This window comes from Rhizobium sp. P1_E6 (genome assembly GCF_056405875.1).
Window position 1 is genome coordinate 1 of record NZ_JBFUBG010000013.1, and the last position, 56,085, is coordinate 56,085.

56 protein-coding genes (1 of these 56 only partly in view) are annotated in these 56,085 nt (G+C 61.3%); 29 read left to right on the top strand and 27 right to left on the bottom strand.

Annotation, left to right across the window (positions count from 1 at the left end; genetic code table 11):
- Positions 1–664 (bottom strand): inorganic phosphate transporter (locus tag AC1D35_RS09525; RefSeq protein ID WP_477938547.1); only part of this gene is annotated, 664 nt, incomplete at its 3' end.
- A gap of 62 nt (positions 665–726) precedes the next feature.
- Complete coding sequence (locus AC1D35_RS09530; protein ID WP_113311517.1) at positions 727–1,239, bottom strand: NUDIX hydrolase; 513 nt, start codon at positions 1,237–1,239, stop codon at positions 727–729.
- Positions 1,240–1,503: 264 nt separating this feature from the next.
- Here AC1D35_RS09530 and AC1D35_RS09535 point away from each other — a divergent pair, with 264 nt between their 5' ends.
- On the top strand, positions 1,504–2,382 hold the full coding sequence (locus AC1D35_RS09535) for a LysR substrate-binding domain-containing protein (protein WP_113311516.1): 879 nt from the start codon (positions 1,504–1,506) through the stop codon (positions 2,380–2,382).
- Positions 2,383–2,474: 92 nt separating this feature from the next.
- Positions 2,475–3,632: an adenosylhomocysteinase gene (locus AC1D35_RS09540; protein WP_113311515.1), complete on the top strand. Its 1,158-nt coding sequence runs from the start codon at positions 2,475–2,477 to the stop codon at positions 3,630–3,632.
- Here the strand turns inward: AC1D35_RS09540 and AC1D35_RS09545 are convergent.
- A complete protein-coding gene (locus tag AC1D35_RS09545; protein WP_113311514.1) occupies positions 3,629–4,615 on the bottom strand; it encodes a zinc-dependent alcohol dehydrogenase family protein in 987 nt (328 codons plus the stop codon). The genes AC1D35_RS09540 and AC1D35_RS09545 overlap by 4 nt on opposite strands.
- Before the next feature lie 102 nt (positions 4,616–4,717).
- On the opposite strand from AC1D35_RS09545, the gene AC1D35_RS09550 reads away from it, so the two are divergent.
- Positions 4,718–5,569 carry a LysR family transcriptional regulator gene (locus tag AC1D35_RS09550; protein WP_113311513.1) on the top strand — a complete coding sequence of 284 codons (852 nt, stop codon included), beginning with the start codon at positions 4,718–4,720 and terminating at the stop codon, positions 5,567–5,569.
- An 18-nt stretch (positions 5,570–5,587) separates the two neighbouring features.
- On the opposite strand, the gene AC1D35_RS09555 is transcribed toward AC1D35_RS09550, so the two are convergent.
- Positions 5,588–6,484 carry a LysR family transcriptional regulator gene (locus AC1D35_RS09555; protein WP_113311512.1) on the bottom strand — a complete coding sequence of 299 codons (897 nt, stop codon included), beginning with the start codon at positions 6,482–6,484 and terminating at the stop codon, positions 5,588–5,590.
- Positions 6,485–6,620: 136 nt separating this feature from the next.
- On the opposite strand from AC1D35_RS09555, the gene AC1D35_RS09560 reads away from it, so the two are divergent.
- The 4 genes from AC1D35_RS09560 to AC1D35_RS09575 are packed head-to-tail and all read left to right on the top strand — an operon-like array spanning position 6,621 to position 11,054.
- Positions 6,621–8,060 carry an FAD-linked oxidase C-terminal domain-containing protein gene (locus tag AC1D35_RS09560; RefSeq protein ID WP_477938548.1) on the top strand — a complete coding sequence of 480 codons (1,440 nt, stop codon included), beginning with the start codon at positions 6,621–6,623 and terminating at the stop codon, positions 8,058–8,060.
- Complete coding sequence (locus tag AC1D35_RS09565; protein WP_113311510.1) at positions 8,057–9,262, top strand: FAD-binding protein; 1,206 nt, start codon at positions 8,057–8,059, stop codon at positions 9,260–9,262. The genes AC1D35_RS09560 and AC1D35_RS09565 overlap by 4 nt, the downstream gene beginning before the upstream one ends.
- 1 nt (position 9,263) lies before the next feature.
- Positions 9,264–10,574 (top strand): glycolate oxidase subunit GlcF, encoded by a 1,311-nt coding sequence (gene glcF / locus AC1D35_RS09570; protein WP_477938549.1) that lies wholly within the window; start codon positions 9,264–9,266, stop codon positions 10,572–10,574.
- Positions 10,575–10,613: 39 nt separating this feature from the next.
- A complete protein-coding gene (locus tag AC1D35_RS09575) occupies positions 10,614–11,054 on the top strand; it encodes a hypothetical protein (RefSeq protein WP_113311509.1) in 441 nt (146 codons plus the stop codon).
- Positions 11,055–11,176: 122 nt separating this feature from the next.
- On the opposite strand, the gene AC1D35_RS09580 is transcribed toward AC1D35_RS09575, so the two are convergent.
- The 3 genes from AC1D35_RS09580 to AC1D35_RS09590 form a co-directional block, all read right to left on the bottom strand.
- Complete coding sequence (locus tag AC1D35_RS09580; RefSeq protein WP_477938550.1) at positions 11,177–11,857, bottom strand: outer membrane beta-barrel protein; 681 nt, start codon at positions 11,855–11,857, stop codon at positions 11,177–11,179.
- 120 nt (positions 11,858–11,977) lie between these two features.
- Complete coding sequence (locus AC1D35_RS09585) at positions 11,978–12,649, bottom strand: L,D-transpeptidase (RefSeq protein WP_477938551.1); 672 nt, start codon at positions 12,647–12,649, stop codon at positions 11,978–11,980.
- Between the two features lie 137 nt (positions 12,650–12,786).
- On the bottom strand, positions 12,787–13,539 hold the full coding sequence (locus AC1D35_RS09590; protein WP_113295114.1) for a L,D-transpeptidase: 753 nt from the start codon (positions 13,537–13,539) through the stop codon (positions 12,787–12,789).
- A gap of 210 nt (positions 13,540–13,749) precedes the next feature.
- Here AC1D35_RS09590 and AC1D35_RS09595 point away from each other — a divergent pair, with 210 nt between their 5' ends.
- Positions 13,750–14,379 carry a DNA-3-methyladenine glycosylase I gene (locus AC1D35_RS09595; RefSeq protein WP_477855405.1) on the top strand — a complete coding sequence of 210 codons (630 nt, stop codon included), beginning with the start codon at positions 13,750–13,752 and terminating at the stop codon, positions 14,377–14,379.
- Complete coding sequence (locus AC1D35_RS09600; RefSeq protein ID WP_477938552.1) at positions 14,376–14,861, top strand: hypothetical protein; 486 nt, start codon at positions 14,376–14,378, stop codon at positions 14,859–14,861. Before AC1D35_RS09595 ends, AC1D35_RS09600 begins: the two co-directional genes overlap by 4 nt.
- Positions 14,862–14,930: 69 nt before the next feature.
- Here the strand turns inward: AC1D35_RS09600 and AC1D35_RS09605 are convergent, their stop codons facing one another.
- The gene (locus tag AC1D35_RS09605) at positions 14,931–15,635 is read right to left on the bottom strand and encodes an HAD family hydrolase (RefSeq protein WP_477938553.1); all 705 of its coding nucleotides are present in this window, start codon (positions 15,633–15,635) and stop codon (positions 14,931–14,933) included.
- A gap of 247 nt (positions 15,636–15,882) precedes the next feature.
- Here AC1D35_RS09605 and AC1D35_RS09610 point away from each other — a divergent pair, with 247 nt between their 5' ends.
- A complete protein-coding gene (locus AC1D35_RS09610; protein WP_477938554.1) occupies positions 15,883–16,932 on the top strand; it encodes an aldo/keto reductase in 1,050 nt (349 codons plus the stop codon).
- A 67-nt stretch (positions 16,933–16,999) separates the two neighbouring features.
- Here AC1D35_RS09610 and copM read toward each other — a convergent pair whose 3' ends face one another.
- The 3 genes from copM to AC1D35_RS09625 form a co-directional block, all read right to left on the bottom strand.
- A complete protein-coding gene (gene copM, locus AC1D35_RS09615; RefSeq protein ID WP_477855408.1) occupies positions 17,000–17,359 on the bottom strand; it encodes a CopM family metallochaperone in 360 nt (119 codons plus the stop codon).
- Between the two features lie 71 nt (positions 17,360–17,430).
- Positions 17,431–17,796 carry a hypothetical protein gene (locus AC1D35_RS09620; protein ID WP_477855409.1) on the bottom strand — a complete coding sequence of 122 codons (366 nt, stop codon included), beginning with the start codon at positions 17,794–17,796 and terminating at the stop codon, positions 17,431–17,433.
- Between the two features lie 40 nt (positions 17,797–17,836).
- On the bottom strand, positions 17,837–18,595 hold the full coding sequence (locus tag AC1D35_RS09625; protein WP_477855410.1) for a hypothetical protein: 759 nt from the start codon (positions 18,593–18,595) through the stop codon (positions 17,837–17,839).
- A 136-nt stretch (positions 18,596–18,731) separates the two neighbouring features.
- On the opposite strand from AC1D35_RS09625, the gene hisS reads away from it, so the two are divergent.
- The 3 genes from hisS to hisG all read left to right on the top strand — a co-directional run bounded on the left by hisS (position 18,732) and on the right by hisG (position 22,213).
- On the top strand, positions 18,732–20,255 hold the full coding sequence (gene hisS / locus AC1D35_RS09630) for a histidine--tRNA ligase (protein ID WP_477855411.1): 1,524 nt from the start codon (positions 18,732–18,734) through the stop codon (positions 20,253–20,255).
- 144 nt (positions 20,256–20,399) lie between these two features.
- Positions 20,400–21,521, top strand: coding sequence for an ATP phosphoribosyltransferase regulatory subunit (locus AC1D35_RS09635; protein ID WP_477855412.1), 1,122 nt, complete (start codon positions 20,400–20,402; stop codon positions 21,519–21,521).
- Positions 21,518–22,213, top strand: coding sequence for an ATP phosphoribosyltransferase (gene hisG / locus AC1D35_RS09640; protein WP_477855413.1), 696 nt, complete (start codon positions 21,518–21,520; stop codon positions 22,211–22,213). Before AC1D35_RS09635 ends, hisG begins: the two co-directional genes overlap by 4 nt.
- 128 nt (positions 22,214–22,341) lie before the next feature.
- On the opposite strand, the gene AC1D35_RS09645 is transcribed toward hisG, so the two are convergent.
- Entirely contained in the window at positions 22,342–22,791 is a 450-nt protein-coding gene (locus AC1D35_RS09645; RefSeq protein ID WP_113295123.1) for a DoxX family protein, read from the bottom strand.
- Positions 22,792–22,995: 204 nt separating this feature from the next.
- On the opposite strand from AC1D35_RS09645, the gene AC1D35_RS09650 reads away from it, so the two are divergent.
- Entirely contained in the window at positions 22,996–23,706 is a 711-nt protein-coding gene (locus AC1D35_RS09650; protein WP_113308172.1) for a glutathione binding-like protein, read from the top strand.
- Positions 23,707–23,772: 66 nt separating this feature from the next.
- Here AC1D35_RS09650 and AC1D35_RS09655 read toward each other — a convergent pair whose 3' ends face one another.
- The 3 genes from AC1D35_RS09655 to groES all read right to left on the bottom strand — a co-directional run bounded on the left by AC1D35_RS09655 (position 23,773) and on the right by groES (position 26,984).
- Complete coding sequence (locus AC1D35_RS09655; RefSeq protein WP_113308173.1) at positions 23,773–24,219, bottom strand: hypothetical protein; 447 nt, start codon at positions 24,217–24,219, stop codon at positions 23,773–23,775.
- 774 nt (positions 24,220–24,993) lie between these two features.
- Positions 24,994–26,631 carry a chaperonin GroEL gene (gene groL / locus AC1D35_RS09660; RefSeq protein ID WP_477938555.1) on the bottom strand — a complete coding sequence of 546 codons (1,638 nt, stop codon included), beginning with the start codon at positions 26,629–26,631 and terminating at the stop codon, positions 24,994–24,996.
- A 56-nt stretch (positions 26,632–26,687) separates the two neighbouring features.
- Positions 26,688–26,984, bottom strand: a complete 297-nt coding sequence (groES, locus tag AC1D35_RS09665; protein ID WP_007814205.1) for a co-chaperone GroES — start codon at positions 26,982–26,984, stop codon at positions 26,688–26,690.
- 410 nt (positions 26,985–27,394) lie between these two features.
- On the opposite strand from groES, the gene AC1D35_RS09670 reads away from it, so the two are divergent.
- Together AC1D35_RS09670 and AC1D35_RS09675 are read left to right on the top strand one after the other, a co-directional pair.
- Complete coding sequence (locus AC1D35_RS09670; RefSeq protein WP_113308174.1) at positions 27,395–28,243, top strand: TIGR01459 family HAD-type hydrolase; 849 nt, start codon at positions 27,395–27,397, stop codon at positions 28,241–28,243.
- 14 nt (positions 28,244–28,257) lie between these two features.
- The gene (locus tag AC1D35_RS09675; RefSeq protein WP_113308206.1) at positions 28,258–29,241 is read left to right on the top strand and encodes a bifunctional riboflavin kinase/FAD synthetase; all 984 of its coding nucleotides are present in this window, start codon (positions 28,258–28,260) and stop codon (positions 29,239–29,241) included.
- Between the two features lie 60 nt (positions 29,242–29,301).
- Here AC1D35_RS09675 and AC1D35_RS09680 read toward each other — a convergent pair whose 3' ends face one another.
- Both AC1D35_RS09680 and AC1D35_RS09685 read right to left on the bottom strand, forming a co-directional pair.
- Positions 29,302–30,516 (bottom strand): MFS transporter, encoded by a 1,215-nt coding sequence (locus AC1D35_RS09680; protein ID WP_113308175.1) that lies wholly within the window; start codon positions 30,514–30,516, stop codon positions 29,302–29,304.
- 60 nt (positions 30,517–30,576) lie between these two features.
- Positions 30,577–30,873 (bottom strand): hypothetical protein, encoded by a 297-nt coding sequence (locus tag AC1D35_RS09685; RefSeq protein WP_162747013.1) that lies wholly within the window; start codon positions 30,871–30,873, stop codon positions 30,577–30,579.
- Between the two features lie 68 nt (positions 30,874–30,941).
- Between AC1D35_RS09685 and ileS the strand changes: the two genes are divergently transcribed.
- Together ileS and AC1D35_RS09695 are read left to right on the top strand one after the other, a co-directional pair.
- A complete protein-coding gene (gene ileS / locus AC1D35_RS09690) occupies positions 30,942–33,848 on the top strand; it encodes an isoleucine--tRNA ligase (protein ID WP_113308176.1) in 2,907 nt (968 codons plus the stop codon).
- 131 nt (positions 33,849–33,979) lie between these two features.
- Complete coding sequence (locus tag AC1D35_RS09695; RefSeq protein WP_113295130.1) at positions 33,980–34,609, top strand: hypothetical protein; 630 nt, start codon at positions 33,980–33,982, stop codon at positions 34,607–34,609.
- Positions 34,610–34,660: 51 nt separating this feature from the next.
- Here AC1D35_RS09695 and AC1D35_RS09700 read toward each other — a convergent pair whose 3' ends face one another.
- Positions 34,661–34,936: a hypothetical protein gene (locus AC1D35_RS09700; protein WP_113308177.1), complete on the bottom strand. Its 276-nt coding sequence runs from the start codon at positions 34,934–34,936 to the stop codon at positions 34,661–34,663.
- Positions 34,937–34,963: 27 nt separating this feature from the next.
- Positions 34,964–35,401, bottom strand: coding sequence for a nucleoside deaminase (locus AC1D35_RS09705; RefSeq protein WP_113295132.1), 438 nt, complete (start codon positions 35,399–35,401; stop codon positions 34,964–34,966).
- 90 nt (positions 35,402–35,491) lie between these two features.
- Between AC1D35_RS09705 and AC1D35_RS09710 the strand changes: the two genes are divergently transcribed.
- Genes AC1D35_RS09710 through AC1D35_RS09720 form a run of 3 tightly spaced genes read left to right on the top strand, consistent with a single transcriptional unit; the run spans position 35,492 to position 39,103 of the window.
- A complete protein-coding gene (locus AC1D35_RS09710) occupies positions 35,492–37,660 on the top strand; it encodes a pseudouridine synthase (RefSeq protein WP_477938556.1) in 2,169 nt (722 codons plus the stop codon).
- Positions 37,641–38,201: a 16S rRNA (guanine(966)-N(2))-methyltransferase RsmD gene (gene rsmD / locus AC1D35_RS09715; RefSeq protein ID WP_113308179.1), complete on the top strand. Its 561-nt coding sequence runs from the start codon at positions 37,641–37,643 to the stop codon at positions 38,199–38,201. Before AC1D35_RS09710 ends, rsmD begins: the two co-directional genes overlap by 20 nt.
- Before the next feature lie 20 nt (positions 38,202–38,221).
- Positions 38,222–39,103, top strand: a complete 882-nt coding sequence (locus AC1D35_RS09720) for a patatin-like phospholipase family protein (RefSeq protein WP_113295135.1) — start codon at positions 38,222–38,224, stop codon at positions 39,101–39,103.
- A gap of 15 nt (positions 39,104–39,118) precedes the next feature.
- On the opposite strand, the gene AC1D35_RS09725 is transcribed toward AC1D35_RS09720, so the two are convergent.
- Positions 39,119–40,930, bottom strand: coding sequence for a monovalent cation:proton antiporter-2 (CPA2) family protein (locus tag AC1D35_RS09725; protein ID WP_113308180.1), 1,812 nt, complete (start codon positions 40,928–40,930; stop codon positions 39,119–39,121).
- 114 nt (positions 40,931–41,044) lie between these two features.
- On the opposite strand from AC1D35_RS09725, the gene AC1D35_RS09730 reads away from it, so the two are divergent.
- The 6 genes from AC1D35_RS09730 (at position 41,045) to lpxK (ending at position 46,898) form a co-directional block, all read left to right on the top strand.
- Positions 41,045–42,394, top strand: a complete 1,350-nt coding sequence (locus AC1D35_RS09730) for a TldD/PmbA family protein (protein ID WP_113308181.1) — start codon at positions 41,045–41,047, stop codon at positions 42,392–42,394.
- Between the two features lie 16 nt (positions 42,395–42,410).
- Positions 42,411–43,220 (top strand): 3'(2'),5'-bisphosphate nucleotidase CysQ, encoded by an 810-nt coding sequence (locus AC1D35_RS09735; RefSeq protein ID WP_113308207.1) that lies wholly within the window; start codon positions 42,411–42,413, stop codon positions 43,218–43,220.
- 61 nt (positions 43,221–43,281) lie between these two features.
- Positions 43,282–43,530 carry a DUF4170 domain-containing protein gene (locus AC1D35_RS09740; protein ID WP_113295138.1) on the top strand — a complete coding sequence of 83 codons (249 nt, stop codon included), beginning with the start codon at positions 43,282–43,284 and terminating at the stop codon, positions 43,528–43,530.
- 167 nt (positions 43,531–43,697) lie between these two features.
- The gene (waaA, locus tag AC1D35_RS09745) at positions 43,698–45,017 is read left to right on the top strand and encodes a lipid IV(A) 3-deoxy-D-manno-octulosonic acid transferase (RefSeq protein ID WP_113295139.1); all 1,320 of its coding nucleotides are present in this window, start codon (positions 43,698–43,700) and stop codon (positions 45,015–45,017) included.
- Positions 45,018–45,026: 9 nt separating this feature from the next.
- Positions 45,027–45,749 (top strand): HAD family hydrolase, encoded by a 723-nt coding sequence (locus AC1D35_RS09750; RefSeq protein ID WP_113295140.1) that lies wholly within the window; start codon positions 45,027–45,029, stop codon positions 45,747–45,749.
- A 105-nt stretch (positions 45,750–45,854) separates the two neighbouring features.
- Entirely contained in the window at positions 45,855–46,898 is a 1,044-nt protein-coding gene (lpxK, locus tag AC1D35_RS09755) for a tetraacyldisaccharide 4'-kinase (RefSeq protein ID WP_113295141.1), read from the top strand.
- 97 nt (positions 46,899–46,995) lie between these two features.
- On the opposite strand, the gene AC1D35_RS09760 is transcribed toward lpxK, so the two are convergent.
- On the bottom strand, positions 46,996–47,223 hold the full coding sequence (locus tag AC1D35_RS09760; protein ID WP_113308182.1) for a DUF2093 domain-containing protein: 228 nt from the start codon (positions 47,221–47,223) through the stop codon (positions 46,996–46,998).
- Positions 47,224–47,290: 67 nt separating this feature from the next.
- On the bottom strand, positions 47,291–49,105 hold the full coding sequence (mutL, locus tag AC1D35_RS09765) for a DNA mismatch repair endonuclease MutL (RefSeq protein ID WP_113295143.1): 1,815 nt from the start codon (positions 49,103–49,105) through the stop codon (positions 47,291–47,293).
- A gap of 183 nt (positions 49,106–49,288) precedes the next feature.
- Between mutL and AC1D35_RS09770 the strand changes: the two genes are divergently transcribed.
- Positions 49,289–51,004, top strand: coding sequence for a response regulator (locus AC1D35_RS09770; protein ID WP_113308183.1), 1,716 nt, complete (start codon positions 49,289–49,291; stop codon positions 51,002–51,004).
- 128 nt (positions 51,005–51,132) lie between these two features.
- The gene (locus tag AC1D35_RS09775) at positions 51,133–52,500 is read left to right on the top strand and encodes a putative bifunctional diguanylate cyclase/phosphodiesterase (protein WP_477938563.1); all 1,368 of its coding nucleotides are present in this window, start codon (positions 51,133–51,135) and stop codon (positions 52,498–52,500) included.
- A gap of 64 nt (positions 52,501–52,564) precedes the next feature.
- Here AC1D35_RS09775 and AC1D35_RS09780 read toward each other — a convergent pair whose 3' ends face one another.
- The 5 genes from AC1D35_RS09780 to AC1D35_RS09800 all read right to left on the bottom strand — a co-directional run.
- On the bottom strand, positions 52,565–53,194 hold the full coding sequence (locus AC1D35_RS09780) for a PRC-barrel domain-containing protein (RefSeq protein WP_113308184.1): 630 nt from the start codon (positions 53,192–53,194) through the stop codon (positions 52,565–52,567).
- A 223-nt stretch (positions 53,195–53,417) separates the two neighbouring features.
- Complete coding sequence (locus AC1D35_RS09785) at positions 53,418–54,305, bottom strand: SMP-30/gluconolactonase/LRE family protein (protein WP_113295147.1); 888 nt, start codon at positions 54,303–54,305, stop codon at positions 53,418–53,420.
- 4 nt (positions 54,306–54,309) lie between these two features.
- On the bottom strand, positions 54,310–54,942 hold the full coding sequence (locus tag AC1D35_RS09790) for a 2-dehydro-3-deoxy-6-phosphogalactonate aldolase (protein ID WP_113308185.1): 633 nt from the start codon (positions 54,940–54,942) through the stop codon (positions 54,310–54,312).
- A gap of 14 nt (positions 54,943–54,956) precedes the next feature.
- On the bottom strand, positions 54,957–55,874 hold the full coding sequence (locus AC1D35_RS09795; RefSeq protein ID WP_113308186.1) for a 2-dehydro-3-deoxygalactonokinase: 918 nt from the start codon (positions 55,872–55,874) through the stop codon (positions 54,957–54,959).
- Positions 55,874–56,085, bottom strand: partial view of an SDR family oxidoreductase gene (locus AC1D35_RS09800; RefSeq protein WP_113308187.1) — the end only. The gene runs 550 nt beyond the window's last position; only the last 212 of its 762 coding nucleotides appear in the window; its start codon lies beyond the right edge, outside the window — the gene reads right to left on this strand; it ends in the stop codon at positions 55,874–55,876. Before AC1D35_RS09800 ends, AC1D35_RS09795 begins: the two co-directional genes overlap by 1 nt.

The following is a 56,085-nucleotide window of genomic DNA, read 5'->3' on the forward strand; positions in this document are numbered from 1 at the left end:
CGATGAGGGTCTTCACCAGATAGAGCAGCCCGGCGGCAATCAGCCCGCCGATCAACGGCGAAGTTATCCAGCTTGCGGTGATTTCCAGCATCACTCGCCAGTTGACGGGTTCCGGTCCTGCAGCACCGAGGCCTGCCCCGATCACGGCGCCGACGATTGCGTGCGTCGTCGAAACCGGTGCATTCATCCAGGTGGCGAGGTTGATCCAGAGCGCGGCAGCCGTGAGCGCCGCCATCATGATCCAGCCGAGTGTCGCGGGGGGGACCTGCGCCGTATCGACGATGCTGGAGGAAATCGTCCTGACGACCTCGCCGCCCGCGATCGTCGCACCTAGCACCTCGAAGATTGCGGCGACGATCAGCGCCTGCTTCATGGTGATGGCACGCGCACCAACGGCCGCGCCGACATTGTTCGTCACGTCGTTGGCGCCGATGTTCATGGCCATGTAGGCGGCAAGTGCTGCGGCAGCAATTACCAGCACAGCGCCCGGCCTGTCGAACACGTAGACGCCGGCAAAAAGCATGGCGAGGCCGAGAAAGATCAGGCCAAGTCCGGGTGTCACCAACCGTCGCGAGACGTGCTTGGCCGCATCCTCGACATGGGTAAATTTGTCGAGGTCCTTATCGAGCGTGCGTTTCGTGAGGACGGCGTTGCGTTGCGGCATTCTGTTTCCTGGCTAAGACCTGCTTTTGCGCCGCCTTTTATAGCAGCACAAGATGGCAGGACTTATTCCGCCAGAATTTGTTTCGGAATGCCGCTGGAAAGCTTTTCGGCCATGCGCCGTTTAAAGGCGAGGAACAGGTTGCGCAATTCGGGTTCCTGGACGCGCTTGACCGCTTCGTCACAGGGAACCCACTCGATGGTTCGCTCGCCCTTTTCCTTGAAATTCTTCGTCGCACCGGTCACTTCGAGGACGTATACCTGAACCTTGCAGGTCACCTTCATGCCGTCGCGCAAAACCTTCTGGTAGGTATAGTGGCCGAGCGTTTCGGTCTCCACCGTGCCGCGCACGCCAGCCTCTTCCAGGGCTTCCTGCGCCGCAACTTCATAGGCGCATTTGCGGTTCATCGGCCAGCCCTTGGGGATGACCCAGCGGCCGGTGTCACGGCTGGTCATCAGCAAAACTTCGAGATCGCCCGACTTCTTTTTCACCCGATAGCAGAGCGCAGCATATTGCTGACGCGGCGGACGCCGGAACATGAGTTGCACATCAGAAGCCAGGCGGGCAAGAAGGGTCAATTGTCGGGTCACCTTTAGGGTCGTTATCTGAGTCGGCTTAATATTAGTATCATATGAAAAGCTTGCGCGATCCATACGTGCAAAACGACGGACACGATTTAATCCATTGTACATAGGAAAATCGAAGCGGGGCAGGTTCGGAAATTCCGCCATTTCCTGTCCCGAACGCGTCGTCTTGCACAGCTGTACAATATGGTCCGGCCTTGCATTCTCTTCAATGCCAAGATCTGGTGATCCACCGCGATTTTTTGGAATGTGGTAACTATGCGACTCCCACCCCTCAACGCTATCCGCGCCTTCGAAGCCGTCTGCCGCCATGGCAGCATTCTGAAGGCGGCCGAGGAGCTCGGTGTGGTGCGCGGCGCGGTGCGTCAGCAGATTGACACACTCGAAGACCATCTCGGCAGAAAGCTCTTCGTGCGTGATGGCCGCAGGCTGGTCCCGACCGAGAAGGCGAGCGCCTTTGCCGAGGCGGCAGGTGCTGCCCTTACCATTTTGAGACGCGCCGCCGCCGAATTCGAGGAGACAGGCAGGAAGCGCATCCGCCTCGGAGTGCCCTCGGCTTTCGCTGTCTGGTGGCTGATGCCGCGGGCGGCTGACATGCAGGCAAGCCTTGGCGATATCGAGATCGATATCGTACCCATGCCCGTGGTTGAGCCGCTTTCCCATCATCCGGATTTCGATGCCGTCATCATGGGCGGCGAGCAGCGCTCCTCTGCTGGGATGTCGGAGACGCGTTTCATGGAGGATGAGTTTGGCCCAGTCGCCACACCGGAACTCGCCGCCAGGCTTGCCGGCAACCCCCAAGCCATGGCGGCGGATATGACCGTGCTCGTCAGCCGCAGTGCGCCGAAGCTCTGGGCGGAGTGGTTTGCCGAAAGTACCACGCCGCCGGTTGTCTTTTCTCGCCGGCGCGAGTTTGAGGATCTGCTTCTGGCGCTGGGGGCAGCCCGCTCCGGCCTCGGTATCGCGCTGGCACCGAAAGCCTCGATCGAAGACGATCTTGCCCGCGGCATTCTGGTTGCCCCTTACGGCTTCATTCGCCGCCCGGCAGGCTATAGCCTCTGCTGCCGGACGCCGGATGCGAAACGTCCGGCCTTCGTGGCACTCCGCAACTGGCTGCTGCGCTCCGGCAGCGCGTGACGAAAGGGCAGTTTTTCTGCCCTTTCGTCAGAAATATCTCCATGTCGGCCCTGTCTTTTGCTCGCTAGATCAGGGCAACGAAAGGGCATGAGATGGAAAAGCTTGCGATACGCATCGACTGGATCGGCAATAGCTGCCGCCTGCTGAAGGAAACGGCGGCGGAATTTGAAAACACGCGGCCGTTTGAAGGCTTGTCCATCGGCACCGGCATCCATCTGGAGCCGAAGACGGTCGCTCTGTTGCTGACCTTGCGGGCCGGTGGCGCGCGCCTGATCTGCACCGGTAATCTGAACAGCACCCAGCCGGCGACCGTGGAATTCCTGCGCGCGCAGGGCATCACCGTCTTCGCGACCCAGACGACCGATCCCGTCGCCCACCACCGGAGCCTTGAAGCCGTCGTTGCAGAAAAGCCAGATCTCTTGCTGGACAATGGTGGTGATCTCTTCGCCATCGCAGCCGAAAGGCCCTACGCCAATTTGCTCGGCGGTGCGGAAGAAACGACCTCCGGCCGGACCCGCCTGCTGCCGATGCGCGACAAGCTGGCAATGCCGATCCTCGTCATCAACGACAGCCCGATCAAGCAATTCGCCGAAAACAAGCATGCCGTCGGCCAGAGCCTGTTCGAAAGCTACATGCGCTTCACCAACCGCTCTACCAATGGCAAGCGTGTGACCGTCTTCGGTTACGGCGCCTGCGGCAAGGGCACGGCCGCCGCCTTCCGCAACGCCTTCTCGACGGTAAGCGTCGTCGATATCGATCCTGTTACCAGCCTGGAGGCGCATCTGGACGGCTTCATCACGCCGCTCCGCGAACAGGCGATCCGCTCGGCGGACGTGATCGCAACTGTCACGGGTTTCCCTGATATCGTCACCGCAGCCGATCTGCCGCTCATCAAGGATGGCGCGATCCTGATGAACGGCGGCCATTTCCCGTGTGAGATCGATGTCGCAGCCTTTCGCAGCCATCCCGATGTCGTTGGCATCGACCGATATGAGGCCGATCATATCGAGACTTTCCACCTGAAGGATGGCCGCTCCTTCCACGTGCTCGGCGGCGGCCATATGGCCAATCTCGCCGGTCCACGACCCCTGGGCAACTCGGTGGAATCCATGGACCTCGGCTTCACGCTGCAGGCCCGCTGCCTGGAGCGTGTCGCAAAACACGGTGTCGGCGCCGAATCCTGCATCGTGCCGGTGCCCGCCGACATCGATGCGATGGTGGCGAGCGCCTATCTCGATCTGGCTCGTTAGATCTCGACGACTACCTTGCCTTCGGCCTGCCGGCTTTCGAGCAGCCGGTAGGCATCGCCTGCCTCGGCAAGCGAAAACCGCCGCTGGTCGAGGTTCGGCATCAGCGCTCCAGCTTCGACGCGTGACGCTATCTGCTTGAGGACCTCGCCATGATGGGCGCGGTCGTCGCCGGTCAGGAGCGGCGCCAGCGTGAAGACGCCTGAATAGCTTGCTCCCTTGAAGGAGAGCGGCGCCAGAGCATGTGTGCCCCAGCCGAGGCTGCTGACGACGTGGCCAAACTTGGCGACCGCCTGGAAGGCGGCGTCAAGACCCTTTCCGCCGATCGTGTCGTAGACGATGTCGAAACCTATGCCGCCGGTATATCGGGTAACATAGTCTTCGGTCGTCTCCTTCGCATAGTCGATCGGCGTCGCTCCGATGCTGCGGATGTAATCGGCCTTCGAACCGCCATCGACGGCATAAACCTCGGCACCGGCAGCAACCGCCATCTGCACAGCGATGTGGCCGACGCCACCGCCACCGCCGATGACCAGCACCTTCTGCCCGGACCTTACCTGTGTGCGGTCTTCCAGCCCCTCCCAGGCAGTGATCACGATCAGCGGCAGGGCTGCCGCCTGGCGCATGGAGAGATTGCGCGGCTTCAGCGCGACGAGATCGGCATCGACAGCTGCAAATTCGGCAAGCGATCCCTGCAGGCCACCGACACCGCCGGTCATGCCATAGACTTCGTCGCCGGGGCGAAAGCCTGTCACACCGGGGCCGACCGCTTCGACGATACCGGCCATGTCGATGCCAAGGATGGCGGGCAGGGGGTGGCGGGCATGTGCGGCCTCGCCGGCGCGGATCTTAAGGTCCAGCGGATTGAGCGCCGCGGCCTTGATGCGGACGAGGATCTGGCCAGGTCCGGCAACCGGCCTGGCGATATCGACGACCTGGAATTCGGCATTCTGCGTTTTTACAAGCGCTGCTTTCATCGTGCTCATGGAGTTCTCCTTGGTTTGTGGGCCGAAGAATGCGGCATTGAATTTCGAATGGAAACCAAAGATAAAGACTATCGATCATGCATTTTCGTTTGGGTGTAAGCCGTGGAATGGAGCGACCTGAAACTCTTCCTGGCAATCGCGCGGCTTGGAACCCTTGGTGCGGCAGCGCGCAGCCTCGGACTGACGCAGCCAACCATGGGTCGCCGCCTCCGGGTGCTGGAAACATCGCTCGGCCAGACGCTTTTTCAGCGAACTGCCGATGGTTTTGTCCTGACGGATGAAGGCACGACCGTCTTTGCCCGCGCCGAACGCATGGAAGAAGAAGCGCTCGGGCTGGAGCGTGAACTCGCCGGCCAGAACGGACAACTCGATGGGTTGCTACGGCTTTCCTCCTCGGATTGGTTCGGCGCTCACGTGCTCTCGCCCATCCTGGCGGAGTTCTCGGCTGCCAATCCCAAGGTCGTCATTGAACTTTTGACCGACAGCCGCTTGATGAGCCTCTCACGTCGCGAGGCTGATATCGTCTTCCGTATTGCGCCTTTCACCGAGACCGAGGTCATATCCAGAAAGCTCCTGCATATCGATTACGGTCTCTATATCCTCCGTGGCCTGACTCATCCTGAAACCGGCAATGGAACCGGCGCACGCCTCATCACCATGGATGAGGCCTTCGGCGGAATGCCCGATGTCGGCTGGCTGAGGCGTCTGCTGCCGAAGGCCGATATCGTCATGCGCAGCAATAACAGAGATGTACAGGCGACCCTTTGCGCCAACGGTGCCGGCCTTGCCGTGCTGCCGCGTCCGCTCGGCGATTCCATCGCGGCCATCGAACATGTCGATCTCGGCGAAGCACCACCCGGCCGCGATACATGGGTCGGCTATCATCGCGACATGAAACGGCTGGCCCGGCTGCGGGCGCTGCTTGATCTCGTCATCGAACGGCTGGCACATTAGCCAGTTGAACTCGTTCGCTCAGTGCTCCCAGTAGGGATCCGGGCCGTAGAGCTCGGCCAGATAGTCGATGAACAGACGTACCTTGGCCGGCAGGAACTGGCGGCTGGGGTAGACCGCCGAGAGAGTCACATTGTGCGAACCTTCATAGGATGGCAGCACCTGAATCAGCCTGCCGTCCTTCAACTCCTCACCGATATCCCAGGTGGAGCGGAGAGCAATGCCGAGGCCGGCAATGACCGTCTCGCGGATCACCTCGCTCGAATTGGTGATCAGCGTGCCCTCGGGCCGCAGGCTGAATGCTCCGTCTGGTCCGTCCAGCCGCCAGACGTCATTGTTGTGGGCCGGCAGACAGCGATGCTGTTTCAGTTCTTCGATATGTTCCGGCATGCCGTGGGCGGCGACATAATCCGGCGAGGCGCAGAGCACCCGGCGCACCGGAGCCAGGCGGCGCGCGACAAGGCTGGAATCGGTCAGTTCCGCAATGCGGATGGCCAGATCGAAGCCGCCGCCGACGATGTCGCTGAACTCGTCGGTCAGCACCAGATTGATGGTGAGTTCCGGATGCGCCTCCATGAAGGATTTCAGATGTGGCGCGATATGCATACGGCCGAAGGAGGTGGGGGCGGAGATTTTCAGCGTGCCATGCATCTGCGCCGAGCGGCCGGAAATGTAGAATTCCGCTTCCTCCAGCCCTGCCAGAATGCCGAGAACACGGTCGTAGAAACCTTGGCCCGCCTCTGTCAGCGAGATCTGCCGCGTCGTGCGCTGCAAAAGCCGCGTGCCGAGCCGGTCTTCCAGCCGCTTGATGCGCTTGGAAACGACGGCAGGGGAAAAGCCGAGCGCGCGGCCCGCGAGCGACATGCTGCCGGTCGAAACGACCTTGGCAAAGATTTCGAGATCACCCAGATTGGTCATAAGCTTTTGTAACTTTTTCCCTTTTGGCATAAGTGCTTAACATTTGCGCCGGTTTCGGGAAAGTGCTAAGCCCAAAGAACCGGTGACCGGGAGGAATTGCCATCGGTTTCCGTCATGTTGGCCGAGGGAGAACGCCATGTCCGACGCCATTTCGTTTCTCGCTCCACGCCCCGATGTTCTGGCGCGCCGCCGGGAAATCGTCGCCGATCTCATCGATCTCCTGCCGCCGGAATGTCTGATCCATGAAGCGCGCGAGCTCGTGCCCTTCGAGACGGATGCCTTCGTTTCCTACCGCCGCCTGCCGCTCGCAGTCGCCCTGCCGCGATCGACGGCGGAAGCGGCAGCTGTCATGAAATACTGTCATCGCTACGGCATTCCGGTCGTCCCTCGTGGGGCCGGCACCTCGCTTTCGGGCGGCGCGATCCCGCAGGAAGACGCCGTCGTGCTCGGCCTGTCGAAGATGAACCGTATTCTCGACATCGACTTCGCCAATCGCTGCGCGGTCGTTCAGGCCGGCGTGACCAATCTCAACATTTCGGAAGCCGTCTCCGCGGACGGTTTCTTCTATGCGCCCGACCCGAGTTCCCAGCTTGCCTGCACGATCGGCGGCAATATCGGCATGAATTCCGGTGGCGCTCACTGCCTGAAATATGGCGTGACGACCAACAACCTGCTCGGCGTCAAGATGGTGCTGACCGATGGAACGGTGATCGATCTCGGCGGCAAGGCGTTGGATGCGGCGGGCTACGATCTGCTCGGCCTTGTCTGCGGCCATGAGGGCCAGCTCGGCATCGTCACCGAAGCGACGGTGCGCCTGATTGCCAAGCCCGAGGGCGCCCGCCCGGTTCTTTTCGGTTTCGAAAGCTCGGAAGAGGCCGGCAGCTGTGTGGCCGATGTCATCGCCGCCGGCATCATTCCCGTCGCTAYCGAATTCATGGACAAGCCGGCGATCGAGATCTGCGAGGCCTTTGCCCACGCCGGTTATCCGCTCGATGTCGGTGCGCTGCTTATCGTCGAGGTCGAGGGATCGGAGGCGGAAATGGACGACATGCTGAAAAGCATTGTCGAGATTGCCCGTACCCATGGTGTCAAGACGGTACGTGAATGCCAGTCGGCAACCGAGGCGGCGCTGATCTGGAAGGGTCGCAAATCGGCCTTCGGCGCGACCGGTCGCATCGCCGATTATATCTGCATGGACGGCACTGTCCCGCTGAGCCAGCTTTCCCATGTGCTGAAGCGGACATCGGAGATCGTCGCACATTACGGCCTGCGGGTCGCCAACGTCTTCCATGCCGGTGATGGCAACATGCATCCGCTGATCCTCTTCAATGCCAATGATCCCGAGGAGGCGGCAAAGGCCGAAGCGGCCGGCAACGATATCCTCAAGCTCTGCGTCGATGCCGGCGGCTGCCTGACCGGCGAACATGGCGTTGGGATCGAAAAACGCGACCTGATGCGCCATCAATATTCGCAGGCCGATCTCGCCCAGCAGATGGCGGCGCGCGCCGCCTTCGATCCGCAATGGTTGCTGAACCCTTCCAAGGTTTTCCCGCTCGAGGGGCGTCCTGCCGCATGATCGATCTGGTGCCTGCAAGCGAAGAGGAAGCCGCGGCGGTCATCCGCGCGCATGCGCAAGAGGGCCGAGCGCTCGCCATCAGCGGCGGCGAAACGCGGTCCGGGTTCGGGAATGCGGTCGAGGCGGAAGATCGTCTGCGCTCGACCGGCCTATCCGGGATTGTCGCCTATAATCCCGGCGAGATGGTCATGAGCGCAAGAGCGGGCACGCCGCTTGCCGACGTTGAGGCGGCCCTTGCCGAAAACGGCCAGATGCTCGCCTTCGAGCCCATGGATCATCGCGCCCTCATGGGCACATCGGGTGAACCGACGATCGGCGGTGTCTTTGCCGCCAATGTCTCCGGTCCGCGACGCTTCGTGGCGGGTGCCGCACGTGACAGCCTGCTTGGCATCCGCTTCGTCAATGGCAAGGGCGAGATCATCAAGGCCGGTGGCCGGGTGATGAAGAATGTCACGGGTCTGGATCTGGTGAAGCTGCTGGCTGGCTCGCATGGCACGTTGGGTTTCCTGACCGAGGTTACCTTCCGCGTGCCGCCGCGTGCGAAGACCGAGGAGACCGTCGTCATCTCCGGTCTGAACGATGCCGAGGCCGCAAATGCGATGGCAGCGGCGATGGCCCTGCCGATGGACGTCACCGGCGCGGCACATCTGCCATTGACCGTGACGTGGAAGTTTCTCGGTGGCAAACTGCCCGAGGGAGAGGCGACGGCGCTGCGCATCGAAGGCCTGCCGGGGTCGGTAGACTCACGCGCGGTAAAGCTTCTGTCGGCGATGGCGTCGTTTGGCCCGGCTGCAAGGCTGGATCAGGCCGCCAGCCGGCAGCTCTGGCAGGAGATCCGCGACGTCGCACCTTACGCTGACGGAACGGCACGGCCCGTCTGGCGGGTTTCGGTCGCGCCCGGCACTGGCCATCAGCTTGTCGCGGCCCTCAGGCTGGAAGCCGGCGTCGATGCTTTCTATGATTGGCAGGGTGGTCTCGTCTGGATGCGCATGGAGGCAGATCCGGAAGCCGGTCTGATCCGCCGCTTCATCAGGGCGCTCGGTGGCGGCCATGCGACGCTGATCCGCGCCTCGGCTGAGGCAAGGGCGGCGATATCAGCCTTCCAACCGGAGGAAGAGGCAGTGGCACTGCTTTCGCGCCGCGTGAAGGAAAAGTTCGATCCGGCGGGGATATTGAATCTGGGGAAGATGGCGGGACACTGAAATGCAGACCAACTTTACTCTTGCCCAGCTTGCCGATCCGCATGTAGCCGAATCCGAACAGATCCTGCGCAAGTGCGTGCATTGCGGATTCTGCACCGCCACCTGTCCGACCTACGTCACTCTCGGCAACGAGCTTGATAGCCCCCGCGGGCGCATTTATCTCATCAAGGACATGCTGGAAAACGACCGCGCGGCGGATACGCAAGTCGTCACCCATATCGACCGCTGTCTGTCCTGCCTTGCCTGCACGACCACCTGTCCTTCGGGCGTCGATTACATGCATCTGGTCGACCATGCCCGAGCCCATATCGAAAAGACCTACAAGCGGCCGTTCATGAACCGGCTGACGCGCGCCATCCTTGCGGCCGTGTTGCCCTATCCCGGCCGCTTTCGGGCAGCCCTGACGCTTGCCCGGATCGGCCGCCCCTTTGCCGGCTTGRTGCGCGGGCCGGCGCTGAAGCCGTTCGCCGCCATGCTGGCGCTTGCGCCATCAAGCATTCCCGCACCATCGCCCTTCGCTCGGCCCGGGCGGCATGAGCCGCAGGCCGAGCGGCGCGGACGCGTGGCGATCCTCACCGGCTGCGCACAGCCCGTTCTCGATCCCGCCATCAACGAGGCGACCATCCGGCTGCTGACCCGCCTTGGTATAGAGGTCATCGTCCCCGAGGGAGAGGCCTGCTGCGGCGCGCTGGTCCACCATATGGGGCGCGAGGAACAGGCTCTGGCTTCGGCCCGCGCCAATGTCGATGTCTGGACCCGCGAGATCGAGGCTGGCGGCCTCGACGCGATCATCATCACCGCGTCCGGGTGCGGCACGACGGTCAAGGACTACGGCCACATGCTACGCCTTGACCCCGCCTATGCGGGCAAGGCGGCACGCGTCTCGGCCCTTGCCAAGGACATCACCGAATATCTTGCCGGCCTCGAACTGCCTGCGCATATGCCGAGGGGCATTACCGTCGCCTATCATTCCGCCTGCTCCATGCAGCACGGCCAGAAGATCACCATGGCGCCGAAGCATCTGCTCAAGGCGGCAGGTTTTACCGTTCGCGATCCGGCCGAAGGCCATCTCTGCTGCGGCTCGGCCGGCACCTACAACATCATGCAGCCGGATATTTCCGCAGTCCTGAAGGCCCGCAAGGTCAAGAACATCGAGGCGACCAAGGCCGATATCATCGCGACCGGCAATATCGGCTGCATCACCCAAATAAGGTCGGGCACGCCAACGCCGATCCTGCATACGGTCGAGCTCCTGGACTGGGCTTACGGGGGCTCTGTGCCTGAAAAATTAAGAGGTTTGCCGCTAGTTTGAGATCACCGATTCATCGGTCGATCTCAGGGAGTTATGGCTATGTGGCGCGGATTTATGGTGCTTGGCATATTGCTTGGCGCGGCTGGTGCGGCGCACGCCGACAGCCGTTATTTCTGTTCTGCCGATGACAAGGACGTGCGCTTTACGCTCGAAAGCGCTTTTGAAGATGGAGGCGGCCACAAGCTGATCCATTTCCGCGGCGCGCTGATGCTCAAGGATGCTGCCAAATCCCCAAACTTCAACAAGCGGATATTCGAATCGAAAGATCTCACGAACCGCTGGTCGCGCGATGGCGATCTGCGCCTGGAAGTCTTCGATACGGAAGGTGGTGATGCCGCAAGCGAGACGCTGGATCTGGCGGTTCTCGCCGGTGGGCACGACAAGCCTTCGCCGAATTTCGGCGGCACCTACGCGCTACGGATCGAAAGCGGTGCCAACTTCTTCGTTGTGGAAGGCAAAGTGAGTTGCGGCACGAAATAGTCCCGCAACTCCAATTCTAGAGAATTTCCGTCTTTCTTCGAATTCCGGAAAAGCTCTATCTCTTTGTTTTCACGCAATTCTGACGCAAAACCGCTGCACACTCTTGCTGGAATTGCACCAGATCACCAGTGGTATGAAATACCGACATTGACCGCGTTTGTGACGATGTTCGTCTTCAGGCGGTCGCCGCTGTCGATCGGCACGTCGACGCGTGAATAGGTGCCCTTGTATTCCACGAAGGTCGACCAGTTGTCGGTGACGCGGAAGTCGACGCCGGCCTGCGCCTGGAAGGTTACGCCGCCGAATTCGTAGTCGAAGGTCGTGCCCTGGGGACGGGTGACTTCGACGTGCGGAATGTTCACGCCGACACCGGCGCCGAGATAGGGTGTCCAGCGACGGGCTGGATCCTTGAAGCGGTAGAGGCCGTTGAGCGTCAGGAGGTTAAGGCCGTCGGTGAATTCGAAATGCGTCCAGCCCGGTGAACGGGCCATGGTTTCGTCGTCGGCATAGACCTTGTCATGGGTGTAATCGAGCGACACGCCCCAGTTCGGCAGGTTGAAGTCGCCCAGCCACCAGGTGACGCGGCCGCCGTAATAGGGCGGGCTGCCGAAGGACTTGCCGTCCCAGCCGGCCCTGAAGGACGTGCCGTCGGAAACGTCGACATCGCTGTGCGGCGCCGTCTGGTAACCGCCGTAGATAGAGAATTCCAGATCTTCAGCCGAAGCCGTGCCAGCCGCCGACGCAAGCGCGGAAAACGCAATGCCCACCAGAAGCGCGGTGGAACGATGCAATGCATATGCCATCGAATATCCCCGAAGTACCAAAAGGCTATCAGTTCAATTCTCTGGCAGATTCATGTGTCACATTCTTAAAGGATAAAAAGGCGCATCGAGTGCGCCTTCATTTTTTGCCGAAAGTGTTGCTCAACCGCCAAACATGGTCCGCAGGATATCGATGCCCTTGTCCTGAAAGGCGACATTGCCCTGCTTGTTGCCGGGGCCAACGACGATGACCTTGGTGCCAACGGAAACGCGGCTGTAAAGATGCGAGACATCGTCATTCATCATACGGATGCAGCCGGAGGACATGTTGAGGCCGATCGTCCAGGGCTGGTTTGTGCCGTGAATGCGGAAGATCGTGTCGCGGCCGCCCTTGTAGAGATACATGGCGCGCGCACCGAGCGGATTGTCCGGGCCGCCGGGCTGGACGGCAGGAAGATTGTGGCCCTCGCGGGCCTCACGGGCGCGCATCTCTGCCGGCGGCGTCCAGTTCGGCCATTCGGCCATGCGTCCGACCGACACGACACCCGACCAGCCGAAGCCATCGCGGCCGACGCCGATACCATAGCGCGTGGCGCGGTTGTTGCCTTCTACGAGGTAGAGAAACTTGTTGTTGGTGTCGACGATGATGGTGCCGGGMTTTTCGCTGGTGGAAAGACGGACCACGCGCTTGCGGAACTGCTGCTTGATCTCGCGTGTCTGCTTGACGCCGCGCACGGCATCCGTTGCCGTCATGACCGGTTCAGCGCTGACGGTCACAACCGTACAGGACAACGCAACGGCCGCCGCCGCTGCGAGCCTTAGAAACTGCTTCATTTTCGATACCCTCTCCTTCAGAACCGCGTAGAGGCTAGTCAAATCGGTTTGAATTTCAAGTCGGAGAGATGGGGGACACGCTTTTTTGTAGGTCAGCGGGCGGCTGTTCTTGCCGTCCGCTGCCCATTATTTGCTCTTTACATCACGATGACGCGGGTGCCGACGTTGACGCGATCGTAAAGGTCAACCACGTCCTCGTTGCGCATGCGGATACAGCCGGAGGAGACGGCGCTGCCGATCGTCCAGGGCGCGTTCGTGCCGTGAATGCGGTAGAGGGTGGAACCGAGGTACATGGCGCGGGCGCCAAGCGGATTTTCAGGACCGCCATCCATACGGGCGGGAAGATAGTGCCCCTTGGCGGCCTCACGGCTCACCATTTCCGATGGCGGGGTCCAGCCCGGCCACTCCGCCTTGCGGGTGATCGTGTGGGCGCCCGCCCATTCGAAACCGGGTTTGCCGACGCCAACGCCATAACGGCGAGCCTTGCCTCCATTCATGACCAGGTAGAGGAAGCGGTTGTTGGTGTCGATCACGAGCGCGCCGGGCTTTTCCTTCGTATCGTAGTCGACGATCTGTGGCAGGAATTGCGGATCGACTTGCCCACGGATGACGGGCACGCCGGGACGAATGGCGGATACCGTCTGCGGTGCCGGCTGCGGCGTGCGCTGGATGATCGTGCGGCGCTGCTGGAAGAGGCCGCGCTGCTGCACGACGACCGGCCGCTGGTAGACGACGGGGCGAACCGACCCACCGCCGAGCTGGTTGATCCAGGGGGCGGTGAGATCGGGGCTCAGCACTACGGGTGGGCGGGAGGCGTAGCGGTCGTCTGCAAAGGCGGCCGTGGACAGAATGCCGAGCAAGGCTGCGGCAAGGACAAGGGGTTTCATCATCGGGCGGACTCTCTACAAATGACCGAAAATGCGCTGGCGGAATTGCCCGCCTGCGGTCATGCTGCCACTGCGTCCGCCAGCGAATGGTAAATGCGGATTCATTAAAAGACGAACGACCGGATAAACTTTTCGTCAGGGTTACCGTTCGGTTTGGAAAGAGGGTTTGCAAATGGTAAAGCCGGATTCGCAGGCGCAAAACGAGATAAAAACATGAGCGAAACCGGCATCATCATCGGCGAGGACGGCAAAAGTCGCTGCCACTGGCACGCGAATCTGCCCGACTACCTGCGCTACCACGATGAGGAGTGGGGCAGGCCGGTGACCGATGATATCAGGCTCTTCGAAAAGATCTGTCTCGAGGGTTTTCAGTCCGGCCTTTCCTGGCTGACGATCCTGCGCAAGCGCGAGAATTTCCGCGCCGCTTTTGCCGGCTTCGATTTCGAGAAGGTGGCGCACTTCGGCGATGAGGATATCGCCCGCTGCCTCGTTGACGCCGGCATCATCCGCCATCGCGGCAAGATCGTATCGACCATCAACAATGCGCGTCGGGCGATCGATCTCAGGAACGAATTCGGTTCTCTCTCCCGCTACTTCTGGGGCTATGAACCGCGTCCGGAAGATCGGCCTGCAGTCGTCGACCGCGAGCACATCGTCGCCAATCCGACGACTGCCACGTCGGTACGGATTTCCAAAGATTTGAAGAAGCGCGGCTGGACCTTTTTCGGGCCGACCACAGTTTATGCTTTCATGCAGGCAATGGGTCTCGTCAACGATCATCTTGACGGCTGCTTCTGCCGCCCGGAAGTGGAGGCGATGCGCGCAGCATTGGTACGTCCATGAAGTCGATTGTTAAATTCGCCTCAGCTCTTTTTCTGTCCGCCTCCGCAGCCTTTGCGCAGACGCCACAACTCGATCCCGGCGAGAAAATCGAAAAGCTGCAGTTCCCCGCCGTGACCATGCAGTTGAAGGGTTGGACCAAGTTCGGCAACAGCTACGTCTATACTCTGCCGGTGCGCGCCGGTCAGCATGTGAAAATCAGCTTCGAGACGAAGAGCAAATATGCCTTTCTCGCGATCTTCGATCTGTCGAAGCCGGACGACGAGGCGTTTTTCGGCACCGATGAGGACGGTACGAGCTACGAGACAACGGTCAAGGAAAACGCCACTTGGCTGCTGCGTCCCTATTATTCCAAGGTATCCCCGCGCCGCGGGTTGGGCGCGCCCTATAGTATCCTTATCGAGCCGCTTGCCGCAGCGCCCCAGCCGACGCAACCGGCGCCTGCCCAGCCGGAGCAGCCGTCGCTCTTTCCGAAGCGGAAATAGGCCAGAGCAATTCCAGCAAAACTGTGCAACGGTCTTGCGTCCGGAATTGCGCAGAAACAAAGAGATCCTTTAGCCTAACCCGTCGATCAGCCCGTGCAATTCGCCGAGATGGCCGATCTTTCGAAAGCGTGGCGCATCTTTCGGTTCCTCCACCCGCTCCAGCACCCAGGTGAGTTCATGGGGCACGAAAACCCCATAGCTGCCGGCGGCAATGGCCGGGACGATATCGGACTTCAGCGAATTACCGACCATCATTGCCCGCTCCGGCCCGTCGCCGACCTTGGAGAAGATGCGCCGATAGGTGACGGCCGTCTTGTCCGACACGATCTCGACCGTATCGAAGTAATCACCGAGTCCCGACTGGGCAAGCTTGCGCTCCTGGTCGAAGAGGTCGCCCTTGGTGATCAGCACCAGCAGATATTTTCCGGCCAGCGTCTCCAGCGTGTCGCGCACATATGGCAGGGTTTCTACCGGATGGGACAGAAGGTCGCGTCCGGTATCAAGGATCTTGGCAATCACGCTTGCCCGCACCTTGCCTTCGGTGATCTCGATCGCCGTTTCGATCATCGACAGCGTAAAGCCTTTGATGCCAAAGCCGTAATGCGCGAGATTGCGTTTCTCCGCGTCGAGCAGCCGTTCGGAAATCCTCGATCCTTCGGCAAAATCGGCGAGAAGCCTGGCAAAATGCTCTTCCGTGAGCCGGTAATATTGTTCGTTCTGCCAGAGCGTGTCATCGGCATCGAAACCGATCGTGGTCAATGGTCGGGCGGTCATATGCACACCTCTTGAAATACGCCCTGTCTCTATAGGGCGGGCAATCTATTCCCCGCCTGTGTCGAGACAAGGGCGTCTCAACAGAGGCCGTGTTCCGTTGAAAAACGCCGGGCCGCGACCTACATCAAGGATGCCTCACCTTGCAGCCAGCTCCGGCTGTGCCTGTCATGCGCAGGCCAATAATCAAAAAATACAGTTCAGCAGTCCGCAAGCCCCTATTGCGGCAGACACAAGGGAATTTCTCGACATGCGTTATAATCAACTCGGAAATGCCGGACTTTTCGTATCTGAAATCTGCCTCGGCACCATGACCTTCGGTGAAGCCAGGGAAGGCACCATGTGGGGCGCCATCGCCGATGTCGACCAGAAGGCTGCCGATGAGATCGTCCAGCGCTCGCTCGATGCCGGCGTCAATTTCATCGATACCGCGGACGTCTATTCATCAGGTGAATCCGAGCGGCTGCTCGGCCAGGCGCTGAAGAACCTCAACGTTCCGCGCAAGGATGTCGTCATCGCCACCAAGGTCTATGGCGTCATGGGGGACAAGCCGAACGATCGCGGCGCCTCGCGCGGCCATATCATGGATTCCGTCGAAGCCAGCCTGAAGCGGCTGCAGACGGATCATATTGATCTCTACCAGATCCATGCCACCGATCCGGTCACGCCGATCGACGAGACGCTGCGCGCGCTCGATGATCTCGTTGCCCGCGGCATGGTGCGCTATGTCGGCGTTTCCAACTGGCAGGCCTGGCGCATCGCCAAGGCGCTGGGCATTTCCGAGCGCAAGGATTATGCCCGTTTTGAGACCGTGCAGGCCTATTATTCGATCGCCGGCCGTGATCTCGAACGTGATATCGTGCCGCTGCTGCAGGAAGAAAAGCTCGGCCTCATGGTCTGGTCGCCGCTCGCCGGCGGCCTGTTGTCGGGCAAGTATGGTCCGGGCGCACCGGGCAATGGCGAAGGCCGTCGCGCCAGCTTCGACTTTCCGCCCGTCGATAAGGACCGCGCCTGGGCCTGTGTCGCCGTCATGCGCGAGATTGCCGAAAAGCATGGCGTGAGCGTCGCCACCGTGGCGCTCGGCTATATCCTCGCCAAGCCCTTCGTGACGACCGTCATCATCGGCGCCAAGCGTGTCGAACAGCTCGACCAGAACCTCGCCGCCGTCAAGCTGAAGCTCGATGCCGACGATATCAAGCGGCTCGATGAGGTAAGCGCACTGGCCCCGGAATACCCGGGCTGGATGCTTTCCCGCCAGGCTGCCGGACGCCGCCCGGCCGATTTCGAGCCCAAAGCCTGATCAAGCAAAGGCCTGATTGAAAAGGGCCGCCGTTCCGACGGCGGCCCTCTTGTTCTGTGCTGCCGGCTTACTTGGCGTGCGCCTTCAGCCAGGCATTCATCTCGGCGATTTCAGCTTCCTGCGCCTTGATGACCCCCTCCGCAAGCTTGCGGATCTCAGGATCTTTTCCGTATTGCAGCTCGATCCTCGCCATGTCGATTGCTCCCTGATGGTGTGGGATCATGCTGCGGACGAAATCCACATCGGTGTCGCCGCTCAATTTGATCATCATATCCTTGTGCATCCTGTCGTTAGCCTCGGTGAAGGCTTGGCTGGATGGGCCGTGGCCGCCCATGTGCTTGGACATGTCCATGGTCGGCATGTCCTCGGCAAAGGCTGGGGCGGCAAAGCCGATGATTGCGGAAAGGGCGATGATTTTCAGAGACATGAGAGTTCCTTCCTCTGTCTGACGATAGGTTGGTGCAGCAGCCTATGGCTGCGGTTCTGCCAAGGGGTTTGTCAGATGAAGCGGGGAGGCGGCGCCTGCGGGGCGGGTCTGTTGTCTCTCAATGCCCGGTCGAGGGCCGGAGCAGGATAGGCGAAAACATGCTTGCCCCCATCGGGTATCATTGCAGTTGCGGGGAGCACCATGCAGGCGGCGCAGAGCGGCATATGCGCGATGCCCGTGGAGCAAGGGTCTTTCGCTGAATCGCCCTTGGCCCCCATGTCAGGCATAGCCATGCCCTCCATGTGATGATGCGCCGTGCTGCTGTCGGCTTGAACCGACATGTTCATCGATGCGCAGGTTGGACAGCCTGCCCACGCCGACATGGTGCTGTAGACCAGCCAGCCGAAGAACATCGTGATGAGAGCCAAAGCGCGCATGGAAAAAACATAGGCAAGCGCAGGCGAAAAGCCAAGTGGTTCACCAGGCTGCGATCACCTTGTGAACGATCTCGTAGTCGCGGCTTTCCTCTCCAAACGGTGCGACCGGCCAGTCCCAGCTGGCCTTTGCCTCGGGCGGCGCGATACCGTGGAGCAGGTCTGCTTCCTCTTGCATCCTGCCCGTGCGGTCGATGACCACGTAGGAAATGTCGGTCACAAGGCAGCTGCGGCAAGGCAAGGCCGCTAGCCCCTGCATATGCGCGGCCATCAACTGCTCGACGGTATCAGCAGGCATCCCGGATGATGCTTCTGTCTCGTATCGCCGTTTGACGCCGCGCCCGATCTGCGACAGCAGATTGGCGGAAACGACGAAATCGAGATAGGGCACGCCACGCAAGAATCCGAGTGGTTCCGGATTCTCACCTTTCTTGAGATCATCGTAGCCGGAAACGTCGCGTTCGATCAGCCGAACGTTCCGGTAGCGCTTGCCCCTCAGCCGTAGGCGCACGGATGCCAGATGCACGAGATCGACGAGAACGACCGTATCGAAACTGTCAGCCAGGTCCTCGATCGGCACATCCCGGAGCAGCCCGGAACCGAGCACGACGGCCGTCCGCCGCTGTGAAAACCCGCTGATGGCGGCGCGAACAGCGTTCTTGCTATTCTCTTCATGCGCCGCCCAGTCCCTGCTGCAGCGGCCGGCGCGGGACCACAGATTGACCGAATAACGGACGAAACGGCGATACTCGCTGCCCGTGAGCGCGGCTGTGGCGAGATATTGAAGCGCTTCCGCGATCATGGCGATATCCTGATGTCTGGTCCTTTCCTCATCGTTCCATCGATTCTGGTCGCCATATCAAGACCCTTCACCCTTGCCGCTCCCCGCCCAATCCGCTAGGAAACCGCCACTGTCACATATGTGGAATTTCCCCGAAATGAACGACAAGCAGAAGAAACCCCAAAAGCTCAAGGCCCGCCTTCCGCGCGGCTTTGTCGACCGCTCCGCAGCCGATCTCCGCGCCGTCAACGAAATGACCGTGAAGATCCGCGAGGTCTATGAGCACTATGGTTTCGATCCGGTCGAAACGCCGCTGCTTGAATATACCGATGCGCTCGGCAAGTTCCTGCCGGACAGCGACCGTCCGAATGAGGGCGTCTTCTCGCTGCAGGACGATGACGAGCAGTGGATGTCGCTGCGTTACGACCTGACGGCGCCGCTTGCCCGTCATGTCGCGGAAAATTTCAACGAAATCCAGCTTCCCTACCGCACCTATCGCGCTGGTTACGTCTTCCGCAACGAGAAGCCCGGCCCGGGCCGCTTCCGCCAGTTCATGCAGTTCGATGCCGATACCGTCGGTGCACCGGGCGTCCAGGCTGATGCCGAAATGTGCATGATGATGTCCGATACGCTGGAAGCGCTCGGCATCAAGCGCGGCGACTATGTCATCCGCGTCAACAACCGCAAGGTTCTGGACGGCGTGCTGGAGGCGATCGGCCTCGGCGGGGATGACAAGGCCGGCCAGCGTCTCAACGTGCTGCGCGCCATCGACAAGCTCGACAAGTTCGGCCCCGAAGGCGTGCGCCTGCTGCTCGGCGAAGGCCGCAAGGATGAATCCGGCGACTTCACCAAGGGCGCCAAGCTCAACGACGATCAGATCGAGAAGGTCCTCTTCTTCGTCGGCATCAAGGACTATGCCGAAAGTGCCGTCCGGCTCGCTGAGCTGGTCGCCGGCACCGAGAAGGGTGCCGAAGGCGTCGAGGAACTGAATTTCATCGGCGCGCTCGTCACCAGCGCCGGCTATCAGTCCGACCGCATCAAGATCGATCCCTCTGTCGTGCGCGGTCTCGAATATTACACCGGCCCGGTCTATGAGGCCGAACTGCTCTTCGACGTCACGAACGAAAAGGGCGAGAAGGTCGTCTTCGGCTCCGTTGGCGGCGGCGGCCGTTATGACGGTCTCGTCTCCCGCTTCATGGGCCAGCCGGTTCCGGCAACCGGCTTTTCCATCGGCGTCTCGCGCCTGATGACGGCTTTGAAGAACCTCGGCAAGCTTGGCCAGCAGGACATCATCGCACCGGTGCTCGTCACCGTCATGGATGGCGATGTCGATGCCATGGGCCGCTACCAGCGCCTGACGCAGGAGCTTCGCGCCGCCGGCATCCGCGCCGAAATGTTCCAGGGCAACTGGAAGAAGTTCGGCAACCAGCTGAAATATGCCGACCGCCGCGGCTGCCCGATCGCCATCATCCAGGGCGGCGATGAGCGCGCTGAGGGTGTCGTCCAGATCAAGGATCTCATCGAGGGCAAGCGCCTCTCCGGCGAGATCGAGGACAACACGACCTGGCGCGAGGCGCGCGTGGCGCAGGAAACCGTGCCGGAAGCCGATCTCGTCGCCAAGGTGAAGGAAATCCTCGCTGCTCAGGCGGAGGACCGGAAGAGGGCTGCGAATGCGCGGTAGACCCCTCCCCAACGGTACCATCCTGCCCAAAGCAGCATTTGCGCGCATGGCGACGATCCTGATTTTACGGGGCGAGCGCTCCGGGTTAGCCCCTCCCACCTGTGGGGAGGGGTTGGGGAGGGGACTTTACCCCGGAGCAGTGCTATGCCTCTGATTAACCTTCCAGACTTCTCCGGCGAGCTTCTGGACGAATTTTCCGCCCGCAAGACGGAGCGTATCGACACGCCGGTCATCCAGCCGGCCGAACCATTCCTCGATATCGCCGGTGAAGATCTTCGCCGGCGTATCTTCATGACGGAAAGCGAAACGGGCGCCAGTCTCTGCCTGCGTCCGGAATTCACGATTCCCGTCTGTCTGCGCCATATCGAGAGCGCCACGGGTACGCCGAAGCGCTATTCCTATCTCGGTGAAGTCTTCCGCCAGCGCCGCGACGGCAGCAACGAATTCTATCAGGCCGGCATCGAGGATCTCGGCGATATCAATCTCGCCAGTGCCGATGCCCGCGCGATCGGTGACGCCGTCGGCATACTCTCGCGCCTGCTGCCCGGCCGGGATCTCTCCGTGACAATAGGCGATCAGGCCGTGTTCGAGGCGGTCGTGCAGGCGCTCGGCCTGCCACTCGGCTGGCAGAAGCGGCTGATCCACGCCTTCGGCAATATGATGCAACTGGAGGCTCTGCTGGCGAGTCTCGTCAGCCCGCAATTTGTCACCGGCCTTGATGACCAAGTTGCTCACTTGGTCGGCCTGGAGGACGAGGCGGCGCTGATTTCCCATATCGACGAGACGATGCAGGCGACCGGCTATTCCACCAATGCCAGCCGCTCGCCGCAAGAGATTGCCCGTCGGCTGAAGGAAAAGCTCGTCCTGTCCGAAACGCGGCTCGATGATGCAGCCTTCCACTTGCTGGAGCAATTCCTGTCGCTCAACGTACCGCTCGTCAATGCATCGGCAGCGCTTTCGCATTTTGCCGATGCCGCAGGGCTGAAACTCGGCAATGCGCTGGCACGCTTCGATGGCCGTGTGGCGGCACTCTCCAATGCCGGCGTCGATCTTTCGCTGATCGAATATCGCGCCGCTTTCGGCCGCCCGCTCGACTATTACACCGGCCTCGTCTTCGAGGTCATGGCTGAAGGTTCCACGGCGGTTTTAGCCGGTGGTGGCCGCTTCGACAGGCTGTTGACCTTCCTCGGCGCGAAGGACCGCATTCCCGCCGTCGGCTTCTCACTCTGGCTCGACCGTATCGAAACCGAAAGGGCCGCCGCATGACGATCACCATTGCGCTTCCCTCCAAGGGCCGCATGAAGGATGACGCCTCTGGTATCTTCGAGCGCGCCGGCCTGAAAATCTATGCCGTCGGCAACGACCGCTCCTATCGCGGCCGCGTCGAAGGCTGGGACGATGTGGAAATTGCTTTCCTGTCTGCGTCTGAAATCTCCCGTGAGCTCGGCAACGGCTCGATCGATTTCGGCGTTACCGGCGAAGATCTCGTGCGCGAGGGGCTGGCCGAGGCGGACAAGCGGGTCGAATTCTGCGCCCGGCTAGGCTTTGGCCATGCCGATGTCGTTGTTGCCGTGCCCGAAATCTGGCTGGATGTGGATACCATGGCGGACCTCGTTGATGTCGCCGCCGATTTCCGTGCCCGCCATGGCCGCCGCCTGGCGATTGCCACGAAATACTGGCGCCTGACACAACAGTTCTTCTCCAGCCAGCATGGTATCCAACTCTATCGGATCGTCGAGAGCCTGGGCGCCACGGAAGGCGCTCCGGCTTCTGGCTCGGCCGATATCATCGTCGATATCACATCGACCGGTTCGACGTTGCGTGCCAATCACCTCAAGGTGCTGTCCGATGGCGTCATCCTGCGCTCGGAAGCCTGCCTGGTGCGTGCGCGCAAGGATGCACATACCGATACACCGACGGTAGCAGCGATCGCCGAAGCCGTCCGCTCGGTTCTCTGATTTCTAGAGCTTGTCGCGCAAAACTGTGCAGCGGTTTGCGATAACGATATGCGCGAGGCGAAGACCTGAAAACGGAAAACCCGCCGTCATTCGACGGCGGGTTTTGCATGTCTGGAAGGATATCGAATTTAGCGGGCAGCGGCTGCCTGCAGGCCGCGGCGGGCGTCGAGCGAATAAGCGCCTGCGCCATTGGTGGCGAGCATGATGTAGGCGCCGGCGAGTGTAACGTTCTTCAGGAAGTTCACGAAATTCAGGCCGTTGATCCAGCCGTTCGCAGCAGCCGGGAAGTCAGGAACGTTGACCGTCGGCAGGTGGAAGACGATGCCGGTGAACACGCAGAAGGCAGCAATCAGCCAGCCCGTGTAGCGGACCTGATAGCCGATGAGCACGGAAATGCCCATGACGAGTTCGAAGAGGCCTGCGAGATAGGTCAGCGCGGTGGAAGCCGGAAGGCCGGCGCCGGCGATCATGCCTGCAGTGCCGGCAGGATCGGTTACCTTGCCGAAGCCGGCAAAGATGAACATGAAGGACAAAAGAATGCGGGCGAGAAGGATGAGGACGTTGTTCGTATTCGACATGGACGTTTCTCCGTTGAATGGCTCTTGAGGTCTTGATGCCCCGGCACCGTGTTGGGACCTCGGATGCCCTGTATTTCGCCTTTTTCTAGCGTCAGGGAAAGATAAACAGTAGCGGACAGTTTGTTCACTAATACGAAACGATCGAGCGGCTTGCCTTGTATGGCGACCCTCTTCTATGGTCGCCTCCTCACTATGGAGAACTTGATGGCAGATCTTTCCGCATTTCCGATCACCAGCCGCTGGCCGGCCGAAAACCCTGACATTATCCAGCTTTACTCTCTTCAGACGCCGAACGGCGTGAAGATTTCCGTGGCGCTGGAGGAGCTCGGTCTGCCCTATGAGCCCCATTATGTTTCCTTCGCGACCACCGATCAGAAGACGGCGGAATTCGTCTCGCTGAACCCGAACGGCCGCATCCCTTCAATCATCGATCCCAACGGCCCCGGGGGAAAGCCGATCGGCCTTTTCGAATCCGGTGCCATCCTGCTCTATCTCGCGGAGAAGACCGGCAAGCTCATCCCGGCCGATGCCGCGGGCCGCTATGAAACCATCCAGTGGGTCTTTTTCCAGATGGCTGGGATCGGCCCGATGTTCGGCCAGTTTGGCCATTTCTACAAATTCGCAGCCGATAAGGTCGCCAACAATTCCTATCCGGTGGAGCGTTATCGCGATGAAGCCAAACGCCTGCTGGGCGTTCTGGAAAGCCGGCTGCAGGGCCGCCAGTGGATCATGGGCGACGAATACACTATCGCCGATATCACCACCTTCCCGTGGATCCGCGGCGCCGACATCTTCTATGGCGGTCGCGAGGTGTTGGAATATGCGAAATTCCCCGCCGTCATGGACTGGCTGCAGCGCTGTATCGCCCGGCCGGCAAGCGAGAAGGGGCTCAATATCCCGGTCAAGCCAGCTTGATCTTTGGATTGAAACAGAAAAGGCCGGTCGCAGGACCGGCCTTTTTCTTGAGGGCTTGCGGGCAGATTACTGCCTGCTGGTGATCTGGCTGGCGCCTTCCAGCTTGAAGCGCGGGAAGACGAAGACGCCGACCATGCTGCCGCAGTATTTTTCTTCCAGCCCATTGGATTCGCCCATGCAGAAGAGCGGCTGGCGGAAGCCGTTCGGCATGATGATGGTTGTCGAAAAACAGAAGGATGAGGAAAGCGTCGCCGCCTGTTCGAAGAGCTGCAGAACGTGGTTGCGGTCCTTGGCGTCGTAGCAGCGCACCAGGCTCAACAGGCCGCATTCCTGCATCGAGAGGCCGTGCAGCATCGCGCTCCATTCTCCGAGTCTGATCACACCAGTCGAAAAGTCTGCAATCCAGCTTTCGGAGACGGAAAGTTGCGCCAGCATTTCGTGATTATGGTTGGTGTAATCCAGCGAGCCCGGCATCAAGGGTGCGGCAGCATTGGCTTTGGCGATTTTAAACAAGGCGTTCCCCAGTTCGGGTGCAGCTGGACAGCCGCACACTCGGCAAACACAAAGAGACAGGATCACTTGGCGCCAGACCTCATGTCTGTGCCTGCCACCTTACGGAACCTACCCGGCAGCGCCTCGCAGGGTCGCCGCCCGACTATGTCCTGCAAGATTTACTTTCATATGTTAGCGGAGACCTTCGAAGCCCGAATGTTCACGCATGGCCGTTGGCGCGGTCCGGTCTCGTCTGCGGCGAGATTTGCTCCGGGCGAACGTCAATTGCAGCGCGGATTTATAGGAGCTTCTGCGCAAACGGCAACGCCTTTTTGCGGGGCGTTAGGCTGACGTTATGATCAGGATTTTGAGCGGATTTGCGCGTTATCCGATTAGTCGGGTGACGAAAAGTCTCATTTATGCGTTGTGGAAACGGTTCCACGCATACCATAGCATGCAATTCTCATAATTTAGGCTGCTGGGAGACCGAATTTCCCTGGCCGAAAAAATACATGGCACGCAAGTTTCGCGAAAGCCTCGCACGAAAACCGGGCTTTCCGATTGGTTGATTGAACGTTTAAGCATCCTGTTAAATAAAATATTTTCGAATCGCCTGAATAAAGAAAAGGGCGGCCCGAAGACCGCCCTTCCTGTTCCGGAGACCGGAATGGATGTCAGTGACGGCTTTCGCCTATCACATCATGTCCATACCGCCTGTTCAGCGCGCTTGACGCGCTGAACCACTTTGGATGATGGGCGGCTTTACGGACGATGCTGTGAAAGGCCGTTGGCCTATCACATCATGTCCATACCGCCCATGCCGCCCATGCCACCAGGCATTGCCGGAGCGTCCTTCTTCGGCAGCTCGGCGATCATGGCTTCCGTGGTGATCAGCAGCGAGGCAACCGAAGCTGCGTTCTGCAGAGCCGTACGGACAACCTTGAGCGGGTCGACGATGCCCATGGCGATCATGTCGCCATACTCGGACGTCTGGGCATTGTAGCCGTAGTTGTCTTCGTTCTTGTCGAGAACCTTGCCGACAACGATCGAAGCTTCGTCACCAGCGTTTTCTGCGATCTGGCGAACCAGAGACTGCAGAGCGCGGCGAACGATGTTGACGCCGGCTTCCTGATCCTGGTTTTCACCCTTGACAGTGATCTTCGTGGAAGAGCGCAGGAGAGCGATACCGCCGCCCGGGACGATGCCTTCCTGAACAGCAGCGCGCGTCGCGTTGAGAGCGTCGTCGATGCGGTCCTTCYTTTCCTTCACTTCGATTTCCGTCGAGCCGCCGACGCGGATAACGGCAACGCCGCCAGCGAGCTTGGCAAGACGTTCCTGCAGCTTTTCGCGGTCGTAGTCGGAGGTGGTTTCTTCGATCTGAGCCTTGATCTGGGCAACACGGCCTTCGATGTCGGACTTGGCGCCAGCGCCGTCGACGATCGTGGTGTTTTCCTTGGAGATCGAAACCTTCTTGGTACGGCCGAGCATGTCGAGGGTGACAGACTCAAGCTTGATGCCAAGGTCTTCGGAAATGACAGTGCCGCCCGTCAGGATGGCGATGTCTTCCAGCATGGCCTTGCGGCGGTCGCCGAAGCCCGGAGCCTTGACAGCAGCGATCTTCAGGCCGCCGCGCAGCTTGTTGACGACGAGCGTAGCAAGAGCTTCGCCTTCGACGTCTTCAGCGATGATGAGGAGCGGCTTGCCGGTCTGAACGACAGCTTCGAGAACCGGGAGCATGGACTGCAGGTTCGAGAGCTTCTTTTCGTGCAGCAGGATGAAAGCGTCTTCGAGGTCAGCAACCATCTTTTCCGGGTTGGTGACGAAGTACGGGCTCAGGTAGCCGCGGTCGAACTGCATGCCTTCGACGACTTCGAGCTCGGTTTCAGCGGTCTTGGCTTCTTCGACGGTGATGACGCCTTCGTTGCCAACCTTCTGCATGGCTTCAGCAATGTCGAGACCGACCTGCTTGTCGCCGTTTGCGGAGATCGTGCCGACCTGTGCAACTTCTTCCGACGTGGAGATCTTCTTGGCCTTGGCCTGGAGATCCTTGACGACTTCAGCAACAGCGAGGTCGATGCCGCGCTTCAGGTCCATCGGGTTCATGCCGGCTGCTACAGCCTTGTTGCCTTCGCGAACGATGGCCTGTGCAAGAACCGTGGCGGTCGTCGTGCCGTCGCCGGCAACGTCGTTGGTCTTCGAAGCAACTTCGCGGACCATCTGGGCGCCCATGTTTTCGAACTTGTCTTCGAGTTCGATTTCCTTGGCGACCGAAACACCGTCCTTGGTGATGCGCGGAGCGCCGAAGGACTTGTCGATAACGACGTTACGGCCCTTCGGACCAAGCGTGACCTTCACTGCGTCAGCGAGGATATCGACGCCGCGCAGCATCTTTTCGCGCGCGCTGCGGCCGAATTTTACTTCTTTAGCTGCCATTTTGAGAACTCCTGAAAAGGGGTGTCAGCGATTACAGGTGAAAGACATCCGGCTGATTAGCCGATGATGCCCATGATGTCGGCTTCCTTCATGATGAGAAGGTCTTCGCCGTCGATCTTGACTTCGGTGCCCGACCACTTGCCGAACAGAATGCGGTCGCCGGCCTTGACGTCCAGCGGAACGACCTTGCCGGATTCGTCACGAGCGCCGGAGCCGACGGCGACGATTTCGCCTTCCTGCGGCTTTTCCTTGGCGGTGTCCGGGATGATGATGCCACCCTTGGTCTTGGCTTCGGATTCAACGCGGCGAACGACGACGCGATCGTGAAGCGGGCGGAAATTGGTGCTTGCCATTGTCTAATCCCTCGATCAAATGACATTCGCGGACCGGGGTGGCCCACAATGGAGATGTTAGCACTCAACTCCTGTGAGTGCTAGCGCCGTGCATTTAGGGATGGCTCCAGAAGGAGTCAAGAAGAGCCCTCACGGATTTTTGTGCCGGAATTGTGGAGATGGCGGGATTTGTCCGACGTCGTTACCGAGCCGCGGCTGGTCCATCTTTCTCACAGCGCTGGTCGGGATGGCGCGCGCTTGGTCCTGCAGTGCTCGCCATCCTCCGTCACGCTGTTCCGCTCCAAGGTTAGATGGTGAAGAGCCTTGGCTTCTGTGGCTCGCGGCGTTCTTCGCTTGACGTAGAAATGCCTTGCCATCGAAGCCCGCCTTTGCAATGTCACCGGTGACCGAAAGCGAAGCAGGAAAGCGGAATGGCAAAGCGGATTGCGAACTTCTCCGAGATCACCGATCGATACGATGTGGTGCTCTGTGATGTCTGGGGCGTCGTCCATAACGGCGTCGATCCGTTTCCGAAGGCGGGCGAGGCGCTGGAGGCAGCCCGTGCGGCCGGCCTGACCGTCGTTCTCATCACTAATTCGCCGCGCGTCTCCTGGCAGGTCGTCGAGCAGCTGCGCCAGATCGGCGTGCCCGACAGCGCCTATGACCGCATCGTCACCTCGGGCGATGTCACGCGTACGCTGATTGCCGAAGGTCCGCGCAAGGTCTTCCTGCTCGGCCCCGAGCGCGACAGCCCGCTCCTTGAAGGCCTCGATATCGAGCGCGCCGCTGCCGGCGAAGCCACCTCCGTTGTCTGTACCGGCTTTTTCGACGACGAGACGCAGACGCCCGAGGACTACACGGACATACTGCTGGACTTCAAAGCTCGCAACGTGCCGATGATCTGCGCCAATCCCGATCTCGTCGTCGAGCGCGGTCACCGCATCATTCCCTGCGCCGGTGCCATGGCCGCCTATTATGAACAACTCGGCGGTTCCACCCGCATTGCCGGAAAACCGCACCGGCCGATCTATGAGGCGACGCTTGTCGCTGCCCGCGAGGTCCGCGGCGATTTCCCCATCGATCGCGTGTTGGCGATCGGCGACGGCATGCCGACGGATGTCCGCGGCGCCTTGAATTATGGGCTCGACCTTCTCTACATCAGCGGTGGTATCCACGCGAAGGAATATACGTTGAACGGCGAAACCGACGAGGCGATCCTCAACGCCTATCTCCAACGGGAAAAAGCCGCACCCAAGTGGTGGATGCCGCGCCTCGCATAAGAGAAAACAAGCCGATGACCGTTTTCCACCGCAATGAAACCCGCGATCCGCTGCCCGAGCATTTGAAGGGCGGCGTCATCGCCATCGGCAATTTCGATGGCGTTCATCGCGGCCATCAGTCGGTGCTGAACCGGGCGCTCGATATTGCCAGCGCGCGCGGGGTGCCGGCTCTCGTGCTGACCTTCGAGCCGCATCCGCGCACCGTCTTCAAGCCGGATGCGCCGGTCTTCCGGCTGACACCCGCGCCACTCAAGGCGCGCATCCTGGAAGAGCTGGGCTTCAACGCGGTCATCGAATATCCTTTCGATTACGAATTTTCCCAGCGCTCGGCGGAAGAGTTCATCCACTCCATCCTGAAGGACTGGCTCGGCGCGTCCGAGGTGGTGACCGGCTTCGATTTCCATTTCGGCCGCGGCCGCGAGGGTGGGCCTGCCTTTCTGATGGACGCCGGCAACAGATATGGGTTCGGCGTCACTCTGATCGACGCGTTCCGCGACGAGAATACCGACGTCGTCTCCTCGAGTCATATTCGTGCGCTGCTGAAGGAAGGCGATGTCTCCTCGGTCGCCGCCATGCTCGGCTATCGCTATACCGTGCAGTCGAAGGTCATTGACGGCGAGAAGCTCGGCCGTCAGCTTGGCTTTCCGACCGCCAACATGCGGCTGCCGCCAGAGGCGGAGCTTGCAGCAGGCATCTATGCCGTCCGCTTCCGCCTCGAAAACGGCAAGCTCCATAATGCGGTGGCGAGCTATGGCCGCCGCCCAACGGTGACGGAAAACGGCGCGCCGCTGCTCGAAACCTATCTCTTCGATTTCAGCGGCGATCTCTACGGCCAGACCTGTTCGGTGTCCTTCTTCGGCCATCTGCGTCCCGAACTGAGGTTCGACGGGCTTGATCCGCTCGTCGCGCAGATCAAGCGCGACGAGGAGGAGGCGAGGGCGCTTCTGTCAGGCGTCCGGCCGCTCGGCGAGCTGGATCGGAAGCTCTGTTTCGACTGAGCAATTCCAGCAAGTGCATAGCGGTTTTGCGTCCGGAATTGCATAATAACAAGGTCATGCTCAGGCCGTGCCGAGCGCTGGCTGAGCCTTCTGGCGCGGGAGTGGTGGAAAGGCGAGTGCAATGCCTGCCGCACCGAGCCCAACCAACGCGGAGCCGATGAAGAGCCACGAGTAGTTGGCATAGCTATCGTAGATCCAGCCGCCGATCAGCGGTCCGAAGGCCATGCCGATGCTGGATAGCATCGTCGCCGCCCCGAACACCGTGCCGATGATGCGCGGGCCGAAATATTCACGTGCAAGCACCGCATAGAGCGGCATCACCCCGCCATAGGCGCTGCCGAAGATCACGGCGAGTGCATAGAACTCCCCGAGCTTGCTGACGGCAAGATAGGTGGCAAGGGCTGCCGCTTGCACCAGCAAGCCCGCGATGATGACCGGCTTCACGCCGATCCGGTCCGCCAGCGTGCCGTAGACCAGGCGACCGCCGAGACCGGCCAGGCCCTCGACGCTATAGATGCTGACGGCAGCCATAGGAGCTACGCCACAGAGTGTCGCGTAGCTCACCATATGGAAGATCGGCCCGGAATGGGCAGCACAGCAGGCAAAGAAGGTAAGCCCGAGAACGATGAACTGCGGCGAGCGGAAAACCTTCCACAGATTTGGAGTTCCGCCATCGGTTGAGACGATGACCTCATGCGTATCCTGGGGCGGTGAGGGCCGGCGGCGCACAAGCAGGGCCGCGGGGATCATCAGGATGAGCGCACCGATGCCGATGATCATCATCGCCGGTCGCCATTCATAGGCGGTAATGAGCCAGCGTGCGAAGGGCGAAATCGTCATCGGTGCAACACCCATGCCCGCTGAAACCAGCGATACGGCAAGGCCGCGGTTCTCGTCGAACCACTCCGTGGTCGCTGCGATCATCGGCGCGAAGAAGGCGCTGGCCGAGAGGCCGACAAGCACGCCATAGGTCAACTGGAACTGTAAGAGCGTTTCCGCCCGGCTGGCGAGAACCAGTGCCAGCCCGAGAATGACGGAGCCGATCAGCACGACAGGGCGCGGCCCGTAGCGATCGCTGGCCGCGCCCCAGAAGAAGCCGCCGATACCCATGACGATGAAATTCAGCGTCATGGCGCTGGCAATGCCGGCATGCGACCAGCCGGTGGCATCGGCGATCGGCTGCTGGAAGATGGCGAGCGAAAACATGGCGCCGAGCGCCACGCACGTCATCAGTGCGCCGGCCGCGACGATAACCCAACGATAGGAACTGCTCATATCCTCATCACTCCTTGCGGGCGGGTTTGATCGGCATGATGAATTTTCGCTGCCCGTGTGTCAAAGACGTTCGGACAAAGGGGAATTCGACAGGGGTTTTGGATTTTTTGCATTGGGAGTAGCAAAACCGTAGCCATGGATGCCTACCGTTCGTTTTTTGATGCGGAAGGCATTCGGGTTGCGGCTTTTCACGAGGTTGCGGGTCCGAAATCCCTCTTCCTTTTCCGCTGAAAAGCGCTTATGAACCGGCCCGATGAGTAAATTCCGGCTGGCGCATTCGATACGAATTATCGGCCCGGTCTTCCGCGCGCGCTGAGCGGCCGGAAGGTCCGGGTTTTCGGCGCTTGGATTGAGCAAGCGCTTTCCGTCACCACAGATTTCATATCCGCGAGCCCTTGTCGGGCCGCCAGAAGCGATTGTTACACATGACCGAAACAGCCGAAAAGATCGATTACTCGAAGACCCTCTATCTGCCCGAGACGGATTTCCCCATGCGCGCCGGCCTGCCGCAGAAGGAGCCGGAACTCGTTGCCCGCTGGCAGCAGATGGATCTCTACAAGAAACTGCGTGCCTCGGCCGCCGGCCGCGAAAAATTCGTCCTGCACGACGGCCCGCCCTATGCCAACGGCAACATCCATATCGGCCACGCGCTGAACAAGATCCTCAAGGACGTCATCACCCGCTCCTTCCAGATGCGCGGCTACGACTCCAACTACGTTCCCGGCTGGGACTGCCACGGCCTGCCGATCGAATGGAAGATCGAGGAAGAGAACTATCGCGCCAAGGGCAAGGCCAAGCCTGACCTGACCGAGCCCTCGGCGATGATCGAATTCCGCCGCGAATGCCGCGCCTATGCCGAAAAGTGGATCGCCATCCAGGGTGCCGAATTCCAGCGTCTCGGTATCGTCGGCGATTTCGAAAACCCGTACCTGACGATGAACTTCCATGCGGAAAGCCGCATCGCCGGCGAACTGCTGAAGATCGCCAGGAGCGGCCAGCTTTATCGCGGCTCCAAGCCGATCATGTGGTCGGTCGTCGAGCGCACTGCGCTCGCGGAAGCCGAAGTCGAATACCACGACTACGAGAGCGACACGATCTGGGTGAAGTTCCCGGTCGCGGAAGGCCCTGCTGGTGTCAAGGATGCCTTCGTCGTCATCTGGACCACCACGCCCTGGACGATCCCCGGCAACCGGGCAATCGCCTATTCCTCGCGTGTTGCTTACGGCCTTTACGAAGTGACGGCTGCCGAGAACGATTTTGGTCCGCGTCCGGGCGAGAAGCTGATCTTTGCCGACAAGCTCGCTGAAGAATCCTTCGCCAAGGCAAAGCTGCAATACAAGCGGCACGCCGACGTCTCGGTCGAAGATCTCGCCGGCATCGCCTGCGCGCATCCGCTGAAGGGTCTCGGAGGCGGCTATGAATTCGTCGTGCCTTTGCTCGATGGCGACCATGTCACCGATGACGCCGGTACCGGTTTCGTCCACACCGCGCCGAGCCATGGCCGTGAGGACTTTGACGCCTGGATGTCGGCTGCCCGCTCGCTCGAGGCACGTGGCATCGACACCAAGATCCCGTTCCCGGTGGACGACGGCGGTTTCTACACCGCTGATGCCCCCGGCTTCGAAGGCGCGCGCGTCATCGACGATAACGGCAAGAAGGGCGATGCCAACGACCGTGTCATCAAGGCGCTGATCGAGCGCGGCGCACTCTTTGCCCGCGGTCGCCTGAAGCATCAGTATCCGCATTCCTGGCGCTCCAAGAAGCCGGTGATCTTCCGCAATACGCCGCAGTGGTTCGTCTATATGGACAAGACGCTGGCGGACGGCACGACGCTACGCACCCGTGCGCTGAAGGCAATCGACGATACCCGCTTTGTGCCCGCCGCCGGCCAGAACCGCCTGCGCGCCATGATCGAACAGCGCCCGGATTGGGTTCTGTCCCGTCAGCGCGCCTGGGGCGTGCCGATCTGCGTCTTCGTCGATGAACAGGGCGAAGTGCTGCAGGACGATGCCGTCAACCAGCGCATCCTCGACGCTTTCGATGCCGAAGGCGCTGACGCCTGGTTTGCCGCAGGCGCCAAGGAGCGTTTCCTCGGCAACGAGCATGACCCGGCCAAGTGGGCGCAGGTCATGGACATCCTCGACGTCTGGTTCGACTCTGGCTCGACGCATACCTTCACGCTGGAAGACCGCCCGGACCTGAAATGGCCGGCCGATCTCTATCTCGAAGGCTCCGACCAGCATCGCGGCTGGTTCCACTCCTCGCTGCTGGAATCGGCTGCGACGCGCGGCCGTGCGCCCTATGATGCCGTCCTCACCCATGGTTTCACCATGGACGAGAAGGGCGAGAAGATGTCGAAGTCGAAGGGCAACGTCACAGCACCTCAGGAAGTCATGAAGGATGCTGGGGCCGACATCCTGCGCCTCTGGGTCATGACCTCCGATTACGCGGACGATCTGCGCGTCGGCAAGACGATCATCCAGACCAATGTCGATGCCTATCGCAAGCTGCGCAACACCATCCGCTGGATGCTCGGCACGCTGGCGCATGACAAGGGCGAGGTCATCGCGTTGGCAGATCTGCCGGAGCTGGAGCAGCTGATGCTGCACCGCCTCTCCGAGCTAGACCAGCTCGTGCGCGAGAACTACGACGCCTTCGACTTCAAGAAGATCGCACGCGCACTGATCGACTTTGCCAATGTCGAGCTGTCGGCCTTCTATTTCGATATCCGCAAGGATGCGCTCTATTGCGATGCGCCCTCCAGCCTTCGCCGCCGTTCGGCGCTCTATGTCATCCGCATGATCTTCGATTGCATGGTGACCTGGCTTGCGCCGATGCTGCCGTTTACGACGGAGGAAGCCTGGCTCTCGCGCAATCCTTCGGCCGTCTCCGTGCATCTGGAGCAGTTTGCTCCAGTCGCCAAGGAGTGGCGCAACGACGCGCTGGCCGAAAAGTGGAAGCAGATCCGCGCGATCCGCAGCGTCGTCACGGGCGCTCTCGAAATCGAGCGCAAGGACAAGCGCATCGGCTCGTCGCTGGAAGCGGCCCCCGTCGTCTATGTTGCCGATGCGGAACTGCGCAAGGTGCTCCAAGGGCAGGATTTCAGTGAGGTCTGCATCACCTCGGGCATCACGATCGAGGCCGCGGCAGGCCCGGCCGAGGCCTTCCGTTTGGCTGAAGTAGCCGAAGTCGCTGTCGTTCCCGCGCTTGCAGAGGGCACGAAGTGCGCGCGTTCCTGGCGCATCACCACCGATGTCGGTTCCGATCCTGATTATCCCGACGTTTCGGCGCGTGACGCTGCAGCACTTCGCGAACTCGGCATCCATGCCTGAAGATATTTACCGGGTGAATTGCCTTTATGGCGTTCATCCGGTAAAAGCTGCCTGAAAATGGCCGGATTTTTGCGTCAGGGGGACGATTGTCCGGTGGGCAGTACTGATTCCGGCATGCGGGAAGGGTTTTCATGTTAGCGACGCATTGGTTCCGTTTGGGCGCCTGCCTGTCTCTTGTTCTGGCGGCAAGCTCCACGATGTCCGGCTGCGCCAGCAGCCCGACCTACGGCACCGACAAGACCGCCATGGAACAGCTTGCCGACGACCTCGGCCAGTCCGTTTCGCTGACCGGGCCTGGCCCCAAGAATACCGGCGTGAAGTACACCCCACGCCCGACGCTCGTCATGCCGGCGCAGGCCCAGAAGGAAACCCTCGTGCAGCCGCAGCAGACGGTCGCCAACAAGGACAATCCGCAGTGGGTTGAATCGCCGGAAGAGGCCCGTACGCGTCTCGTCAAGGAAGCCGACGAAAACTCGGACAATCCGAGCTATCGTTCGCCGCTCGCCAGCTCTGCCATCGAAGGCGGCCGCCAGACGACCGAAGCTCAGGCCAAGGCCTTTCGCGAAGCGCGTGCCCTGCAGAAGGGTGCCTATATTGACCAGCGCCGCTACATTTCCGATCCGCCGACCGAATATCGCGCCGTCGACGATGCGGCCAAGCTCGATGACCTCGGCACGCCGGAGCAGAAGAAGGCGAAGCAGCGCAAGAAGGATGCCGCAGTCGCAAACAGCGGCACCAAGTGGTGGCAGATCCTTCAATAAGGCGATTTAATCAATTCCAGCGAAAGTGTTCACCGGTTTTGCGTAAAAAAACTAGCGGCGCGACGTGATGAACCAGCGTTTCGTCAGCGTGATATGCAGAAGCTGGCAGGCCAGAAAGACGCCGCATATCAAGGTGATGTCTGCATTGCCCGCCCGGCCGCTCAGCAGGATCGCGGCCAAAACGACGGCGGCCAGCACCGGAATGGAGGCGAAAGCGATTGCCCGCGCCGCCGCCCAGTTCACCTTTCCCGTTAGCGACCAGTGCATCGGCAGCTTTGCTACGTCAGGTGCGATCGTCCGGTTGGCGTAAGCGGCAAGAACGCCCATGAAGTATGACGGTTCCTATGGCAATGATCACGGCAGGTCTCTCTTCTCGGAAAAGAATGCCCGCAGCATATCTGCTGATTCTGTCTCGTTGAGCCCGGAATAGACGTCCGGCGCGTGATGGCAGGTCGGCTGTGCGTAGAAGCGCACGCCATTATCTACCGCGCCGCCCTTCGGGTCTTCCGCCCCGTAATAGAGCCTGCGGATGCGGGCGAAGGAAATGGCGGCCGCACACATGGTGCAGGGCTCCAGGGTGACATAGAGGTCGGCGCCGGCGAGCCGTTCCTGGCCTAGCTTGTCCGAGGCCATGCGGATGGCGGCGATCTCGGCATGGGCGGTGACGTCGTTGAGTTCCCGCGTGCGGTTTCCGGAGACGGCAACGGCCGCGCCATCGATGACGACGACGGCGCCGATCGGCACCTCACCGCGTTCCCCGGCGGCGCGTGCTTCCTCGAGTGCCATCTCCATAAATCGATTTGTCTTCACGTTCGCAAGAATTTCCACTTAACCGCAGGTGCATGACCTGATAGACAGGCCGAAAAGGCAGGCAAACAACAAATGACACCCAAAGACAAGCCAAAACGCCCTGGCACCAAGGCCCCCGCGCGTGACGCCCGGTCCAAAAGCGGCCCGAAGACCGGTAGCGAGAAGCCGTTGAAGGCTGCTGCCGCGAAAGCTGCAGCTAACGAAGCGGATGGCGACGCCAAGGCGGAACGCATCTCCAAGGTGATGGCGCGCGCTGGCGTCGCCTCCCGTCGCGATATCGAACGCATGATCATGGATGGCCGTGTCACGCTGAACGGCAAGCCCCTGGACACGCCCGTCGTCAACGTTACGCTCGAAGACAAGATCGAAGTCGACGGCGTGCCGATCCGCGGCATCGAGCGCACGCGCCTTTGGCTCTACCATAAGCCGCAGGGCCTCGTGACGACGAATTCCGATCCCGAAGGACGGCCGACCGTCTTCGACAATCTGCCGGAAGAGCTTCCGCGCGTCATGTCGATCGGTCGTCTCGACATCAATACCGAAGGCCTGCTGCTGCTCACCAATGACGGCGGGCTGGCCCGTGCGCTGGAACTGCCGACCACCGGCTGGCTGCGCCGCTACCGTGTGCGCGCCCATGGCGATATCGATCAGGACGCGCTGGACAAGCTGAAGGATGGCATCGCCGTCGACGGCGTTCTTTACGGGTCGATCGAAGCGACGCTCGACCGCACGCAGGGGTCCAATGTCTGGATCACCATGGGCCTGCGCGAAGGCAAGAATCGCGAAATCAAAAACGTGCTCGGCGCGCTTGGTCTCGAGGTCAACCGCCTGATCCGCATTTCCTACGGCCCCTTCCAGCTTGGTGAACTGCCCGAGGGGCATGTAATCGAGGTACGCGGCCGCACGTTGCGCGACCAGCTCGGCCCGCGTCTCATCGAAGATGCCAAGGCGAATTTCGATGCGCCGCTCTATAATGCCCCGGCCGTTGCCGCCGAAGAGCCCGAAGAGCCGGCGCCCGAGCGCCGCGAACGTCCCCGTCGCGACGAGGACAAGCGCGAACGCGCGTTGAGCCGCCTCGATACCAAGCGCGACGACCGTCGGGATGATCGCCGAGACGATCGAAGGGACGACCGCCGCAGCGAAGACGACCGGCCGAAGCGCCCGGCGCTCGGCAGCCGCCGCAATGCCAATGTGTGGATGGCACCCGGTGCTCGTCCGCTCGGCGAGAAGGCAGCCGCCAAGGCTGCCAAGAATGTCCAGACCGCCCGCCGTCGCGGTGAAACGGTGCCAGTGAAGGAGCAGCGCTTCGATCCTGCAGCCGATCGGCTGCGCCCGCAGATCAATCGCGTCCATGAAGAGGATGGCGAGTGGATCCGCTCGAGTGACACGCCTGCCAAGCGTGATGAGGATGAAGGTTTCGGCCGCAAGCGCTCCTTTGGCGATAAGCCGCGTGGCGAACGTCGCCCGCGTTCGGATGGCGAGGAGCGTCCGCGCTCCTTCCGCGACCGTCCGCGCGAAGAGGGTGGCGAGCGCTCTTCGCGTCCAGCCAGAAGCTTTGGGGGCGAAGGCCGCTCCGACCGTCCTCGCGGCGACAAGCCTTTTGGTGACAAGCCACGTGGCGAACGTCGTCCGCGTGCGGAGGGAGAAGAACGTCCGCGTTCCTTCCGTGACCGCCCGCGTGAGGATGGCGGTGAACGTGCCTCCCGTCCGGCCAGAAGCTTCGGCGGCGAAGCCCGTTCGGAGCGTCCGCGCGGTGACAGACCCTTTGGTGACAAGCCACGTGGCGAGCGTCGTCCACGCGCGGAAGGCGAAGAGGGCTCGCGTCCCTTCCGCAGCCGCTCGCGTGAGGAAGGTGGCGAACGTGCTTCCCGTCYGGCCAGAAGCTTCGGCGGTGAAGGTCGTTCCGAGCGTGCCCGCGGCGACAAACCTTTCGGCGATAAGCCGCGTGGCGAACGTCGTCCGCCCACGGAGGGGGAAGAACGTCCGCGTTCCCCACGTGACCGCCCGCGTGAGGACGGAGGCGAACGTGCTTCGCGCCCGGCCAGAAGCTTTGGCAGCGAAGGCCGTTCGGAGCGTCCGCGCGGCGAAAAGCCCTCCGGTGACAAACCCCGCGGGGCAAAGAGTTTTTCCGGCAAGCCGAAGGGCGATCGGCCGGGTGGTGGTGGCAAGCCGAGTGGCGGGCCGTCCAGAGGTGGTGCGAAAGGTAAGGGAATGACGCGCGGTGCGGATCGTCGGCGGTGAGTTTCGCGGACGGCCGCTTGCCGTACCAAAATCCAACGACATCCGGCCGACTGCGGACCGGACGCGTGAGAGCCTGTTCAACATTCTGAGCCATGCCTATCCGGAATGCGTTGATGGCACCCGGATTCTCGATCTTTTCGCTGGCACCGGCGCGGTCGGCCTCGAAGCCGTGTCGCGCGGCTGTCGCCATGCGCTGTTTGTCGAAAACAGCGTGGAGGGCAGGGCGCTTCTCTGGGAAAACATTGATGCGCTCGGCCTGCACGGCCGCACGCGCATCCTGCGTCGGGATGCGACTGATCTCGGCAGCATCGGCAATCTCGAGCCTTTCGACATGCTTTTCGCCGATCCGCCCTATGGCAAGGGACTGGGCGAGAAGGCGCTCGCGGCTGCCGCAGAAGGCGGTTGGCTGAAACCGGGCGCGATCACCGTTCTTGAAGAGCGCTCCGATATTGCCGTTTCGGTGCATCCCTCCTATGTTTTCCTCGAAAGCCGGATATTCGGCGACACCAGAGTGCATTTCTTCCGGTATCAGCCGCACTAGTCGGCACGTGGGGGCAGATCGTGCCGCAGGCGGAAATCATCAGTCCGAAATCGCCTGCGATCAGCGATCTCCCGACGATAGCCGTTGCCTTCGGCGGCGGCGGTGCCCGTGGCCTGTCGCATATCCACGTCATCGAAACGCTGGATGAACTCGGCATCCGCCCGGTGGCGATATCGGGCTCCTCAATCGGTGCCATCATGGGCTCTGGCATGGCGGCCGGCATGTCAGGTTCGGAAATCCGTGAACATGCGCTGGCAACGGTCGGCAACAGGGCTGCCGTTGTCAGTCGTATCTGGGGGCTGCGACCGACCACAGTGCGCGATGCCGTAGCCAAGGGCATCCGGATAGGCCAGTTCAATCTCGAGCGCATCCTGAAGGCCTTCCTGCCCTCGGAGCTTCCGGCGCGCTTCGAGGATCTGCTGGTGCCGATGAAGGTGATTACCACCGATTATTACGGTCAGGCCGAAGTCATCATCGAACAGGGCCAGCTTTTTCCGGCACTCGCCGCATCATCGGCCATTCCTGCCGTCTTCATGCCGGTCAGGTTGCACGGCCGGGTAATGATCGATGGCGGCATTGCCAACCCCGTTCCCTACGAATGCCTGATGGACCTCGCCGATATCGTCATCGGCATCGATGTCGTTGGTGCACCAGAGGGTGACGGAACCCATATCCCGAACCGCATGGAAAGCATCTTCGGCTCCGGCCAGCTGATGATGCAGGCGGCGATTTCGCTAAAACTCAAACTCCTGCGACCGCATATTTTCCTGCGTCCCATCGTTGGACGTACCGGCGTCATGGATTTCCTGAAGGCGCGCGACGTGCTTGCCATGTCCGTCGGCGTCAAGGACGAACTGAAATACGCGCTCGATCGGGAAATCGAGGCGCGGTTGAAGCGCTAGTTCCGGAAATCGCGTTCAGGCATCCGCCGTCACGTCGGCCCTGTTTGCCAGCGGATCACCGCTGAAGGGATCGGCCGCACGCTTCGGTTTGACCAACGGTTCCGGCTTGATCGGTGTCGAAAACAGAAGATCCTGTCCCGCCTGCAATCCCTCGGAGACCTGCAGCACCAGCCGCGCCTCGTCGCGTTTGCGGATATCCTCGCCGATTTCATAGGCATCGACTTCGGCGACACCCAGCGTTTCCAGCGTGCGCCGGCCGAAGAGCAGGCCGGATTCCAGCGTTTCGCGCAGCTCGTAGTCGACGCCCTTGTTGCGCAGCTCGATGGAGTGAATACGGTCATAGGAGCGCACGAAGAGGGTCGTGTGCGGATAGTCTGCCTGGATCAGTTCGACCACCTTGTCGGTGATCTCCTTCTTCTGGGTGCAGACGAGCACGATCTTGGCCCTGTCGATGCCGGCCGAACGCAGCACGTCCTTGCGGGTGCCGTCGCCGAAATAGATGCGGAAGCCGAAGGACGACGCCTGTCGGATACGGTCGGCAGAAAAGTCGATGACGGTCACGCTTCGGCCGCCGGCAAGCAGGATCTGTGCGGCGATCTGGCCGAAACGCGAGAAGCCGACCATCAGCACGTCGGCGCCCGCACCCTCGAAATCCTCGTCCAGTTCCTCGTGTGCGTCTCCCGTCAGCATCCGCTTGGAAAGGGCCGCACCCAGCGGCGTCAGCGCCATCGAGAGGGTGACGATCGCAACGAGAAGCGAGGCGGTCGTGTTCGGCATCAGGCCCGCAACAGCGGCGGCGGTGAAAAGGACGAACCCGAACTCGCCGCCCTGCGGCAGCAGGAAGGCGATGCGCACGGCATCGTCATGCGAAGAGCCCGTCATGCGGCAGAGCGCATAGATGATGATCGCCTTCACGGCCATGATGATCGGCACGGCCATGATGATGAAGAGCACGTTGTCGAGCAGCACCTGAAGCTGCAGCGACAGGCCGACGGCGATGAAGAAGATGGCGAGAAGCACGCCGCGGAATGGCTCGATATCGGCTTCCAGCTCATGCCGGTAGGAGGATTCGGCCAGCATGACGCCGGAAAGGAAGGCGCCCATCGCCATGGAAAGTCCCGCAAGCTGCATCAGGCTTGCCGAACCCATCACGACGAAAAGGGCCGCCGCGATCATCGCCTCGCGGGCGCCAGTGCGGGCAATGATCTGGAAGAGCGGCGTCAGCAGGTAGCGCCCCATGACGATCATCCCGCCGACCGCCGCAATCGAGATGCCGAAATCGACAAGCGGATCGCCGTTGCCCTTGCCGCCATCGAGGACGGTGACGACGGCCAGAAGCGGCACGATAGCCAAATCCTGGAAGAGAAGCATGGAGAAGGAGCGCTGCCCGTAGCGGGTATTCACGTCGCCGTCGCCTTCGAGGATCTGCATGGCAAAGGCGGTGGAGGAGAGCGCCAGCCCGAAGCCAGCAACGATGCTGCCGCGCCAGTCGAGGACGCCGGAACCCCAGGCAAGTGCGGTCAGCGCCAGGCCCGTCACCATCACCTGCGCCGTGCCCAGGCCGAAAATGTCGCGCCGCATCTGCCAGAGGCGGGAAGGCTTCAGTTCGAGCCCGATGATGAAGAGGAGGAAGACGACGCCGAGTTCGGCGACATTGAGGATCTGCTCGCCATCGGTGATGCCGTGAAAGACCGGCCCGATGACGATACCCGCCGCCAAATAGCCGAGAACTGTGCCGAGCCCGAGCTTCTTGAAGATCGGTGCGGCGACGACGGCGCCGCCGAGCAGCAGGATGGTTTCGGAGAAAAGCGCGTTGGGTGCGGACATGCTTCATTTCTTTCGATGGCAGGGCAAGCAGGCAGCCAGGAAAAGAATCGGCATCCACGGCCTTGATGCTTTCGGGAGTGCACAATAAATGGAACTGGAAGGAAAGGCCAAATCATGTCCTCTGAAATCGATTCCTCGACACTTCTTTCCCGTGCAAGTCAACTGATCGATCTGGCGAAAAAGGCAGGTGCCGATGCTGCCGACGCAGTCGTCGTCCGCTCGCGCGCCCAATCGGTCAGCGTTCGCTTAGGCAAGGTCGAAGGGACGGAGTCCTCCGAAAGCGACGACTTCTCGCTGCGTGTCTTCATCGGCAAGCGGGTGGCAAGCGTTTCCGCCAATCCGGGCTTCGACCTGCAGGCGCTGGCCGAACGCGCCGTCGCCATGGCCAAGGTGTCGCCGGAAGATCCGTTCGCCTGCCTCGCCGATGAGAACCGCCTTGCCAGAACCTATCCCGATCTGCAGCTGCTCGACACGACCGAGGTCGGCGCCGATCAGTTGCGGGAGGCAGCTCTTGCTGCCGAAGCCGCAGCTCTTGCCGTAAAAGGGATCACCAACTCGTCCGGTGCGGGCGCTTCGGCCGGTATGGGCGGTCTTGTGCTCGCCACTTCGCATGGCTTCGAAGGCAGCTATATGGCGTCGCGCTTCGGCAACTCCGTCAGCGTGATCGCCGGTGAAGGCACCGGCATGGAGCGCGACTACGATTTCGACAGCCGCCTCTATTATTCTGAACTGGATGATCCCGCCGAAATCGGCCGCCGGGCCGGCGAACGCGCCATCAAGCGCGTCAATCCCCGGCAGGTGCCGACCGGCAAGGGTATTACCGTCATCTTCGATCCTCGCATTGCCCGTGGTTTCGTCGGTCATATCGCCGGCGCCATCAACGGCGCATCCGTCGCCCGCAAGACGAGCTTCCTGCGCGACAAGATGGGCCAGCAGGTGCTGAAAGCCGGCCTGTCGATATCAGACGATCCGCTGATCGTGCGTGGGCCGTCCTCCCGTCCCTTCGACGGCGAAGGCGTTTCCGGCGAGCGGCTCGTGATGATCGAGGACGGCGTGCTCAAGCACTGGTTCCTGTCCACCTCCACCGCAAATGAAATCGGCGGTTTCGAAACCAACGGCCGCGGCGTGCGCGGCGGCACCTCCGTTACGCCCGCCTCCACCAATCTGGCATTGGAACCCGGAGACATCTCGCCGGAAGAGCTGATCCGTAGCGTTGGCAACGGTTTCTACGTGACCGAGCTGATCGGCCAGGGCGTCAACATGATAACCGGCGAATATAGCCGCGGTGCGACCGGCTTCTGGATCGAAAACGGTGAACTCACCTTCGCAGTATCGGAGGTGACGATCGCTTCGAACCTCAAGGACATGTTCATGAGGCTGACGCTCGCCAACGACATCGACCGTAAGTTCGGTGTGGCGGCTCCGACCTTCGCGATTGAAGGCATGACGCTTGCCGGTCGCTGACGAACGGATCGATGCGATGAGCGATGTGGAACAGTTCCGCTGGCAAAGCGATCTCGCGCTGATCGCCGATGCCGCGAAACAGGCGGGCGCCGTCGCACTCGGCTTCTTCAATCAATCGCCGGAAGTCTGGTGGAAAAACGAGGACCGCTCGCCCGTCAGCGCCGCCGATTTCGCCGCCAACGAAAAGCTCGAAACCATCCTGCGCAGGGCGCGGCCGGACTATGGCTGGCTGTCCGAGGAGACCGACGACGATGCCGGCCGTCTGCAGCATGAGACGCTGTTCATCGTCGATCCGATCGATGGCACGAGGGCTTTCCTGGCCGGCAAGGATCTCTGGTGCGTGAGCGTCGGCATCGTCCATCACGGCCGTCCCGTGGCAGGCGTGCTTTTTGCGCCGGCGCTGGACGAACTCTACGAGGCGACGGAAGGTGGCCCGGCGCTGAAAAACGGCGAGCCGATCTCCGTATCCAGCCGAAGCGAAGGCGATATCAGCCAGCTTGCCGTCAGCGAGGAGTTGTTCAAGGTTCTGCCGACGGCAGTTCGCGAACGCAGCGAGCGTGTCAAACACATTCCCTCGCTCGCCTACCGCATCGCCATGGTGGCCGATGGGCGTCTGGATGCGACGTTTGTCGGGCGGAGTGCCCATGACTGGGATATTGCGGCCGCCGATCTTATTCTGGAACGTGCCGGTGGCGGCCTCGTCGACCTTTCGGGTCACCCGGCAACGTATAATAGGGCGAAAGTCAGCCACGAGGCGCTCTGTGCCTCGCCCGTTCCGCGTCTCCGGGAATATCTGGACTTGTTCACTCAGCTAAGAGACGGTTGACGTTTCCGTCAAAATCCCTCAGATGAGGGCCGGAGGAGAATAGGCAGAAAAGAGAATAAAAATGACGGACTCCGGCGGTAAAAAGCAGCTCCTGCACCTCGTATTCGGTGGCGAACTCGAAAGCCTCGAAGGTATCCAGTTTCGGGATCTCAAGGATCTCGATATTGTCGGTATTTTCCCCGACTACGCTACGGCACTGACGGCCTGGAAGGGCAAGGCACAACAGACGGTCGACAATGCGCATATGCGCTATTTCATCGTCCACATGCATCGTCTGCTCGACCCGCAGGATACGACCGGGAGCAAGTGACCCGCGCAGCAAGCCGCTGGCTCTCCGCTGTCCACAGCGGAGGCCTTTGCGCATCGGTTCCTTGCCCTTGATCGACGCATTCTGAACAAATTGATCGGTCATTGCGGCCGCAACGATAATTGGGGAATTGGATTGATGTCGATCTGCATGGATCGGAGGTCTGCCGAATGAGCTCCCGGATGGCGCGGATCGGTCTGAACGCGTACCGTCTGGCGGGAACCGTGGCGTCGCCGGTCGTCGGCCTCTACATCACCTACCGCACGGCCAAGGGCAAGGAAGACCGCGCCCGCCGGCTGGAACGCTTCGGCTATGCAAGCGCCAACCGCCCGCAAGGCCCGCTCGTCTGGTTCCACGCGGCAAGCGTCGGCGAAACCAATGCTGTCATTCCCCTGATCCGCGAAATTCGACGCCGCGACATCAATGTCATCCTGACGACAGGCACCATCACCTCGGCAAAGCTTGCCGCCGAACGTCTCGGCAACGACGCGATCCATCAATACGTCCCGCTCGACCTGAAGCCCTCGGTCGGCCGTTTCCTCGACTATTGGCAGCCGGACTGCGCCATTATCGCCGAGTCTGAAATCTGGCCCGCGACCGTGCTGGAACTCGGCCGTCGCCGCATTCCGCAGATCCTAGTCAATGCCCGCATGTCGGACCGGTCCTTCGCCCGTTGGCGCCGTCGCCCGTCGATTGCAGAAGCGCTCTTCGAAAATCTCGCGCTCGTCATCGCCCAGTCGGATATGGATGCCGAGCGTTTCCGCGATCTTGGCGCCGTGCCGGTCATCACGTCAGGCAATCTGAAGGTCGATACGGACGCGCCGCCCTATGACAGCGCAGTCTTTGCCCGCTACAGGAAGCAGATCGGTGACCGCAAGACATGGGCGGCGATCTCCACCTTCGACGGCGAGGAGAATGCCGCCGGCATCGTGCACCGCGCTTTGCGCGATCGTGACAAGCAGCTGACGATCATCGTGCCGCGTCATCCCGAGCGCGGCGACGAGATCGAGGCCGCGCTCGTCAAGCAGGGGCTGAAGGTCGCCCGCCGCACGCGCGACGATGTACTTTCCCCCGATATCGATATCTTCCTCGGCGATACGATCGGGGAGATGGGCCTCTATCTTCGCCTGACGGAGGTCGCCTTCGTCGGCCGCTCGCTTTTCGCCGAAGGCGGTCAGAATCCGCTGGAGCCGGCCATGCTCGGTTGCGCCATCTTGTCCGGCGGCAACGTGCAGAACTTCCGCGAGGCCTATCAGAAGCTTGCCCGCAGCGGCAGCGCCCGCATGGTGCGCGATACCGAAATGCTGGCAAAGGGCGTGCATTACCTGCTGACCAATGATGAGGCGCGGGGCAATATGATCCAGGCTGGCATCGCTACCGTGCATGAAATGCGCGGCGCACTGACGGCCACCCTGAAGGGGTTGGAGCCCTATATCAATCCGCTGACGGTGAAGGCGCGCCTGCTGCCCAAGGCCGCGGCGCAGGCCTGAGGAACTGTCATGTCGGCAGAGGTGAAGATCAAGGGCATCCTCTTCGACAAGGATGGTACGCTCCTCGATTATGATGAAAGCTGGCTGCCGGTGAACCGCGAGCTGGCTCGTATCGCCGCCGAGGGTGACGCGGCTCTTGCCGATCACCTGCTTGCCGCATGCGGCATGGATCCGGTGACGGGGCATATCGTTCCCGACAGCCTGCTTGCCGCCGGCAATACCCGCCAGATCGCCGAAGGCCTCATCGCCGCCGGCTCGAAGGTCGAGGTCATCGAGCTGACGATCAAGCTCGACAACCTCTTTGCCAATGCCGCCGAATTCTCCGTGCCGGTCACCGATCTCGCAGCCTTCTTCGGGCGTCTTCACAAGCGCGGTTTCAAACTCGGCATCGCCTCGAGCGACAACGAGCGCTCGATCCGCCAGACGGCGCAACGCTTCGCCATTTCCGGATATGTCGATTACATCGCCGGTTACGACAGCGGCTTCGGCAGCAAGCCGGAGCCCGGCATGGTGCTTGGTTTTTGTGCCGCGACCGGCCTGTCGCCAGAAGAGGTCGCGATGGTCGGCGACAACAATCACGACCTCCATATGGGCAGGAATGCGAAAGTGGGCCTGACGATTGCAGTTCTGACAGGCACCGGCTCGCGTGAATCTCTATCCGGAGCGGCAGATCACGTCTTCGACGACATCACCCACATCGAGGCTCTGCTGCCCGATCTGCAGCCGGCGTGACGCGCAAAGACTTGCATTTTCATGATTTTTAGCTTCTCAATCCGCCCGGTCGATTTTGGGAAACCTCGCCGTGGGGGGTGAGGGCAAGGGGAACGGGACGGCATCATGATATCCGAAGCGCCGCCTTTCTGGTGGAGGCGGGCAGGTTGGCAGGCCTGGGTCCTATCGCCCCTTTCTTTCCTCTATGGCCGCGTGGCAGGCTACCGTATGGTTCATGCGCGCCGCGCCTCGGTTCCAATCCCCGTCGTCTGCGTCGGTAATTTCACCGTCGGCGGTGCCGGCAAGACGCCGACGGCGATCGCCATTGCCCGTGCCGCCAAAGCCAAGGGCCTGAAGCCCGGTTTCCTGAGTCGCGGCCATGGCGGTTCGCTCGATATGACTGTTGTCGTCGATCCCGCGCATCACCGCGCTGTCGCCGTCGGCGACGAACCGCTGCTGCTGGCGCAGGAAGCACTGACGGTAATCTCCCGCCGTCGGGTCGACGGTGCTCTCAGGCTCGTCGAAGAAGGCGCCGATTTCATCATCATGGATGACGGCTTCCAGAGCGCACGCCTCACGATCGACTATGCACTTCTGGTGATCGATGCGACGCGTGGCCTTGGCAATGGCTATATCGTGCCAAGCGGACCGGTCCGTGCTCCGGTGCGCCTACAACTGCGCCAGGCAACCGCACTCCTGAAGGTCGGCGATGGCAACGCGGCCGACCGCATTGTCCGTATCGCGGCCCGCGCGGCAAAACCCTATTTCACCGCGGCGCTGAAGGTGCCGGGCGAAAACCATCTTGCCGGGCTCAAGGTGCTCGCCTTTGCCGGCATCGCCGATCCCGAAAAGTTCTTCCGCACTGTGCGTTCACTTGGCGCGAGCATCGAGGTCGCGACCTCCTTCGGCGATCATGAGCACCTGAGCGAAGAAGAGATCGACGGTCTTCTGAACACTGCGGACCAGCAGAACCTGGCGATCGTCACGACCTCGAAGGACTTCGTGCGGTTGGCCGGCCATCACGGAAAGGCGGAACAGCTTGCGGCCCGCTGCCACGTCGTGGAGGTGGAGATGGCCTTTATGGATCCTCGTGCCCCCGGTCTCATCATCGACCGTGCGTTCGAAGCCTGCCGCGAGCGGCGGCTCAAGGAAGCGAAGGCGAAAGCCTAGAGCAATTCCAGCAGAAATGTACGCGATTTTGCGTCCGGAATTGCGTGAAAACAAGAAGTTAGCGCATTTACGCGCTTCGAAGAAAAGTGGAAATGCTCTACCGTTGGGTCGGCAGAACGCCGGCGCGACGGTCGGCTTCGAGGGCCGAGGCGACGTCGGCATAGGGCTCCTGCCGCGCCACGCTCCAATAGCGAAGCTCGTCGAGCGGGATCTGTTTGCTGGTGAGTGCGCAGACGACATAGGAGCCAGGTGACAGAATCTGGAAATCGCCGTCGAGATACCGGATCTTCGCCTCGCGGTTTCCGTGTCCTTCGAACAAGTTCATTCGCTCCATTCCCTGCGGCCTGCCATCTGTCTGCCATACTCCGCGAGAGGCGATTTTGCCAGCTTTTTCAGCTCCGGCCGAACAGCCGCTCGATATCGGCAAGCTTGAGTTCGATATAGGTCGGGCGTCCATGATTGCACTGGCCGGAGCCCGGCGTCACTTCCATCTGACGCAAGAGCGCATTCATTTCTTCCGGCCGCAGCCGTCGTCCCGATCGCACCGAGCCGTGGCAGGCCATGGTTGCCGCCACATATTCGAGCTTGGCGGAGAGGCCGGATGCCGTGTCCCATTCGGCGATCTCGTCGGCAAGCTGCCGGATCAATCCCTGCGTGTCGACTTCGCCGAGCATAGCCGGCGTTTCGCGCACGGCAATGGCGCCCGGCCCAAAACGTTCGATCGCCAGGCCGAGTTCGGCGAACTCCGCGGCATGCACCATCAGCCGGTCACAATCCTCCTCGGAAATGTCGACGATTTCAGGGATCAGCAGGACCTGTGAAGCCAGTCGCTTGGAATGCAGCGCCTTGCGCATGGCCTCGAACACCAGCCGTTCATGGGCCGCGTGCTGATCGACGATGACGATGCCGTTATCTGTCTGGGCAATGATATAGTTCTCGTGGATCTGCGCCCTTGCGGCACCGAGCGGATAGCGCGCCACCGGTTCGGCGGCGGCTGTCTGCGCTTGCGGCGCGGGCTCGAAAACCGCCTCCGAACGTGCTGTCGGATGGACGAGCCCGTCGAAGGAAGCTTGTGGTCTTTCACCGAAACCGGCTGTCGGCTGGTATGGCCGGGAAGGGGAAGTTGCCGCAGACCATGGCGCCTGCGGCCGCTGTGGTGCCGCCTGGAATCCGGGGCGGAAGGCGCGCAGCATGTCGTTTGCACCAGTCGTTGCCGCGCGGCTGCCGTCACGCGCCAGCGCCTCGCGGATTGCGCCGACGATCAGCCCGCGGACCAGTCCCGGATCGCGGAAGCGGACGTCGGATTTCGCCGGATGCACATTGACGTCCACCAGCGCCGGATCGAGCGTGATCGACAGCACCGCGACTGCATAGCGGCCGGCCGGGATCGTTTCGGCATAGGCGCCGCGGATCGCCGAGAGGATGAGCTTGTCCTGTACGGGGCGGCCGTTGACGAAAGCATATTGATGGGCCGAATTGCCCCGGTTGAAGGTCGGCACGCCGGCAAAGCCGGTCAGCTGTACATCCTCACGTTCGGCGTTGATGGCGATCGCATTGTCGCGGAAGTCCTTGCCGAGTATCTGCGCCATACGCGCCAGATGATCCTCGCCGGTTGCCGGAAATTCCAGCGTCGAACGGTCGGGGCCTGACAGCACGAAGCGCACGCCCGGAAAAGCGATCGCCATGCGCTTGACGATCTCGGTGATTGCGGCCGCTTCCGCCTTCTCCGTTTTCAGGAATTTCAGTCGCGCCGGTGTGGCGAAGAACAAGTCGCGCACTTCGACGATCGTTCCCGGATTGGCGGCTGCCGGGCGCAGATGCACGATTTTGCCGCCGGCAACCGAAATTTCGGTACCTGCAGCGCTATCACGCCTGCGGCTTGCGATGCTGAGCCGCGCCACCGAACCGATCGACGGCAATGCTTCGCCGCGGAAGCCGAGCGTACGGATATCGTCGAGCGTATCCGATATCTTCGAGGTGCAGTGCCGTCTCACGGCAAGTTCCAGATCGGCAGCGTCCATTCCGGCACCGTTGTCTGTTACGCGCAAGAGTGCCTTGCCGCCGCCGGCGGTTGCGATCTCGATGCGCGTCGCGCCCGCATCCAGTGCGTTTTCGATCAGCTCTTTCGCAGCACTCGCCGGCCGTTCGATGACCTCGCCGGCGGCGATCTGGTTGATGAGCGTTTCGGAGAGCTGTCTAATGGCCATGCGCCTATTTTCGGGGATTCGCGGCCGGGAGGAAAGGGCTTTCATCAGGCGGGAGCCAAGTACTGGAAGCTTCTCCCCCAAATTTGGGGGTCACTACTGTTAAGCGGCCTTTAAGACAAAAACGGCATTTTATTCATATGCCTCCGAAACTGCGAAAATCGGACAGATGTGGGATGTGAAAGAATGAGTGCCGGCTTCGAAAAGGCGGACACATCATCTGCGAGTGACGCGCTGCCGCCTGAGGCCGATCTTCAGACGGTGCTTTTCGACGCGGCATGCGACAGTCTTTCTGCTGCATTCGTCATCTATGACCGCAACGATCTTCTGATCTTCGCCAGCCGCCAGGTCATGGAATTCTTTCCGGTCCCCGAAGATGTGCTGCGGCCGGGCGCCCGGCTTCGTGATTTCCTGGGTGCGGTCTACGATACCGGCATCCGCGAGCAGACCCTCGTGCGCCAGGCGGGTTCGCTCGGCCGCGAGGACTGGCTGTCGCAGCGCATCGCCTCCCATTGGCGCGAACGTTTCGAATCCGTCGAGCGCCACGGCACCGATCGCTGGGTGCGCTTTTTGAAGCGCCGGCTACCGAACGGCTACGGCGTGACCATCATCTCCGATATTTCCGAAGCGCGTAAGCGCGAGGAACAGTGGCGCTACGATCTGGAGCGCGTGCAACTCACCGAGGACATCCTCGACCATCTGCCGTTCCCGCTCTTCGTCAAGGATCGCAATCTCACCTACGTCGCCGTCAACAAGGCTTTCTGCGAGAAGTACCAGACGACGGCGGATGAAGTTCTCGGCCGCAAGAGCGGCGAACTCTTTTCGCCCGACATCGCCAAGCGCTTCGAGGAGAGTGACCGCCATGTGCTGGAAACCGGCGAAATGTCGGTCGCCCGCCAGCGCCAGATCGCCCGTGACGGCACCGAGCGCGACATCGTCAGCCGCAAGCACAGGATCGGTAAGCCGGGACGTTACTTTCTCGTCTCGACCATGCAGGATCTGCCGCGCGACGGCGACGATCTCGACGAATTCAATCAAGCCTCGGAAATCACCACTTCCAGCAACCAGACCTACCGGCGCGCCTATGTTCCCGCGCCGAACGCATCGCAGCGCCGCGAGCCGGCGGCGATGGAGGCAATCGTTCCGGAAAACTTCTCTGGCCGAAAGATCCTCGTCGTCACCTCGGATTTCGCCGCCGAGACGGCCGCGCTACGCACGCTTGCCAAATACGGCTTCGAATCCTGCTCCGTCCGCGGCGAGGATGAGGAGGAACGTTTCCTCGAGATTGCGAGCTCCTCCGGCATCTCGCTCGATCTTCTGATCATCGATAATCAGATGGGCATGCGCTGTCTGGAGCTCGCCGAACAATACGGCATTCCCGCCCTTGTCATGGATGGCTTCCAGATCGCCAACGAGTTGACCTTCCAGATCGCCCGCCACTTCAACCGCAACGGACGCGGCGGCGGCGCTGAAGGCGACTGGGAAATCACCACGACTGAAGAAAACGTCGGCCTCCAGGTTCTCGTCGCCGAGGACAACGACATCAACCAGATCGTCTTCACGCAAATTCTCGAAGGTCTCGGCTACCGCCATCGGATCGCGGCAACGGGCGAAGAGGTCGTTCGCCTCTGGGCCGAACACCGGCCGCAGATCGTGCTGATGGACATTTCGCTGCCGGTCTTCAACGGCTTTGAAGCCTCGCGCCTTATTCGCCAGATGGAAGCGGGGCAGGGCACGCGGACGCCGATTATCGGCGTGCTGACACAAGCCTTCGAGCGTGATCGTGCGGAATGCGCCAATGCCGGTATGGATGACGTCATCATGAAGCCGGTCAGCCCGGACATCCTTGAAACGGTATTTCAGAAGTACCTGATGGATGAGCCGATCAAGGCCCGAAACTAAATAAAATATCGGTCAACTCCCCAGATTTTGGGAATGCTTCGGGTTGTATCGCGGCCGATTTACTATCGAATTGTTAAGATTTGCCGGTCATTCTTCACCAGGGTGCGGAGGAAAACCTTGGGTTTGGAGTGATGGTGTCGGCAGAAATACCATTCGTGACGGTAAGTCAGAACGAGCTCCAGGCGATGGCCTATACTGATCCGCTGACCGGATTGGGAAACCGGCATCGCATGCGGGACAAGGTGATGCAGATTTCTGCCGAGCGCGCCAGCGATCCGGCACCCTTTACCATCGGCATTGCCAATCTCGACAGTTTCAAGCCGATCAACGATCTCTTCGGCTCCACCGCCGGCGATGAAATCCTGTGCCAGGTCGCCCATCGCCTGAAGGCCTGCATCCCGGATGGCGCTATCGTGACGCGTCACGACGGCGACGAGTTCGCCTTTGTCCTGCCGCTGATCTTCGAGCGCGCCAGTGCCGAGAAATTCGGCCAGATGATCCGTGAGGTCCTGTCGGCTCCCTACGATCTCGGCGACCGCAACGTCCGCCTTTCTGCTTCCTTCGGTTTTGCGATCTATCCCTTTGCCGGCGAGGACTGCGAGGAGCTGCTGAAGAGCGCCGAAACCGYGCTCTACCGTTCCAAGCGTCGCGGCCGCGGGCAGATTACCGTCTATTCGCGCGAGATCGCCCAAGAGATGAAACGGGCGACCCAGCTCGAACAGGCGCTCAGAAACGCCATCATCTCCGATGTCATCGACGTGCATTTCCAGCCGATCGTCTCGCTTGCCAATAATCAGGTGGTGGGCTTCGAGGCATTGGCCCGCTGGAACGATCCCGATCTCGGCTTCGTCTCCCCCGGCGTCTTCGTGCCGCTCGCCGAAGAGCGTGGCTTCATCGATGCCCTGTCGGAAGCGCTGCTGCGCAAGGCTGCGGAAGCGGCACTCTCCTGGCCGCGTGAACTCTTCCTGTCCTTCAATCTGTCTTCCGCCCAGCTTATGGATCCGGGCACGAGCAGCAGCATTCTGTCGATCCTCGGCCGTGTCGGTTTCGACCCGCATCGTCTCGAGCTGGAAATCACCGAAACGGCTGTCATGAGTTCGGCCGACACGGCGCACCGAATCATTGCCGATTTGAGAGCTGCCGGCGTGCGCATCTCGCTGGACGATTTCGGCACCGGCCAGTCGAGCCTCGGGCGCTTGCGCGATTTCATCTTCGACAAGATCAAGATCGACCGTGCCTTTGTCTCCCGCATCAATTCCGACCGCGCCTCCGAACACATTATCAAGGCGATCCTTACCATGTGCGAAGGTCTCGACCTCGAGGTCGTGGCTGAGGGCATCGAGGATTATTCGGAAGCGGTCAAACTGCGCATGCTCGGTTGCGGCATGGGACAGGGCTATCATTTCGGCCGGCCGGCCGATGGCATCGCCACGCTGCGCTTCCTGCACGAGAACTATTACTACGACACGAGTGCTACGGAACGCGCCAGCGCATAGGCCATGCGCAAAAAAAGATGGCGCCCCATGGGACGCCATCGCCTACGCTCTACTCTCCGCTGAATTACTTGTTGGTGGTCGAGCCGGTGGACGTACTGTCCGTCGGCATCGCCGTGCCGGTCGCTGCCGGAGCCTTTTCAGCCGACTGCATCTGCAGTGTCTTGAACTCCGGTGCCGCCTTCAGCGATTCTGCGGTTTCCGTGGTCGTCAACTTGACGGAACCGTCCTGCGTATTCTGGGCGGCAGTGACTTTTTCCATCGGCACAGCGACGTTCTTTTCGCCGATGCCAAGGAAGCCGCCGACACCGATGATCGCTGCTACGATACCGCCATCCTTCTTGAGGATCAGGTCGTTGACGTCACCGATGCTCTCATTGTTGCCGTTATAGACCGACTGGCCGATATAGGTATTGGCGCTGATCTGGTCCGGGGCCTGCTGGGTCAGGTAGCTGTCACCACCTGCCTGAGCTGTATCGGTGCTCGGAGCGGGCGCCGGAGCCTGCGCGGCATCACCTGCCGGAGCCATCGGCTTCACCGGCTCGGCCGGCGCCGGCGATGCCGGGTCGGCGGGCGCAGACTGCGTCGGAGCAGCGGGGTTAGCTGGCTGCGGAGCCGTCTGTGAAAATGCCGCCGGTGCGAAGGCCGTGGCAAACAGGGCGCCAGCGGCAACGGTCGTCAGAAGTTTGCGTGTCATATCGAACCTACCTTTGTTTCATGAGTGATCCAGGCCCGGCAGCGCCTGTTTTTTCAGGCATTTCTGCCACGCCGGTTCACGAATGAAATGACCGGTGTGCCTATTGGTTCCGGGCGAAGACACGGAAAATTTTACGATTTTCACGGAACCTTGAGCGGAAAACAGCCCGAAAAAGCAAAGGCGCCCCGCAATGGAGCGCCTTCTGAATTCGAGGCCTTTGCCTTTAGATTACGTAGGCAGGATCGAAAACGCCCTTCACTGTGATGCCGAGTTCGAGCAGCGCGCCGGCGCTCGGCTGGGCGGATCGGGCATCCTCGTCAAGCCCCTCCCAGGCTGTCGTCACCACCAGCCGGTCGGCATTGGCGCCGATGAAGGCCGGGCAGGAAGGCTGGGCGGCTGGCACTTTGTAGCGGGCGATACGCAGGCCATCCGGGCTGTAGCGGTCGACGACGCCAGCGCCCCAGCGGGCATTCCAGATGTAGCCATCGGCATCGCAGACCGAACCGTCGAGCCCGCCGGGTTCGTCCATGCTATCGACCATCACGATCGGTTCACCGGCGGGGAGGCCGGTCTGCGGATCGACCATGACGCGCATCAGACGGCTGAGGCGGGTATCGGTAAAATAGCCGGTCGTACCGTCAGGCGAAAAGCAGATAGAGTTCGGAATGCTGATGCCACCGAAGATCTTCGTCACCCTGCCGGCGGCGACGTGGTAGATCGCGCCCGCCTGTTGCTCGGCGCGCTTGCTCATCGTGCTGATCCACAACGCGCCGGAGGGATGCGTGCGGCCGTCGTTGGAGCGGTTTTCCGGCCTGTCATTTTCGAGCGCTGCATAGAAAGTCAGCTTGCCGCTGGCGATATCTCGCACGAAAAGCCCCTCTTCGGTCGCCAGTAGCTGGCGCTCAGAATCGATCCGCGCAAGCACGCTTGCCATGACGGGCAGCGAATGCACCTTCTTCTCGTCCGTCGAAAGATTGAGTTCGTGAAGCTCCTTGCCGAGAATGTTGAACCACCAGACGGAGTTGGAAACGGGATCGTAAGTCGGCCCCTCACCGAGAACCGAATTGGTATTGCAAAGTGTTTTGCCCTCGAATTCATAAATATCAGTCATATGCCTATGCTCCTATGGCCGCGTCATAGGCTAAGATGGTTGCCTTGGCGCGCTCGGCAACCTCTGCATTAGTCATTCCGGGCTTGTAAATGCTGGTGCCGAGGCCGAAGGCGAGAATGCCGGCTTTGGTATAATCGGAGAAGTTTTTGTCCGATACGCCGCCGACCGCCGCAATTACCATTTCCGGAGGCAGGATGGCGCGGATTGCGGTGATGCCGGAAGGGCCGAGAACGCTGGCGGGGAAGAACTTGAGGCCGGTTGCACCCGCGCGGGCGGCCTGCAGTGCTTCCGTCGGCGTAAAGACGCCAGGCATTGTCACCATGCCGTAGTCGCGTGCGCGGATGATCACGTCGGGTTCGACATTCGGGGTCACCAGCAGTTTGCCGCCCGCCGCATGCAGGCTGTCGACGGCCTCTGTGGTGAGCACGGTGCCGGCACCGATCAGCACGTTATCAGGTGCCATCTTGGCAGCAATCTCGATAGACTTGAAGGGTTGCGGCGAGTTGAGCGGGATTTCGATCGCCGTCAGGCCGTTTTCGATCAGCGCACCGACCACGGTCTCGGTTTCTTCGGGCTTTATGCCGCGCAGAATGGCAATCAACGGGCGCTTCATATCGGGGAAGGGGATACGGTTCATGGGAGATGTCTTTCTCAGTTCGGCCAGATGGCCCGGGCAGCGGCCGAAAGCCCGCCGCGAACGGCGGCATCGGCATCGACGGCGGTGAAGGAAAGGGAGAGCGTGCGGAAGGCCTGCTCGTAAAGCGCCTGCAGGCGTCCGGACGCAACGAGCGTGATGGCCGTATCCTTGCCGGCATCCTGCAGCGCGCCGGCAATTTCGAGGCCGATCAGGGTGCCCGAGAGTTTAGCCTGTGCGGCCGCAGCCGAAATACCGTGCAGAAGCTGGCCTGAGCGCGCGGTGAAAATCAGGTTCGATACGAGCGCCGGCCGCTTGAAGGCGGCCGCGACTGCTGCTTCGAAGGCTGCGGCATCGGCCGGCTGGTCCTCGGCGCCGGCAACGGCATGCATGAGGATCGTATGCTTGGTGACGGCGTCGAAAAGCTCGCCGGTCATGAAGCTGGAGAAGCCGGTGACCGTACCGTCGTCAACATGGACCCACTTGGAATGGGTGCCGGGCATGCAGACGGCTTGTGCACCCTTGCTGTCGGGCCCGAGCGCACCGAGAAGCTGCGTTTCCTCGCCGCGCATGACATCGGGCGCCACCGCATCGCGCTGGGCAAGACCGGGCAGGATGCGCACATCGCGGTTTTCGCCCGGCACGGACACTGCGCCTGATAGAATCGAGGAGAGGGAGGCGGGCACATCGATATAACCAGCCTCGACCCAGCCCTGCCGGGCGCCCGCCATGCCGCAGACGATGACCGGCAGGTCCGCGGGCGCTTCGACGGCTGTGAGATGTCCAGCGAGAACTTGGGAAAAGCCGGTCTTGGCGGCGGTCGTCATACCTTCGCCGCTGCGGCGCTCGGCAAGAATGCTGCTGTCCGCACCGATAAGCCAGAGCCGGAAGCTGCTTGTGCCCCAGTCCACCGCAATATAAGCGGGATTTGCCATCAGAGAACGCCTCCATCGACGATTAGGGACTGCGCGGTCATGGCGGCTGCGCAGTCGGATGCAAGAAACAAGGCGGGACCGACGATCGCGTCCGCCTTCAATACGATTTTCAGACACTGCCCCTGCACGGAACGGGCAATGCTCTCCTCCGTCAGCCACAGCTTCATCTGTCGCTCGGTCACCACCATGCCGGGCAGGATGCAGTTGACGC

Coding starts and splice junctions, on each gene's coding strand:
- AC1D35_RS09540 (WP_113311515.1), top strand. CDS start 2,475: ATGGAAAAGCTTGCGATACGCATCGACTGGATCGGCAATAGCTGCCGC.
- groES (WP_007814205.1), bottom strand. CDS start 26,984: ATGGCAAGCACCAATTTCCGCCCGCTTCACGATCGCGTCGTCGTTCGC.
- AC1D35_RS09535 (WP_113311516.1), top strand. CDS start 1,504: ATGCGACTCCCACCCCTCAACGCTATCCGCGCCTTCGAAGCCGTCTGC.
- hisG (WP_477855413.1), top strand. CDS start 21,518: ATGACGATCACCATTGCGCTTCCCTCCAAGGGCCGCATGAAGGATGAC.
- mutL (WP_113295143.1), bottom strand. CDS start 49,105: ATGGCCATTAGACAGCTCTCCGAAACGCTCATCAACCAGATCGCCGCC.
- AC1D35_RS09780 (WP_113308184.1), bottom strand. CDS start 53,194: ATGACACGCAAACTTCTGACGACCGTTGCCGCTGGCGCCCTGTTTGCC.
- AC1D35_RS09670 (WP_113308174.1), top strand. CDS start 27,395: ATGGCAAAGCGGATTGCGAACTTCTCCGAGATCACCGATCGATACGAT.
- AC1D35_RS09600 (WP_477938552.1), top strand. CDS start 14,376: ATGAAGTCGATTGTTAAATTCGCCTCAGCTCTTTTTCTGTCCGCCTCC.
- copM (WP_477855408.1), bottom strand. CDS start 17,359: ATGTCTCTGAAAATCATCGCCCTTTCCGCAATCATCGGCTTTGCCGCC.
- AC1D35_RS09605 (WP_477938553.1), bottom strand. CDS start 15,635: ATGACCGCCCGACCATTGACCACGATCGGTTTCGATGCCGATGACACG.
- hisS (WP_477855411.1), top strand. CDS start 18,732: ATGAACGACAAGCAGAAGAAACCCCAAAAGCTCAAGGCCCGCCTTCCG.
- AC1D35_RS09790 (WP_113308185.1), bottom strand. CDS start 54,942: ATGAACCGTATCCCCTTCCCCGATATGAAGCGCCCGTTGATTGCCATT.
- AC1D35_RS09750 (WP_113295140.1), top strand. CDS start 45,027: ATGTCGGCAGAGGTGAAGATCAAGGGCATCCTCTTCGACAAGGATGGT.
- AC1D35_RS09760 (WP_113308182.1), bottom strand. CDS start 47,223: ATGAACTTGTTCGAAGGACACGGAAACCGCGAGGCGAAGATCCGGTAT.
- AC1D35_RS09795 (WP_113308186.1), bottom strand. CDS start 55,874: ATGGCAAATCCCGCTTATATTGCGGTGGACTGGGGCACAAGCAGCTTC.
- AC1D35_RS09730 (WP_113308181.1), top strand. CDS start 41,045: ATGTCCTCTGAAATCGATTCCTCGACACTTCTTTCCCGTGCAAGTCAA.
- AC1D35_RS09680 (WP_113308175.1), bottom strand. CDS start 30,516: ATGAGCAGTTCCTATCGTTGGGTTATCGTCGCGGCCGGCGCACTGATG.
- AC1D35_RS09610 (WP_477938554.1), top strand. CDS start 15,883: ATGCGTTATAATCAACTCGGAAATGCCGGACTTTTCGTATCTGAAATC.
- AC1D35_RS09695 (WP_113295130.1), top strand. CDS start 33,980: ATGTTAGCGACGCATTGGTTCCGTTTGGGCGCCTGCCTGTCTCTTGTT.
- AC1D35_RS09555 (WP_113311512.1), bottom strand. CDS start 6,484: ATGACCAATCTGGGTGATCTCGAAATCTTTGCCAAGGTCGTTTCGACC.
- AC1D35_RS09575 (WP_113311509.1), top strand. CDS start 10,614: ATGTGGCGCGGATTTATGGTGCTTGGCATATTGCTTGGCGCGGCTGGT.
- AC1D35_RS09700 (WP_113308177.1), bottom strand. CDS start 34,936: ATGGGCGTTCTTGCCGCTTACGCCAACCGGACGATCGCACCTGACGTA.
- ileS (WP_113308176.1), top strand. CDS start 30,942: ATGACCGAAACAGCCGAAAAGATCGATTACTCGAAGACCCTCTATCTG.
- AC1D35_RS09645 (WP_113295123.1), bottom strand. CDS start 22,791: ATGTCGAATACGAACAACGTCCTCATCCTTCTCGCCCGCATTCTTTTG.
- lpxK (WP_113295141.1), top strand. CDS start 45,855: ATGATATCCGAAGCGCCGCCTTTCTGGTGGAGGCGGGCAGGTTGGCAG.
- AC1D35_RS09565 (WP_113311510.1), top strand. CDS start 8,057: ATGATCGATCTGGTGCCTGCAAGCGAAGAGGAAGCCGCGGCGGTCATC.
- AC1D35_RS09580 (WP_477938550.1), bottom strand. CDS start 11,857: ATGGCATATGCATTGCATCGTTCCACCGCGCTTCTGGTGGGCATTGCG.
- AC1D35_RS09625 (WP_477855410.1), bottom strand. CDS start 18,595: ATGATCGCGGAAGCGCTTCAATATCTCGCCACAGCCGCGCTCACGGGC.
- AC1D35_RS09740 (WP_113295138.1), top strand. CDS start 43,282: ATGACGGACTCCGGCGGTAAAAAGCAGCTCCTGCACCTCGTATTCGGT.
- AC1D35_RS09705 (WP_113295132.1), bottom strand. CDS start 35,401: ATGGAGATGGCACTCGAGGAAGCACGCGCCGCCGGGGAACGCGGTGAG.
- AC1D35_RS09545 (WP_113311514.1), bottom strand. CDS start 4,615: ATGAGCACGATGAAAGCAGCGCTTGTAAAAACGCAGAATGCCGAATTC.
- AC1D35_RS09595 (WP_477855405.1), top strand. CDS start 13,750: ATGAGCGAAACCGGCATCATCATCGGCGAGGACGGCAAAAGTCGCTGC.
- AC1D35_RS09620 (WP_477855409.1), bottom strand. CDS start 17,796: ATGCGCGCTTTGGCTCTCATCACGATGTTCTTCGGCTGGCTGGTCTAC.
- AC1D35_RS09785 (WP_113295147.1), bottom strand. CDS start 54,305: ATGACTGATATTTATGAATTCGAGGGCAAAACACTTTGCAATACCAAT.
- AC1D35_RS09590 (WP_113295114.1), bottom strand. CDS start 13,539: ATGATGAAACCCCTTGTCCTTGCCGCAGCCTTGCTCGGCATTCTGTCC.
- waaA (WP_113295139.1), top strand. CDS start 43,698: ATGAGCTCCCGGATGGCGCGGATCGGTCTGAACGCGTACCGTCTGGCG.
- AC1D35_RS09635 (WP_477855412.1), top strand. CDS start 20,400: ATGCCTCTGATTAACCTTCCAGACTTCTCCGGCGAGCTTCTGGACGAA.
- AC1D35_RS09675 (WP_113308206.1), top strand. CDS start 28,258: ATGACCGTTTTCCACCGCAATGAAACCCGCGATCCGCTGCCCGAGCAT.
- AC1D35_RS09735 (WP_113308207.1), top strand. CDS start 42,411: ATGAGCGATGTGGAACAGTTCCGCTGGCAAAGCGATCTCGCGCTGATC.
- AC1D35_RS09725 (WP_113308180.1), bottom strand. CDS start 40,930: ATGTCCGCACCCAACGCGCTTTTCTCCGAAACCATCCTGCTGCTCGGC.
- AC1D35_RS09650 (WP_113308172.1), top strand. CDS start 22,996: ATGGCAGATCTTTCCGCATTTCCGATCACCAGCCGCTGGCCGGCCGAA.
- AC1D35_RS09770 (WP_113308183.1), top strand. CDS start 49,289: ATGAGTGCCGGCTTCGAAAAGGCGGACACATCATCTGCGAGTGACGCG.